Genomic DNA, 57,671 nt, shown 5'->3' on the forward strand with positions numbered 1-57,671 from the left:
AAGAACCGTCGGGCCGGCGGGGATAGCCTGTTGATACTTAGCCCGTTGGGGCTGATGAGCAGGAAGCTCCCACTTCAAACCGTCAGGTTAAGTGGCGAGAGGAGGTCACCCATGGACCGGTTAACGCCTGGAAATTACAATGGGATACAGGTCCGGTATTTATTGGATTGGCTGATTGAAACAAAGGACTGAATCAAGCAATAACAGTTATTCGGTTACACAGTGTCTGAGAGAGGTTTTCTCTCAGGCACTTTTATTCTTGACATGTTGATCTTACAAATGTAAGATTATGGAAACGGCACATGGCCGGAAATATATTATACCGGAGGAGAATTTCGAAATGAGATTAAAAATATCCATGCTCCTGCTTTCCTTGGCGGTTTTGTGCGCAATTACCGGGTGCGCAGAAGTGCAGGGAAAGGATGGAAAGGATGGAACACCCGGGCAGCAGAAGCTAACCGGGGAAGAACAGCCGGACGCGAACGCGCTGACCGCTCTGGCGGAAGGATACCGGGATCTTTATGAGCAGGCAGCAGAGGAGAATTGCCTGAATACGATAGAGACAAAGGAGCAGATCATACAGCGGCTTGCCCAGTCAGGCTATGCCGTGGTGGACACCGAGAACCGGATCAACATGGAGAATCCGGAGAGCCCGGAGCAGTTCTGCCGGGCGGCTGTCAGCAAAGAGAAAGCGCAGACAGTGATTCTCTCCGTGAACGGGGAGGGAGGATTTGTCTGTTACTGTCTGGAGACGGAAGAGGGAGAACTCCATGTGGACCGGAGCACGGTATACTGGGAAGAAGGGGAGCCGGTCGTGGGATATGAAGGTATATTTGACGCGGAGAGCTGGGAGTACACGGAGAAAGGATATCTGTTTTTCGAGGAATACCATATGCCGGGATACGACGGCCCCCACGGGCTTACGGGAATCCGTATCCTTCCTCTGGATGACAGCCTGCGGGAACTGAATGAAAGATATGTGTATCCCGCCGGATATGACGGGAGCGCGCTGCTGACGGAAAACTGGACGGAGACGGATTTCGGGAATCTTGACTTTTACGATCTCTATGATGTGGCGTACCGCATGAAGTACGGCGTCCGCACGCCCTATGACACCGGAGTGATCAGCCGGGAGTCCTGGATACCGGCTGAGGAGTTTGAAAATGTGGTTCAGACTTATTTTTCCGCCGGTGTTTCCGTGATCCGGAAACATACCGTTTACAGTGAGGAGCGGGGCGCTTACCGCTACCGTCCCAGGGGCATGTATGACTCCTGCGCAGCCTATGTCCCTTACCCGGAGGTCACCGCCCGGGAGGAGATGCCTGACGGTACGCTGAAGCTTACGGTGGAGGCGGTGTGGATCATTGAAGCAAAGGATCAGGCGATGGTCAGCGAGCTTACCGTGCTGCCACTGGAAGACGGCGGATTCCGCTATGTTTCCAATGAAGTTGTGTCAGGGACGGAAAAACCGGAGTGGTTTACTCCCCGGCTCGCCGACGGAGAGTGGCAGAGCGTCTATCAAAACGGGTAGTAAAAAAAGCCGTGGTGTGTTAAGATGAATGTCGGGGAAAAGAAAGATTTCCCGGCATTTATTTTTACAGCAGAACAGGAGTTTTGGCATGAATATTATCAATATAGAACATATCAGCAAGATTTACGGGGAGAAGGTGGTCTTTGACGATGCTTCGTTTGGCATCCAGGAGGGGGACAAGATCGGGATCGTAGGGATCAACGGCACGGGAAAATCCACGCTGCTTAAGATGATCGCAGGGGAGGAGACGCCGGACTCCGGGCAGATCATAAGACAGAACGGGATCCGGATGGCCTATGTGCCCCAGAACCCTTATCTTCCGGAGGACAAGGATATCCGCGCCTATGCATTCGACCGGGGTGCGGGAGAGGACTGGCAGGTGGAGAGCAACCTGATGGAGCTTGGGATCACGGATTTTGACAGTAAGCTTTCCCATCTCTCAGGCGGACAGAAGCGCCGGGTAGTGCTGGCAAAGACGCTGGCGGATGATTTTGACGTACTCCTTCTCGACGAGCCCACCAACCATCTGGATGAGGAGATGCTCCAGTGGCTTGAGGACTATCTGAAAAATTTCCGCGGCACCCTTGTGATGGTGACTCACGACCGGTATTTCCTGGACAAGGTCTCCAACCGGATTCTGGAGATCAGCCATGGAAACATGTACGGATATGACGCGGATTACTCCGGATTCCTGGAGCTCAAAGCCGCCCGCGAGGAGATGGAACTGGCCTCGGAGCGGAAGCGTCAGAGCGTACTGCGCATGGAACTGGAATGGGCGAAAAGAGGATGCCGCGCCAGAAGCACCAAGCAGCGGGCCAGGCTGGAGCGCCTGGAGGCACTGAAAAACGGGAAGGCTCCGGTTCAGGACCAGACCGTGGAACTGGGCTCCGTGGAGACGAGAATGGGAAAGAAAACCATAGAACTCCACCATGTGAGCAAGCGTTTCGGGGAGAAAAAGATCCTGGAGGATTTCAGTTATATTGTCCTGAAAAACCAGCGCCTGGGGATCATCGGTCCCAATGGCTGCGGCAAGTCCACGGTCATGAAGATGCTTGCGGGGATTATCGAACCGGATTCCGGGACCATCGAGCGGGGCGAGACGGTGAAGATCGGATATTTTGCCCAGGAAGAGCAGGACATGGACGAGAACCAGAGAGTGATCGACTATGTGAAGGACATCGCCGAATATATCACGACCCGGGACGGAAAGATCAGCGCATCCCAGCTTCTGGAGCGTTTCCTCTTTACGCCGGATATGCAGTACGCTCCCATCGGGAAACTTTCCGGAGGAGAGAAGCGCAGGCTGTACCTGCTGGGCGTACTGGCGGAGAATGCCAATGTTCTTCTTTTTGACGAGCCGGGAAACAACCTGGATATTCCCACCCTTACGATTCTGGAGGATTATCTCAACTCCTTTTCCGGCATCGTGATCGCCGTGTCCCATGACCGGTATTTCCTGGACAATATGGCGGACCGGATCTTTGAACTGGACGGACAGGGGCATGCGGTCCAGTACGAGGGCGGCTATACCGATTATCTGGAGGCGAAGAAGCGCAGATTCGGGGATGGCAGGGATTTCGGGCGGAATGGAACTGCCGGAGAGGGCAGAACTGCAGGCGGCGAGCAGGCAGCAGGACAGAACTCCAGAAAAACCTGGAAACAGAACCATACGGAAAAGCTGAAATTTACCTACAAAGAGCAACGGGAGTACGAGATGATTGACGATGACATCGCAGCACTGGAAGAAAAGCTGAAGGAGATCGAAAAGCAGATCAGCGCCAACGCCACCAACTCCGTGAAGCTCAGGGAGCTTATGGCAGAACAGGAGAAGACGCAGGAGGAACTGGATGCAAAGACCGAGCGGTGGGTATATCTGAATGAGCTTGCCGAAAAAATCCATGGAACATCTTGACAAAGACGGTGACAGTTGATAATATTATAGAAAACAGAACGCACTCTGTTTTTTGGATAAGAAATTTGGAAGCAGAAGACAGAGCGCATTTTCGGAGAAGGAGGAAGTAAATGAGAAGACAGGTTTACTCACTGCTTGTTGACAATAACCCGGGCGTGTTAAGCCGTATTGCAGGGCTTTTCAGCCGCAGGGGATACAGTATAGACAGCATCACAGCAGGAGTGACGGCGGATCCGAGATACACCAGGATCACGGTTGTCTCTTCCGGTGATGAGCTGATCCTTTCTCAGATTGAGAAACAGGTCAGAAAACTGGAAGATGTGGTGGACATCAAAGTATTGAAGGACGACGAATCGGTTTACCGCGAGCTGATTATGGTAAAGCTCCGGGCAGACGCTTCCCAGAGAGGCGAGATTATTTCCGTGGCGGATATTTTCCGTGCAAAGATCGTCGATGTGGAAGAGGATTCCATGATTATTGAGCTTACGGGTATGCAGAGCAAGCTGGACGCCTTTCTGAACCTTCTGAAGGGCTACGAGATCCTGGAACTTGCAAGAACCGGAATCACCGGACTTTCCAGGGGCAGCAAGGATGTTACATATCTGTAGGGCATGGTTCCATCAGGGATCTGTTAGTAAGAGATTTTGATTCTGCTGCGGATTCTCTCTCAATTCGAATCTTTTCAGGCTGGAAAGCGGGGCGGATTGCGGCGGAGAAGAAGTCTTTCACTATATACAAGACTCCGGTTTGAAAGCCGGCGGATTTTATTTTCATTAGGAGGAATGCAAAAATGGCAGCAAAAATTTATTATCAGGAAGATTGTAACCTTTCTCTTCTGGAAGGCAAGAAAATCGCGATTATCGGCTACGGCAGCCAGGGACATGCACATGCGCTGAACTTAAGAGAGTCAGGATGCGACGTTGTCATCGGTCTTTATGAGGGAAGCAAATCCTGGGCAAAGGCAGAGGCACAGGGATTCAAAGTGTATACTGCAGCAGAGGCGGCAAAACAGGCCGATATCATCATGATTCTGATCAACGACGAGAAACAGGCTGCATTATATAAAAACGACATCGAGCCGAACCTTGAGGAAGGCAACATGCTGATGTTTGCACACGGCTTCAACATTCATTTCGGACAGATCGTTCCGCCGGCATATGTAGACGTTACAATGATCGCTCCGAAAGCTCCGGGACATACTGTAAGAAGCGAGTACCAGGCAGGAAAAGGAACTCCGTGCCTCGTTGCTGTTGAGCAGGATTACACAGGAAAAGCACTTGACATGGCTCTGGCATATGGTCTTGCAATCGGCGGAGCAAGAGCTGGTATCCTTGAGACAACATTCCGTACAGAGACAGAGACAGACCTCTTCGGTGAGCAGGCAGTTCTCTGCGGCGGTGTATGCGCTCTGATGCAGGCAGGATTCGAGACTCTTGTTGAGGCGGGATATGATCCGAGAAATGCATACTTCGAGTGTATCCATGAGATGAAGCTGATCGTTGACCTGATCTACCAGTCAGGATTCTCAGGAATGAGATACTCCATCTCCAACACAGCTGAGTACGGTGACTACATCACAGGACCGAAGATTATCACAGAGGATACAAAGAAAGCAATGAAGAAGATCCTTTCCGATATCCAGGACGGTACATTTGCAAAAGACTTCCTGCTTGACATGTCAGAGGCAGGCGGACAGGCTCACTTCCGTGCAATGAGAAAACTTGCAGCTGAGCATCCGTCAGAGAAAGTCGGCGAGGAGATCAGAAAGCTGTACAGCTGGAGCGACGAGGACAAACTGATCAACAACTAATTCAAAAAAAGAAAATTTGACAGGTTGAAAGAATACACAGACATGACAAGTGGATGTGTATTCTTTTTTCGGGAAAAATGCGGTCCCGCCGGACCGCTTCAGGGAGGATAATGTTTATGGCAGGAACAGCGGACAATGATTTCAGCAAAGGCAGCATCGCGCGGAATATTCTGGGACTTGCGCTGCCGATGACCCTGGCACAGCTGATCAATGTGCTCTACAGTATTGTGGACAGAATCTATATCGGCCATCTGCCGGATGTGTCGGCAGACGCTCTGACCGGGATCGGGCTTTCCCTTCCGATTATCACGATCATCACTGCATTCTCCAATCTCTTCGGAATGGGCGGGGCGCCGCTCTGCTCCATCGCAAGAGGGAGCCATGAAGAAGCGCGGGCGGAAAAAGTCATGGGCAATTCATTTACGATGCTTCTGCTTTCCGGAGCTGTCCTTATGATCCTCTGCCTGGCATTCAAACGTCCCCTTCTCTATCTGTTCGGGGCAAGTGATGTGACTTATCCCTACGCAGACCAGTATATTTCGATCTATCTGCTGGGCACACTCTTTGTCATGACAAGCCTGGGAATGAACAATTTTATTAATGCCCAGGGATTTGGCAGGATGGGAATGATGACGGTGCTTCTGGGGGCGGTTCTGAACATTGTGCTTGACCCTGTGCTGATCTTTGTCTTTGATATGGGAGTCCGGGGCGCTGCCATAGCAACCGTGATTTCCCAGGGGGCGTCTGCTCTCTGGGTGCTTCTCTTTCTGACCGGAAAGAGGGCGATCCTCCGTCTTAACCGGAAAGCGATGCTGCCGGATGGAAAACTGATCCGGGAGATTACTCTGCTCGGTACTTCCGGCTTCGTCATGTCCGTCACAAACGGAACGGTACAGATCGTCTGCAATGCAGTTCTTGCGCGGTGGGGCGGCGATCTCTACGTGGGGATCATGACGGTGATTAACTCGGTCCGGGAGATTATCACCATGCCTGTGACCGGACTGACTTCCGGGGCGCAGCCGGTTATCGGTTACAATTACGGTGCGGGCTGTTACAGACGGGTGAAGGATTCCATACGTTTTATGACGGTGAGCTGTATTGTATTTACTGTTGCCGTGTGGGCGGTACTGTTCTTTGAACCGCGGTTTTTCCTGCACCTCTTTACGCAGGAGAGCACGCTGATAGAAAACGGCATCCCGGCAATGCGCATCTATTTCTGCGGCATTTTCATGATGGCGCTCCAGTTCGCGGGGCAGTCCACCTATGTGGCGCTGAACCGTCCGAAACAGGCGGTATTTTTCTCCCTGTTCCGCAAGGTAATTATTGTGGTTCCCCTTACGATACTTCTGCCTTTCATCGGCGGACTGGGGACGGACGGTGTGTTTCTTGCGGAACCGGTGTCCAATGTGGTCGGCGGAACGGCCAGCTTTGTAACCATGCTGATCACCGTATGGCCCACGCTGAAAGAGAAGAAAGGTGTTCAGTGACATAATTGTCAGAAATTTTATAACAGTTTACAAAATTTACTGTATTTTTATCTCCTGTGTGGTAAAATGTTTCTTAGAAGAGAGCATGAGGGTTCGTTTTGCTGTGCTCTTGAAAAAAACGGGTTTCTGTAAAGATCCGGATTTACCGCGAAAGGAGAGATTTATATGGATGAAAGATTTGTCAATCTTCGTTCCACGAAGAACCCCAAAGCCCGCATCAAGATGCTGAGCGGACATTTCGCCACGAAAAACTCCCACGTCAACACCTACATTGACATGTCCACGGTGAAGACCCGCCACAACAATGCGCGGGAGACCGGGAAGACGCTGGCCGCCGAGTACATGATGAATACCATGGTTGACACGATTGTATGCCTGAAGAATACAGAAGTGATCGGGGCTTTCATGGCACAGGAGCTGGCGGACACGTCCAATGTATCCATGAGTTCGGGCAATAATATTTCCGTTGTCACCCCAGAATTTGACAACACGGGACAGATCCTCTTCCGGGACAACAACCAGAGGATGATCGAGGGCAAACAGGTGATTGTCCTTACCGATTCCATGGCAACAGGCACGCTGACCATGCAGGCTATCGAATCCGTGATCTATTACGGCGGAAGAGTGTGCGGCATCTGCGCCGTATTCAGCGCCATCTCGAAAATAGCCGGTATGGAAGTGAAGACAATTTTTACCAGTTCCGATCTTCCGGATTATCATGTCTATAATGCACATGAGTGCGAGATGTGCAGAGAAGGCAGGAAACTGGAGGGGCTGATCAACAGTTTCGGGTATGTGAAACTGTAAAAAAGGTCAAGAAAAAACATCCGCCTGACGGTAGCGGATGTTTTTTTTATTTTCTCTCTATAAATTAAGCAATGGAATCTACAGCTTTTGATAAACGGGAGATTTTTCTGGAAACAGTTTTCTTGTGATAAACACCCTTGCTTCCTGCCTTGGAAATCTCAACAATCGCTGTATGCAGTGCAGTCTTAGCAGCTTCAGAGTCTTTCTGTGCAACTGCAGCCTCAACCTTCTTGACAGCTGTTTTCACTTTAGACTTGATTGCTTTGTTTCTTGCAGCTTTTGTCTCGTTTACTAAAATTCTTTTCTTAGCAGACTTAATGTTAGCCAATCCGTACACCTCCAACCTTTACAGATATTTTCAAATGTGAATGATGTGTCGCGGCAGACTCGGACACGGACGTTCCGCCGAAACATACTCATTTATTTTATGCTAACCGGCTCTGCTTGTCAATACATAATTTAAGAATTATTGGAAAAAATACGTTATCATAATCAGAAAAGCGAGGATGAGTCATGGTGAAAAATTACGGTGTTCGCACAGATCTTGCGTTGGAGGAGAGGGAACGGTTTGAATCGGACAATGTGGAGATCCCCGGCGTTATCCTGGAGGAGGAGTACGACGAGGAGCAGGAGATAAGGACGACCCGGGTGGTGATTGAGACGGAGAACGGGGCGAAGGCCATGGGGAAACCGGTGGGGACCTATCTTACTATTGAGGCTCCGAATCTTGCTGTGCCGGACGACGAGAGCCATATGGAGATCTCGGCACTGCTCTGTGCCCATATCAGAACCCTGATCGAGAAGATGCGGGAAAAAGAAAAAGCCGGGACAGCGGGGGAAGATCTCTCTGTTCTGGTAGTGGGGCTTGGAAACCGGGAAGTGACGCCGGATGCCCTGGGGCCTTATGTGGCAGACCACCTCTGTGTGACCCGCCACATTGTAAAAGAATACGGAAAATATGCCATGGGGATGGAGCACGCCAACATGATCAGCGCCATTGTTCCCGGAGTCATGGGACAGACGGGGATGGAGTCTGCTGAGATTGTCCGGGGAATCGTGGGGGAGACCCATCCCGATCTGGTGATTGCGGTGGACGCCCTGGCTGCACGCAACAGCAGGAGGCTCAACCGGACCGTTCAGATCGCGGATACAGGCATCAGTCCCGGTTCGGGAGTGGGAAACCACAGAGCCGGGATGACAGAGGAGTCTCTCGGCGTCCCGGTTATCGCCATCGGCGTCCCTACTGTGGTGGATGCGGCTACGATCGCCAACGACACCATGGAAAACCTGGTGAGAGCCCTGGAGGACTGTGAATCTCTGCGTGGGGTGGGCGAGGCGCTGCGCTCCTGCAGCCCGGGGGAAAAGCAGGAATTTATCCGGGAACTCGTGGCGCCCCATCTCAACGGAATGTTCGTCACGCCCAAAGACGTGGATGAGATGGTACACCACATCAGCCACACGATTGCGGAGGCGCTGAATATGCTCTTTGCCTGACATAATGACCTCTCGTTTCTCATAGAATTTCAGGAGAAATAAAATTCCCGTCCGCCAGGGACGGAGATGGACAGAGAGGGGGATGCCGCCTGGAGAGGAGTAAAGAGAGGTATCAGGGAAGAGAACGCGGTTTCGCGGGAGGACGGAGGAGGGGAATGAAGAGCAGATCCGGGCAGGCGGCAGCGGCAGCGGCGGCTGTGTTTCTGGCGGCAGGGCTTATTTACCTGGCTGCAAAGGGCGCTGCCGGGGAATGGAAATATGAGATTCAGCAGCGGATCCTGCAAAGTGCGGAAGAAATGTACATGCCGGGGCTTGCGTCTCTGAACCGGGAGCCGGCTGTCGGTGTGACAGAATGGCTGCGGGAGAAGGCGCTTGCATGGATCCCTCTTGCGGCCTATGTGGAGGATCATGCGCCGGGGGAGACGGCCCTGGAGGATGAGGAGACCATTGCGAAAATCCTTGAGAGTCAGGCAAATGATGAGAATATGGTGGATGAGAACGGGCAGCTTGTGGGAGAGCCGGATGAGTCGGAAGCGGAGGCGGCAGCTTCGCCGGCCGCCCCCTCCATTGATATGTCCATCGAGAAGCTAAGAGATTTTGATTATCTGCTCAGTAATTTTTATACTGTGGACAGCTCCACCATGATCGGCGCTGACCAGCTTAATGCGGATGACCTTCTGGGGCGGAGCATGAAGATCGACCAGTCCACCGGCGGCCCCAAGGTGCTCATTTACCACACCCATTCCCAGGAGACGTTTGTGGACTCCGTGGACGGCGATCCCTCCACCAGCATTGTGGGAGTGGGGGATTATCTGACCCGGCTTCTCAATGAGAGGGGGATCGAGACGATCCATGATACCGGAGTCTATGACATCATTGACGGGAAACTGGACCGGAGCAATGCATACCAGTATGCGGAGACTGCGGTTACACAGATTCTCTCCGACAATCCCACCATCGAGGTGGTGATTGACCTGCACCGGGACGGCGTGGCGGATACCACGCACCTTGTCACAGAGATCAACGGGAAGCAGACTGCGCGGATCATGTTTTTCAACGGACTCAGCCGTTCCCGCACGAACGGGGATATCGGCTACCTCTATAACCCCTACATACAGGATAACCTTGCATTTTCCCTGCAGATGCAGCTCGCCGCGGAGACGTCCTACCCGGGCTTTACCCGGCACATTTATCTGAAGTCCTACCGCTACAACATGCACCTGATGCCCAAGTCCCTCCTGGTCGAAGCGGGAGCACAGACCAACACCGTGGAAGAAATGATGAACGCCATGGAAGTGCTCGCCGATGTTCTCACAAACGTAATCTCAGGATGATTTTTTACCCTTTACGAATTTTCAGGCTGTGCCGCTCCATGCAGCCACGAAGACCCGTAGTGGAACGCCGGTCCTTGGGCTGCGTCCTTTGCAGCCCTATGTACCGCTGCGTTCCACTCCCGAGCGAAAGCGCGGTCGCCGGGGCTGCATGGAGCGGCACAGCCGAATGAGAAATTCGTTGAAAATCCCGGAAACTGGTGATATAGTATGTAATGGATTGCCCTGCGCCGACAGCAGGGCGGGATCGAAAGGAAGAATGTAAATGGCAGAAAATAATACATACGATGCAGGCAGTATTGCGGTGCTGGAGGGGCTGGAGGCCGTCCGGAAACGCCCGGGAATGTATATCGGAAGTGTGTCCACAAAAGGACTCAATCACCTGATCTATGAGATCGTGGACAATTCGGTGGATGAGCATCTGGCAGGATACTGCAGTGAGATTCATGTCACACTGGAGAAGGACGGATCCGCGACGGTTTCCGACAACGGAAGAGGCGTCCCGGTGGATATGCACCAGAAGGGCGTCTCAGCTGCCCGGCTTGTGTACACGACACTCCATGCAGGCGGCAAATTCGATGATTCCGCATACAAGACAAGCGGCGGACTTCACGGGGTGGGATCCTCGGTGGTGAATGCACTTTCCACCTATATGGATGTAAAGATCAGCAGGGACGGATACATCCATCACGACCGGTATGAGAAAGGGATCCCGGTGATTGAACTGGAGAACGGACTGCTTCCGAAGATCGGAAAGACGAGAAAGACCGGGACGACAGTGAACTTCCTCCCGGATGATACGATCTTTGAAAAGACCTGGTTCAAAGCGGAAGAAGTAAAGAGCAGGCTTCATGAGACTGCCTATCTGAATCCGAAACTGACGATTATCTTTGACGACAAGAGGCTGGAGACGCCGGAACATATCGTCTATCATGAGCCGGAGGGAATCATCGGGTTCATCCAGGATCTCAACAAGAAGAAAGAGGTGCTTCACGATCCTATCTACTTCAAAGGTGAGGCAGACGGGATTGAAGTGGAAGCGGCGATTCAGTATGTCAATGAATTCCATGAAAATGTGCTGGGATTCTGCAACAATATCTACAATTCGGAGGGAGGAACCCATCTGACCGGGTTCAAGACCACGTTTACCACGGTTATGAACCAGTATGCCCGGGAGATCGGGATCCTCAAGGAAAAGGATGATAACTTTACCGGTTCGGATATCCGCAACGGCATGACCGCGATCATCTCCATCAAACATCCGGATCCCAGGTTCGAGGGACAGACCAAGACGAAGCTAGACAACCCGGATGCGGCCAAGGCGGTGGGAAAGGTGACGGGAGAGGAGATTGTCCGTTATTTTGACCGGAACCTGGACACCTTAAAAACCGTGCTCTCCAGCGCGGAGAAGGCGGCAAAGATCCGCAGGACGGAGGAAAAGGCAAAGACGAATCTGCTCACCAAGCAGAAGTATTCTTTTGACAGCAACGGAAAACTTGCCAACTGCGAGAGCAGGGATCCGAAGAAATGTGAGATCTTTATCGTGGAGGGAGATTCCGCCGGCGGCTCCGCCAAGACGGCAAGGGACAGAAATTTCCAGGCCATCCTTCCCATCCGGGGAAAGATCCTCAACGTGGAGAAGGCGAGCATCGACAAGATCCTTGCCAATGCGGAGATCAAGACCATGATCAACGCTTTCGGCTGCGGGTTCTCGGAAGGATACGGCAATGATTTCGATATCAGCAAGCTTCGCTATGACAAGATTATTATCATGGCAGATGCGGATGTGGACGGGGCTCATATCTCCACCCTGCTCCTCACCCTGTTCTACCGGTTTATGCCGGAACTGATCTACGAGGGACATGTCTATATCGCAATGCCGCCGCTTTACAAGGCCATGCCGAAAAACGGAGAGGAAGAGTACCTCTATGACGACAAGGCGTTGGAAAAGTACCGCAAGACCCACACAGGTCCTTTTACGCTCCAGAGATACAAAGGTCTGGGCGAGATGGATGCGGAGCAGCTCTGGGAGACAACCCTGGATCCCGAGCGGCGTCTGCTCAAGCTGGTTGAGATCGAGGACGCCAGGATGGCATCCAGCGTGACCGAGATGCTGATGGGAACAGAGGTGCCGCCCCGCAGGGCATTTATCTATGAGAATGCCACAGAGGCGGAGCTTGACATATAGAAGGAGTAAGGAATGAACAATGAAGCACAGATCATAAGGACCGAATACTCGGACCTCATGAAAAAATCATATATTGACTATGCCATGAGCGTGATCATCGCCCGGGCCCTGCCGGATGTGCGGGACGGGCTGAAGCCGGTTCAGAGGCGGACTCTCTACGACATGTATGAGCTGGGGATCCGCTATGACAAACCTTACCGGAAATGTGCCCGTATCGTGGGAGATACCATGGGTAAATACCATCCCCACGGCGACAGTTCCATCTACGAGGCGCTTGTCGTCATGGCGCAGGATTTCAAGAAGGGCCAGATACTGGTGGACGGGCACGGCAATTTCGGCTCCATCGAGGGGGATGGGGCAGCAGCCATGCGTTACACCGAGGCGAGGCTGACGAAATTCACCCAGGAAGTCTGTCTGGCAGATCTGGATAAAAATGTGATCGACTTCGGCCCGAACTTTGACGAGACGGAGAAGGAGCCTCTGGTTCTCCCCATGCGGGTGCCGAATCTTCTCGTCAACGGCGCGGAGGGAATCGCCGTGGGAATGGCAACCAGCATTCCCACCCATAATCTTGCCGAGGTCATCGACGCAGTCAAGGCTTATATGAAAAACGATGAGATCAGCACGAAACAGCTGATGAAATATATCAAAGGACCGGATTTCCCCACCGGGGGCATTGTGGTCAACAAGGACGACCTTCTCAATATCTACGAGACCGGACAGGGCAAGATCAAGATCCGCGGCAAGGTGGAAGTGGAGGAATTAAAAGGCGGCAAGAAGCAGCTTGTGATCACGGAGATTCCGTACACCATGATCGGCACCGGAATCGGAAAATTCTTAAACGATGTGGCTGCCCTTGTGGAGACGAAGAAAACCACTGATATTGTGGATATCTCCAACCAGTCTTCAAAAGAAGGAATCCGCATTGTCCTGGAGCTGAAAAAGGGCGCGGATGTGGAGAACCTTAAAAACATGCTCTACAAGAAGACCCGCCTGGAAGATACCTTCGGCGTGAATATGCTTGCCGTGGCGGACGGGCGCCCGGAGACACTGGGACTGAAAAAGATCATCGAGTACCATGTGGATTTCCAGTTTGAGCTCGCTACCCGGAAGTACACCACCCTGCTCACAAAAGAGAGGGAGAAGAGCGAAGTGCAGGAAGGCCTGATCAAGGCATGCGATGTGATCGACCTGATCATCGAGATCTTAAGAGGAAGTAAATCGGTAAAAGATGCGAGAGCGTGTCTTGTAAACGGAATCACGGACAATATTAAATTCAAATCCTCCATCTCCAAAAAGATGGCAGCCATGCTCCGTTTCACCGAACGGCAGGCCACGGCGATCCTGGAGATGCGGCTGTACCGCCTGATCGGTCTGGAGATCGAGGCGCTTCAGAGGGAGCACGAGGAAACGCTGAAGAATATTGCCCGCTACGAGGATATCCTGAACAACTACGACTCCATGGCAGGGGTGATCATGGAAGAGCTGGATTCCTTTAAGAAGGAATACGGAAGAAAGCGCCGTACAGCCATCGAGAATGCAGAGGAAGCGGTCTTTGAGGAGAAGAAGATCGAGGAGCAGGAGGTTGTATTCCTGATGGACCGTTTCGGATACGCCAAGACCGTGGACACATCGGTCTATGAGAGAAACCGGGAGGCGGCTGACAGCGAGAACCGCTATGTGGTTCACTGCATGAATACCGGGAAGCTCTGTATCTTCACGGATACCGGAAGGATGCACCAGGTGCGCGTGACGGACCTGCCCTACGGGAAATTCCGGGACAAGGGTACTCCCATTGACAACGTCAGCAACTATTCCAGCACGGAGGAGCAGATTGTCATGGTCTGCGATGAGGAGCAGATGCGTTTCGCCTATCTTCTCTTTGCCACGGCGCAGGGAATGATCAAGAAGGTGGAAGGAACCGAATTCCAGGTGGCAAAACGGACCATTGCAGCCACCAAGCTGCAGGACGGCGACTCTCTGATCGCGGTGAAAGTGATCAACGAGAACCAGAACGTGGTGCTCCAGACAAGAAACGGATATTTCCTCCGCTTCCCTGCCTCTGAAGTTCCGGTGAAGAAGAAGGCAGCCGTGGGCGTCCGGGGCATCCGGCTTCAGAAGAAGGAAGCGCTGGAGCAGGTCTACCTCTTTGAGGAAGGCACAGAGGCGAAGGCGGTCTACGGTGACAAAGAGGTGGCGCTGAACCGTCTGAAACTTGCAAAACGGGACGGTACAGGGGCACGGAGATAGTTATTTTTCGCAAAAACACTTGATTTCTCTGGAAAAAGGTGTTAAAGTCATTATAGTTACATAATGAATCCGGCAGAAGAGTGAACGAAAGTTCACTCTTCTTTAATGATGTGGATTTTTTGTGGAATCAGTCAGTACAATAAAGAAAGGGAGTTTGGCGTGTCAAGAAGAGAAGAATACGAACAGCAGACAGAGAGCCTGCTTGAGCCGATCGTATCAGGAATGGGCTTTGAGTTGGTGGATGTGGAGTATGTAAAGGAAGGCGGAACATGGTACCTGCGGGCGTACATCGACAAGCCCGGCGGGATTACGGTGGATGACTGCGAGGCGGTCAGCAGACAGTTTTCCGATGTGCTCGACGAGAAAGACTATATTGAAGATTCTTATGTTTTTGAGGTCAGCTCCCCGGGGCTTGGCCGTCCTCTTAAGAAAGAGAAGGATTTTAAGCGGAGCATCGGCGAAGAAGTGGAGATCCGCACATACCGGGCGGTGGCAAGGCAGAAGGAATTCGTCGGGATCCTTCAGAGATATGATGACAGGACGGTTACGATCGTCTATGAGGACGGGGAAGAGCAGACGTTTGACAGAAGCGATATTGCGCTGATCCGTCTGGCGCTTGATTTTTAGGAGTAAAAGGGTTACCGGTTACGATTTGATATTTAGGAGGAAATGATAATGAACACAGAGTTAATGGAAGCATTGACAATTCTTGAAAAAGAGAAGAACATCAGCAGGGATGTGATGATGGATGCCATCGAGAATTCTCTGATCAGCGCATGCAAGAACCATTTCGGGACTGCAGAGAACATCAAGGTGATCATGAACAGAGAGACATGCGACTATGCGGTATATGCGGAGAAGGAAGTTGTGGAGGAAGTGATGGATCCGGCTCTGGAGATCTCCCTGGAAGATGCGGAGAAACTGGATTCCAGCCTGCATCTGGGAGATGTGTGCCAGGTTCCGGTTAAGTCCAAGGAGTTCGGGCGTATCGCTACACAGAACGCAAAGAACCTGATTCTTCAGAAGATCAGGGAAGAGGAGAGGAAGGTTGTATTCGACCAGTACTTTGAGAAAGAGAAAGACATCGTTACCGGTATTGTGCAGCGCTATGTCGGGAAGAATATCAGCATCAACCTGGGAAGGGCAGACGCCATGCTGACCGAGAATGAGCAGGTGAAGGGAGAGGTGTTCAAGCCTACGGAGCGCATCAAGCTCTATGTGGTGGAAGTGAAGAACACGCCGAAGGGACCGAAGATCCTGGTGTCCCGTACCCATCCGGAACTGGTGAAGCGTCTCTTTGAGGCGGAAGTGGCAGAGGTCAGGGACGGAACCGTGGAGATCAAGAGCATTGCCAGGGAAGCAGGCTCCCGTACGAAGATGGCGGTATGGTCCAACGACCCCAACGTGGATCCGGTAGGAGCCTGTGTTGGTATGAACGGAGCCAGAGTGAACGCGGTGGTAAACGAACTGCGGGGCGAGAAGATCGATATCATCAACTGGGATGAGAATCCGGCGCTCCTGATAGAGAATGCGTTAAGCCCTGCAAAGGTTATCTCCGTTATGGCTGACCCGGAGGAGAAGATCGCCAGCGTAATCGTTCCGGATTACCAGCTCTCTCTTGCCATCGGAAAAGAAGGACAGAACGCAAGACTGGCGGCAAGACTGACAGGGTACAAGATCGATATCAAGAGCGAGACCCAGGCAATCGAGTCCGGAGAACTGCCGGAGAACTATATGGAGCAGATGGGACTTATGGGCGAGGAAGGATACACCGGAGATTTCGAGGAATCCTATGATGAGGATGAGGCATACGATGATGGTGCGGAGTACACCGACGGAGACGGCGCTGATGAGTCATATAACTACGACGACGAAGCCGGGGAGGATGACGAGATCCGTTTTACAGAGACAGATGAGGACAATAACTAATTTCTGAAGGAGTGAAATATTTGGCAGTCAAGAAGAAGATCCCCATGCGAAAATGTGTGGGATGCGGCGAGATGAAACCGAAGAAAGAGCTGATGCGTATCCTTCGGAATGAGGAGGGCGAATTTCTGGTGGATGCAACCGGGAAGAAGAACGGCCGCGGGGCGTATCTCTGTCCCTCGGTGGAATGCTTTCAGAAGGCGGTAAAGAGCAGAGGGCTTGAGAGATCCTTCAAGCAGGCCATACCGCAGGAAGTATACGAAAAGCTGGAAAAGGAGATGAGCGGGATTGAAAAGGGATAAAGTCCTGTCTCTGATCGGACTGGCGACAAAGGCGGGGAGAACCGCCAGCGGCGAGGCGATGACCGAGAGCGAGACGAAGTCCGGCAGGGCGTTTCTTGTGATCGTGGCATCGGACGCGTCGGAGAATACGAAGAAGAAGTTTCGGGATATGTGTAAATTTTACCGAGTTCCAATTTATTTTTACGGAGATAAAGATACCTTAGGGCATGCAATGGGAAAAGAATTCCGTGCATCTCTGGCGATATTGGACGAAGGATTTGCAAAAGGAATTCAAAGAGAGCTTAACATTTCGGATCAGGCTTGAATGCATAAAGGAGGTAGTTGATATGACAAAAATGAGGGTGCATGAACTGGCAAAGGAGCTGGGCATGGATAACAAAGAACTTCTCGATATATTAAAGAATAAAAACGTTGATGTGAAGAATCATATGAGTACACTGGAGGATGAAGTGACAGAACAGATCCGCAGGGAGGCTTCCGCAAAGAAGAATGGCGGGGCTGCCGCACCGGCTGAGAAGAAGGAGGAAGCAAAGGCAGAGCGCCCGGCTGAGAAAGCGGAGGCGAAAGAGGGCGCCGCGCCGAAAAAGAAAAACCTGGCGTTTGTGATCCGTCCGCAGAATTCCAAAAACAGCAGCCGTCTCCAGGGACGCCCGGGCCAGCGCGCAGCGCGTCCGGCACAGGGAGGACGTCCGGCTCCGGGAACGCGCCCGTCAGCTGACGGCCGTCCGGCACGCCCAGCGGGAGAGAGCCATCCGCCCAGGCAGGAGAGTCCGGCACAGACAGGACGCCCGGCGGCAGAGGCACGTCCGGCAGGAGAGGCGCGCCCGGCAGCGGAGATCCGTCCGGCAGGAGAAAGAGCGTCAGCGGAAGGAAGAACACAGGGAGATAACCGCACGGTGAGACAGGAGCGCCCGGCACAGGCGGGACGTCCGACAGCGGAGGGAAGAACCGCAGGGGAGAGCCGTCCGTCCGGCGAGCGCCGTCCGGCAGGGGAGGGACGCCCCTCCGGCGATAACCGTCAGCCAAGACAGGACAGAGGATTCCAGGGGAACCGTCCGTCCGGAGACAGAAGGACTTCCGGGGAAGGTCGTTTCTCCGGGGAAGGCCGCGGTCCCAGACAGGAGAGAGGCGCTCAGGGAGGACGCCCGTCCGGCGAGGGCAGATCTTTCGGAGACAACAGAGGACGCCAGGAAAGAGGCGGCCGGGATCAGCGTTTTGGCAGCCGTGACCAGAGAAACAGCGGCGCGCCGGGACAGCGCGGTGAGAGGAGAACTGATTCCCGCAGAGATGACGTGAGCTCCTCCATGGTAGAGCAGCAGAAGAGCCAGCGCAACAAGGCGAAGGACAAAGAGAGAGACAACAGAAAGAAAGAGTACCGGGACGAGGCCTTTGAAGGAAAGGCTGCAAAGAAAGGCAAGAAGCAGAAACAGGTGGCAGAGGTCAAGAGACCGCAGCCGAAGGAAGAGAAGAAAGAAGAGCAGATCAAACAGATTGTCATTCCCGAGGTGATTACTATCAAGGAACTTGCCGACAAGATGAAGATCGTTCCGTCTGTGATTATCAAGAAACTGTTCATGCAGGGCAAAGTGGTTACAGTAAACCAGGAAGTAGATTTTGACACTGCAGAAGAGATCGCCATGGAGTTCGATGTGCTCTGCGAGAAAGAAGAAGTTGTGGATGTTATTGAGGAACTTCTCAAAGAGGACGAGGAAGACGAGAGCCTGATGGTGAAGCGGCCTCCGGTTGTCTGTGTCATGGGCCATGTAGACCACGGCAAGACTTCCCTTCTGGATGCCATCCGCCATACCAATGTGATCGACCGCGAGGCAGGTGGAATCACCCAGCACATCGGCGCCTATGTGGTAGAGGTAAACGGCGAGAAGATCACATTCCTGGATACGCCGGGACATGAAGCTTTTACAGCTATGCGTATGCGCGGGGCAAACGCCACCGATATCGCAATTCTCGTTGTCGCTGCGGATGACGGTGTCATGCCTCAGACCGTGGAGGCGATCAATCATGCCAAAGCTGCAGGCGTTGAGATTATTGTAGCGATCAACAAGATCGACAAGCCGAGTGCAAATGTAGAGCGCGTGAAGCAGGAACTTACCGAGTACGAACTGATCCCGGAGGACTGGGGCGGAAGCACGGTGTTTGTGCCGGTATCGGCTCACACGAAAGAGGGAATCCCGGAACTTCTGGAGATGATCCTTCTGACAGCGGAAGTGATGGAGCTGAAAGCCAATCCGAACCGTGCGGCGAGAGGCCTGGTTATCGAGGCGCAGCTTGACAAGGGCAAAGGCCCGGTTGCCACAGTTCTTGTACAGAAAGGTACGCTCCATATCGGAGATGCCATTGCGGCAGGTTCGGCACACGGACGTGTCAGAGCCATGATGGATGACCGGGGAAGACGTGTCAAAGAGGCAGGTCCGTCCCAACCGGTAGAGATTCTCGGACTGAATGATGTGCCGAATGCCGGAGAGGTATTCGTGGGATGTGATTCCGAGAAAGAGGCAAGAAACTTTGCGGATACATTTATCGCACAGAACAAGGTAAAACTTCTGGATGAGACGAAGTCAAAGATGTCTCTCGACGATCTGTTCAACCAGATTCAGGAAGGCAACCTGAAGGAACTGAACATCGTCGTGAAAGCGGATGTGCAGGGATCGGTGGAAGCACTGAAGCAGAGCCTGCTCAAGCTGTCCAACGACGAGGTTGTGATTAAGGTGATCCACGGAGGCGTCGGCGCCATCAATGAGTCGGATGTGATCCTGGCTTCCGCTTCAAACGCCATCATCATCGGATTCAATGTGCGTCCGGATGCCACGGCGAAGGAGATCGCCGAGCGCGAAGGCGTTGACCTGAGACTCTACAGAGTCATCTACAATGCCATCGAAGATGTGGAGGCAGCCATGAAGGGCATGCTCGATCCGGTATTCGAGGAGAAGATCCTCGGCCATGCGGAGGTGCGCCAGACATTCAAGGCTTCCGGCGTGGGAACTATCGCCGGGGCATACGTCAAGGACGGTGTGTTCGAGAGGAACTGTTCTACCCGTCTGATCCGGGACGGCATTGTGATATTCGACGGACCGCTTGCATCCCTGAAGCGTTTCAAGGACGATGTGAAGGAAGTGCGTGCCGGATACGAGTGCGGATTTGTATTTGAGAATTATAATGATATCAAGGAAGGCGATCAGGTAGAGGCCTACAAGATGGTCGAGACCGAGAGAAAGTAAACGTCGCCGGGACAGAAAGAAGGAGCATCAATGAGAAAAAACAGTATTAAAAATACACGGGTGAATGCTGAGGTGCAGCGGGAACTGAGTAATATCATACGAGAAGGCATAAAGGATCCGAGAGTTGCGCCCATGACTTCGGTGGTGGCTGTCGAGGTGGCTCCGGATTTGAAGACATGCAAGGCTTATATCAGTGTGCTCGGCGACGAGAAGGCACAGCAGGATACGATAAAGGGGCTCCAGAGCGCGGAGGGATATATCCGCCGCGAACTGGCGCGCACCGTCAACCTGCGCAACACGCCGGAGATCCGTTTCATCGTGGATCAGTCGATCGAGTACGGAGTGAACATCAGCAGGAAGATAGATGAAGTGACAAGAGGGTTGAGAGATGGAGCAGAGGAGCATGAAGATGAATCTAAATGACGTTTTGCAGGGGAAACACAGTGTTGCACTGGGCGGACACGTCCGCCCGGACGGCGACTGCGTGGGTGCCTGCCTGGGGCTTTATATGTATCTGAAGGATCAGTATCCGGATATTGAGGCGGATGTATACCTTGAGGAAATTCCGGAAGCCTACGGGATTATTTCCTGTACGGATGAAGTGAAACACGAGAGTCCCGAGGATAAGGTTTACGATCTTTTTATCTGCCTGGACTGCGGGGATACGGACCGCCTTGGTTTCTCGGGACCGCTGTTCCAGAAGGCAAAAGAGACTGCGTGTATCGACCATCACGTGAGCAACGATGCATTTGCAGATGTGAATTACATAGTTCCCGATGCAAGTTCCACCAGCGAGCTTGTGTACACCCTTCTCGACAGGGAGAAAATCACGAAGCCGCAGGCGGAGGCGCTCTATATGGGGATCGCACACGACACCGGTATTTTCCAGTATTCCTGCACGTCTCCGGAGACCATGGAGATTGCCGCGGATCTGATGCGGAAAGGGATCAACGGAAACGAGATTATCGATAAGACTTATTACGAGAAGACCTATGTTCAGAACCAGATCCTGGGGAGGGCTCTGATGGAGAGCATTCTGATTCTCGACAAGCGCTGCATCATCTCTTTTGTACGGAAAAAGGAGATGGAATTTTTCCAGGCACAGCCCTCTGATCTGGAGGGAATCGTAAGCCAGCTCAGGCAGACCAAGGGCGTTGAGGTCGCCATGTTCCTGCACGAGGTGGAACCGCGCAGGTTCAAGGTGAGCCTGAGATCCAGGGACAAGGTGGATGTGAGCAGGATTGCAAAATATTTCGGCGGCGGTGGACATGTGCGCGCAGCCGGTGTTACCATGAGCGGGTCTGTTCACGATGTGATCAACAATATCACCGGGCAGATCGTGCTGCAGCTCGACGGAAAAAAGGATGCCGCCCAGTGATGAACGGAATTCTGAACATTTATAAGGAAAAAGGATACACTTCCCACGATGTTGTTGCCCGTCTGCGCAGGATTACCGGTCAGAGGAAGATCGGGCATACGGGAACGCTGGATCCCGATGCACAGGGAGTGCTTCCGGTCTGTCTGGGGCGCGCCACAAAAGTGTGCGGCATGCTCACGGACAAAGACAAGACTTACGAGGCAGTCCTGCTTCTGGGGACAGAGACGGACACGCAGGACATTACGGGAAATGTGCTGGAAAAAAAGGATACCGGGAATATTTCCCCGGAACAGGTGGAAGAATGTATCCGGGGATTTGTCGGGGAATACGATCAGGTTCCCCCCATGTATTCTGCCCTGAAGGTAAACGGAAGAAAGCTCTATGAGCTCGCACGCGAAGGGAAAACAGTGGAGCGGAAGAGCCGGAGGGTGAAGATTTACGGGATCCGCATCCTGGAGATGGATCTCCCTCGTGTGCGGATGGAGGTAGAGTGTTCGAAAGGAACTTATATCCGTACACTCTGCCACGATATCGGGGAGAAGCTGGGCGTGGGCGGATGTATGGAGAGCCTTCTGCGCACACGGGTGGAACGTTTCAGCATCAGGGACAGCATAACTCTGGAGAAAGCGGCAGAGCTGATGGAACAGGGGCAGCTTTCCCGCGTTCTGATCCCGGTGGATGCCATGTTCCATCATATGGAGAAAGCGGTGGTCAACCGGGCGAAGGCGGCGCTGGCGTATAACGGGAATCCCCTGGCGCCGGGAGATCTGGAGCTTTCTTCGGAAAGCGGAAGCGGGCGGAAAAATCTGTCTGCAGGAGAGTACCGGATATATGATCCGGATGGAATCTTTATCGGAATCTACCGGTATGAGACGGGAAGAAAATGCTTTGTGCCGGAAAAGATGTTTCTTGACCCGGACGAACGGAAAAGCGGAAAAAGGGACTGAAGGAAAGACATGCAGTATATTACAGATCTGAATTCTCATCAATGGAAGAAACGTACAGCGGTCACTCTGGGAAAATTCGACGGGCTGCACAGAGGTCATCAGAAACTGGTTGAAAAAATCAGAGAGTATGGAAACGACGGGTGCGAGAGCGTAGTATGCGCCTTTGACATGGGCAGGGAGACCCTTATGACAAAGGAGGAGAGGCGCAGACATCTGGAGGGCAAAGCCGATTATCTGATCGACTGTCCTTTCACAAGAGAACTGCGGGAGATGGAGGCGGAGGATTTTATCGGAGATATCCTCAGCCGCAGGCTTTGCGCCGCCCATCTGGTCGTGGGAACGGATTTTTCTTTCGGCCATAACAAGCGCGGGAATGCCGCCATGCTGGAAGAGTATGCAGGAAAATACGGCTATACGGTGGATGTGGTGGAGAAAGAACGCTATCAGGGCAGGGTGATCAGCAGCACATACATCAAAGAGGCGCTTTCCGGCGGAGACGTGGAGCTTGCCGGAACACTTCTGGGGTATCCCTATGAGATGAGCGGCACCGTGGAACACGGAAAGCGCCTGGGACGCACCCTGGGATTCCCGACGATGAATATCGAGCCGGAAGAGAAGAAAATCCTTCCCCGGTTCGGGGTGTATGCCTGCCGTGTCGAGATTGACGGGATCTGGTATGGAGGAATCGGAAACGCGGGAATCAAGCCCACCGTGACCAGTGAGCACAAAAGGCTCCTGGAGGTGTTCGTATTCGGGTATGAGGGCGATGCTTACGGAAAGCGGATTCGCGCCCAGTTCTGTGATTTTGAGCGCCCGGAGACAAAATTTGCCTCTGTGGAAGAACTGAAGGAACATGTGATGAAGGATATCCGTTACGGGGAAGAATACTTCCGAAGACACCCGGTTTCTCTTGAACGGTAAAAAAATGCTTTACATCCCCGTTGTGCTGTGCTATACTAGCCAGGTATGAAATCAGCCGATGTTCGGTGACCGGATTACTCCGACCGTTGCTTAATATCAGGCGGTTTATCAAAAAGTATTTAAGGAGGAAAACAAAGATGATCACAAAGGAAAAGAAACAGGCTATCATCAACGAGTATGCAAGAACAGAGGGTGACACAGGTTCACCGGAGGTTCAGATTGCAATCCTGACAGCAAGAATCAACGAGCTGACAGAGCATTTCAAGGCAAATCCGAAGGATCACCACTCAAGAAGAGGACTTCTTAAGATGGTTGGACAGAGAAGAGGACTTCTCGCATACCTGAAGAAGGTTGATATCGAGAGATACCGTACTCTGATCGAGAGACTTGGACTGAGAAAATAATCGGTTTTTCTTTGCAGAAATGCCGGGGGAGAGAACAGAAGCGAGAATATCAGCTTTCTGTTCTCTTTTTTATTGCCTATCAACCGGGCATGTGATATAATAATTTAGATTGCGGACAGTTCTGTACACCGAGACCACTGAAAAGCAGATCCGGAGGTTGTGCGGGTATGTTTTTCAGTAGTTTCGGAGCTGCCTGTCCGCAGGAAAATACAGATAAAAGGAGAAAGACATGTATAAAAAGTATGAAATGGAACTGGCGGGCAGAACGCTGCGCGTGGATGTGGGCAGAGTTGCGAAGCAGGCGAACGGTGCCGTCCTGATGCACTATGGCGATACGACTGTACTGTGTACTGCGACTGCCTCCGAGAAGCCGAGGGAAGGAATTGATTTCTTTCCGCTGAGCGTAGAGTATAATGAGAGAATGTACGCGGTGGGAAAGATCCCGGGCGGATTCAACAAGAGAGAGGGTAAGGCTTCCGAGAACGCAATTCTGACGGACCGTGTTATCGACCGTCCGATGCGTCCGCTTTTCCCGAAGGATTACAGAAATGATGTAACTCTTGAGAACCTGGTGCTGTCCGTGGATCAGGACTGCAGCCCGGAGCTTACGGCCATGCTCGGCGCGGCGATTGCAACCTGTATTTCCGATATCCCCTTTGACGGACCGATTGCCACAACCCAGGTAGGTCTTGTGGACGGAGAGTTTGTATTTAATCCGACAGAGGCGCAGAAGATTCTGTCTGATATGGCTCTTACGGTTGCCTCCACAAAAGAAAAGGTAATCATGATCGAGGCAGGGGCCAACGAAGTGCCGGAAGACAAGATGATCGAGGCGATTTTTGCCGCACATGAAGTGAATCAGAAAGTGATCGCTTTCATTGAGACCATTGTGGCAGAATGTGGAAAGCCGAAGCATGAGTACCAGAGCTTTGCCGTTCCCCAGGAGCTCTTTGACGCGATCCAGAAGATCGTTCCTCCGGAAGAGATGGAGGAGGCTGTATTTACAGACGACAAGCAGACAAGAGAAGAGAATATCCGTGTGATTACAGACCGTCTGGAGGAAGCTTTCGCAGACAACGAGGAGTGGCTTGGCAAGCTGGGCGAAGCGGTTTACCAGTACCAGAAGAAGACGGTCCGCAAGATGATCCTCAAAGACCACAAGCGTCCGGACGGACGTGCCATCGATGAGATCCGTCCTCTGGCAGCGGAGGTGGATCTGATCCCGAGAGTGCACGGCTCCGCCATGTTTACAAGAGGACAGACACAGATCTGCAATATCACGACCCTGGCACCTCTTTCCGAGGCTCAGAGACTGGACGGGCTGGATGACACCGAGACCTCCAAGAGATATATGCACCACTATAATTTCCCGTCCTACTCGGTAGGAGAGACGAAGCCGTCCAGAGGACCGGGACGCCGGGAGATCGGACACGGCGCTCTGGCAGAGCGTGCGCTGATTCCGGTACTTCCAAGCGAGTCCGAGTTCCCGTATGCGATCCGTACGGTATCTGAGACCTTTGAGTCCAACGGCTCCACATCCCAGGCGAGTGTGTGCGCGTCCAGTATGTCGCTGATGGCTGCCGGCGTGCCCATCAAGGCTGCTGTGGCGGGAATCTCCGCGGGACTTGTGACCGGAGAGACAGATGATGATTATCTGGTTCTTACCGATATCCAGGGACTGGAAGATTTCTTTGGCGATATGGACTTCAAGGTTGCCGGTACCCACAAGGGAATCACGGCGATCCAGATGGATATCAAGATCCACGGACTGACGAGACCGATCATCGAGGAGGCGATCGCGGCGACAAAGAAGGCGAGAACATATATCATCGATGAAGTGATGAACAAGGCGATCGCAGAGCCGAGACCGGAAGTGGGACCGTATGCTCCGAAGATCATCCAGATGCAGATCGATCCCCAGAAGATCGGAGATGTTGTGGGACAGCGCGGAAAGACGATCAATGCCATCATCGAGCAGACCGGCGTGAAGATCGATATCGAGGACGACGGTTCCGTATCTATCTGCGGCACGGAGAAGGAAGATATGGACAAGGCTGCGAAACTGATTCACACCATTGTCACAGATTTCGAGGCCGGACAGGTATTCGAGGGCAAGGTTGTCAGCATCAAGGATTTCGGCGCGTTCCTCGAGTTCGCTCCGGGCAAGGAGGGACTGGTACACATTTCCAAGATCTCCAAGCAGAGAGTCAACAAAGTAGAAGATGTACTTTCCATCGGGGATGTTGTAAAGGTGGTATGCCTTGGAAAGGATAAGATGGGAAGATTCAGTTTCAGCATGAGAGATGTGGCTGAATAAATATAACTGAAAGAAAGAACAGGTCCGCCGGACGGGAGACAGCAAGAAGGTTTTCCGCCCGGCGGTTTTTCTTTGCCGCGCAGCAAAGAAAATAAAAGCCGGGAAACAAAGAAGAAAAAGCGTGCTATAATATTTTCTGAAAAAGGACTTTACATATATATAGATCATCGATATAATAAAAACAGATTTGGTCTCGCCGGAGAACAGGCAGAAAATGTCGGAAGCGGGGGCAGATCGGCATTGGAGGTGCTTTGATATGGAACAGATGACGCTGTTTGATAATGCCAGCCAGAGGATGAGTCCCCTTGCGAGCCGGCTGAGGCCGGATTCCCTGGAAGATTTTGTAGGACAGGAACATCTGTTGGGAGAAGGGAAGATTCTCAGGCAGCTGATTGAGCGGGATCAGATCTCTTCCATGATTTTCTGGGGACCGCCGGGAGTGGGGAAGACCACGCTCGCCAGCATCATTGCGGGGAGGACGAAGTCAGAGTTTATCAATTTCAGCGCGGTGACAAGCGGGATCAAGGAGATCAAAGAAGTGATGAACCGGGCGGAACAGAGCCGGAGAGTGGGGCTTCGGACAGTTCTTTTCGTGGATGAGATCCACCGGTTTAACAAGGCGCAGCAGGACGCTTTTCTGCCTTATGTGGAGCGGGGGAGCATTATTCTGATCGGCGCCACGACGGAGAATCCGTCCTTTGAGATCAATGCCGCGCTTCTGTCAAGGTGCCGCGTGTTTGTCCTGAAGGCACTGGAAGAGAAAGACCTGGTACGGCTTCTTAATAATGCCCTGAAGAACCCTGCGGGATTCGGCGGACAGAACGTGCAGATCTCTCCGGACGCCATACGCGCCATTGCTGCATTTGCAAACGGGGATGCCAGAACTGCCCTGAATACGCTGGAGATGGCTGTGCTGAACGGTGAGATCAGCGCAGACGGGATCCGGGTGACGGAGGAAGGACTTTCCCAGTGTATCAGCCGGAAATCCCTGCTCTATGACAAGACCGGGGAGGAGCACTATAACCTGATCTCCGCTCTCCATAAATCCATGAGAAACAGCGATCCGGATGCGGCCATCTACTGGATGATGCGGATGCTCGAGGGCGGAGAGAACCCGCTGTACATTGCAAGACGTCTGATCCGCTTTGCCAGTGAGGATGTGGGGATGGCGGACAGCAACGCCCTGCAGGTGGCGGTGGCCGCTTACCAGGCGTGCCACTTCCTGGGAATGCCGGAGTGCGACGTCCACTTGACCCATGCAGTGGTCTACCTGTCCATGGCGCCGAAATCCAATGCCCTGTACACGGCATGCGAGGCATGCAAAAAAGACGTGCGCACCATGCGTGCGGAGCCGGTACCCCTTCAGATCCGCAACGGCGTCACCGGCCTGATGAAGGAACTGGGATATGGAAAAGGGTATGAATATGCCCACGATACAGAGGAAAAGCTGACCCATATGCAGTGCATGCCGGACAGCTTAAAGGACAGGACATATTATCATCCAACCACCCAGGGAGAGGAAAAGAAGACGAAGGAGCGTCTGGAGGAGATCAGGCGGTTCCGGGAGTCGTAAGGCAGCGGAGGAGGGGAAAATTACAGAATAAGAAAGAGGGGAGTCAATATGAGACTGACAGATATTATCAGCCTGGCGCAGCAGTACCTTGTGCTGGGGCTTATCTTTGCGGCTGTTGTGGGAGCGGCAGCGGCAGTGGGCTATTTTCTTGTCTATAGGAAGCTGATGAAAGGGGAAAAAAGGGTGCGGCCGCTGCAGGTGCTGTGGGGAGCGACAGTGATCTGCTATCTGGTGGTGTTGTTCTGCGCCACACTGCTCGACCGGTACGATGGAAGCGGATGGTGGGCACAGAGGGGATTCCTGCCGCTGTTTTATTCCTACCGGGATGCGTGGAACAGCTTTTCGGAGTCCGCCTGGCGCAATATCGTGCTGAATATCCTGCTCTTTGTGCCCCTGGGATTCCTGCTTCCCCTGGGAATGAAGCGCTTCCGGCGTTTCTGGGTCACTTATCTGGCGGGGCTTCTGTGTACGGTGTTTATCGAGATGATGCAGCTGATCCTGCAGAGAGGCGTGGCGGAGCTGGACGACATCTTCAACAATTTCCTGGGGACCATGATCGGCTACGGATGTTATGCCGTGGTGCGCAGCATCCGCAATGCCCTGGCAGGAAAAAAGGCGGATCCCCTGCGGCTGACAGCGCTCCAGATCCCGCTGATCGGGACGGGACTGATGTTCCTTGCCATTGCCGCGGTCTATCAGCACCAGGAACTGGGGAACCTTACATTGTCCTGGATTGTGCGGCAGGACATGGACGGCGTTGAAGTCCGTTCCTCCGCTTCATACAGTGATGAGGAAGGGGAGGCGCCGGTGTACCGGCTCCGGGTGCTCGCTCCGGAAGAATCCCGGGAGTTTGCAGAGCAGTTCTTTGCCGCCCACGGACAGACACTCGATGAGAGCCGGATTGACCAGTATGAAAACACCGCCTTTTACTGGAGTGTGGAGGGAAATTCCCTGGCTGTGGACTATGCCGGGGAGACATGGAGCTATACGGATATCAGTCTTGCCTATCCGGAAGAGGGCGGTCCGCAGCCCGAGAAAGGGGCGTCGGAGGTAGATGTGAGAGACGCGCTTGCACAGTGGGGGACAGACCTGCCCCGGGAGGCGGTCTTTGAGGAGCAGGAAGACGGTTGGTATTGCTTTACGGTTGACGGATATGCGGATGAGAACGGAATGATGGACGGGACGCTCAGCTGCCAGTATTACCAGAATGGGGGACTTGGGACAGTAAATAATCAGATCCTGGAATGCGAAAGCTATAAGGATTTCCCGGTGATCTCCCAGGCGGAAGCCTTTGAGATGATCCGGGAGGGGAAATTTACCGGATGGTTCGGGGAGATCAGCGAGCTGAACCTGGGAAGCGCTGTCCTGCGCTATGAGACAGATTCCAAAGGATTCCGCCAGCCGGTGTGGTTCTTCCCGCTGGAGGGGGAAGAAGAGGGAAGTGGAATCGCTGTTCCGGCGCTTGCCGGGTAAATGAAAGAGAGCCGCCGGATGGGCGGCTCTCTGGTTTATGGGAGAAGTTGGGTTACTGCGCCTTGTCCGTGCGGGAGGTTTTCCTCCGCTGTGAGAACTCCGCCACCGCCGTATACAGCACATCCGTGGAGGAGTTGATGGCGGTCTCGCAGGAGTCCTGGATCACTCCCACAATGAAGCCCACGCCTACCACCTGCATGGCAATATCATCGGAGATGCCGAACATACTGCAGGCAAGCGGCACAAGAAGAAGGGAACCGCCCGCCACTCCGGATGCCCCGCAGGCGCTGATGGCGGAGAGGATACACAGGACAATGGCGGAGGGCAGGTCCACATGGATGCCCAGGGTGTGCACGGCCGCAAGGGTGAGGACAGAGATGGTCACAGCGGCCCCGCCCATATTGATGGTTGAACCTAAGGGAATGGACACGGCGTATGTGTTGCGGTCAAGTCCGAGTTCTTCACACAGCCGCATGTTTACCGGAATATTTGCGGCGGAACTGCGGGTGAAAAACGCGGTGATTCCGCTGTCCTTCAGACATTTGAGCACTAGCGGATAGGGATTCCTGCGGATGCCGATAAAGGTAATCAGCGGGTTGACCACAAACGCCACGAATGCCATGCTTCCTACCAGAAGCAGAATGAGCTGTCCGTAACTGAGCAGGGAAGAGAGTCCCTGCTCGGCAATCGTTGTAAATACAAGACCGAGCACTCCCAGAGGAGCGCAGTTTATGATCCACCGCACGATCTGCGAAAAAGCGTCAGAGATATGTGCGATGGAATTTTTTGTGCCTTCCCCGGCCTTTCTCAGGGCGATGCCGAGAAGAACGGCCCAGGCGAGGATTCCGATGTAGTTGGCGTTTGCCAGGGCGTCAACCGGATTGGCGACCACACTCATGAGAAGGCTGTTTAACACCTCGCCGATTCCGTCGGGCGGAGTGGCCTGAGCAGTGGTTTCGGTGAGCGTGATGGTGACCGGAAACAGAAAGCTTGCCACGACGGCAACACAGCCCGCAAGGAAGGTCCCCAGAAGATAGAGCACGATGATGCGTTTGATGTTGCTCTGCTGCCCCTCCCTCTGGTGGGCGAGTGCGCCCATGACCAGAAAGAGCACCAGCAGCGGCGCGATGGCACGGAGCGCGCCCACAAACAGATCACCCAGAACAGAGATCACGGTAAACTGCGGGACCGCAAGCCCCAGTATAATTCCCACGATCAGTCCGCAGATAATCCGTTTTACGAGACTGATCTCATTCCATTTTTTCAGAAGTTGTTTCATTCTAATCATCCTTTGTCTTAATTTTTTCGAACAGAAACAGTATATCATGATTTCCGGAAGCGGAAAAGCCCTCTGCATTATTCGGCTGCAGTTACTTTTCATTTTCCGCCGGTTATCAGGCTGTGCAGCCCCATATTGCCGCGGCGACCACGCTTTCGCTCGGGAGTGTAACGCAGCGGTGCTAAGGCTGCAAAAGACGCAGCCTAAGAACCGGCGTTCCACTACGGGTCTTCGCAGCAATACAGGGCTGCACAGCCTGGAGAACAGCGGACGCATGAAAAGTAACTGCATCCGGATTTTTTCCAGTCATATTTCCGCCGGTTCCTCATATATTGTGTAAAGAGGTGGACAAGATGGAGAGACAGAACAGAAAATCACAGATCCTCTCGATCCTTGCGAAAAGCGTGCGAAGGATCATCGAGGAGGATGTTCCGGATTTTGACAGGCTGCAGGAGATCCGTCTGAGGGCGGGACAGCCGATGCGGATCATGTACGGGAATGAAGAGAGGGTGCCGGGGAAAAGAGAAGGGGGGCATATCGTTACGAAGGAGGAACTGAGGGAGACCATGGAGTACATCAGCCATTACTCCCTCTACGCATATGAAAATGAATTGAAACAGGGGTTTCTTACCATAGAAGGAGGGCACAGAGTAGGAGTGGCAGGAAAAGTAATTATGGAAAAAGAACGGGTAAAGAATATTCAGTACATATCATCTGTAAATGTCAGGGTCTCCCATGAAGTGATCGGGTGCGCGGATGAACTCCTCCCTTATATCACAAAGAACAGGCAGGTATGCCATACGCTGATCATTTCGCCGCCCTGCTGCGGAAAGACCACGCTGATCCGGGACCTGATCCGGCAGATATCGGACGGGAACCGCTATGTGAAAGGATGTTCCGTGGGAGTGGTGGACGAACGCTCGGAGCTTGGCGGCTGTTATCTCGGAATCGCCCAGAACCATCTGGGAACGAGGACGGATATTCTGGACTGCTGTCCCAAGGCGGAGGGGATGATCATGCTGATACGCTCCATGGCGCCCCAGGTGATCGCCGTGGATGAGATCGGCACAAGCGAGGATATCCATGCCATCGAGTATGCCATGCAGTGCGGATGCCGGCTGATCGCCAGCGTTCACGGCCTGGATCTGGATGAGGCGAAGAACAAACCGGTTCTTGGGGAGCTGATCCGCAGAAGGATGTTTGAGCGCTATGTGGTGCTGGGAAACGGGGAGCGTCCCGGAGAGATCCGGGGAGTCTATGACGGGCGGGGGAGTGTGCTGTGCAGAAAGTGATGGGAAGTATCCTGATTATTGCGGCTACATCGGGAGCAGGGTATGTCTACGGGCAGGAACTGAAACAGTATCTCGAGAAACTGCTGTATCTGCGGTATGTCACGGGGCTGATCCGGGGGGAGATGGAGTACACCTGTGCGCCTCTTCCGGAGGTGTTCGCCGCGGTGGCAGCCAGAGTAAGGGAGCCTTACCGGACCTGGCTCAGAGAGACTGCGCGGGAGACCGGGGAGAGGTCGGAGGCGGGATTCTCCAGGATCTGGAACCGGTGCGTTGACCGCTATCTGGACATGCTGGGGCTGAAAACAGAACATTCCATCCTGCTCAAGGAACTGGGGACATTCCTGGGGCAGGTGGACGCTGAGACAGCGGACCGCTCCCTTCAGCTTTACATAAACCGTATGGACCTGGCGATTGAAAAGGTGCGGGAGAATCTTGCTTCCAGGAAACGGATCGGAAACTGCCTCGGTGTGATGGGCGGGATTTTTCTGGTTGTCGTCCTGATCTGACCGGGGAGGAATCATGAGTATAAGTCTGATATTTCGAATTGCGGCAGTGGGCATCCTTGTGTCCATCTTAAGCCAGGTGCTCAAACACAGCGGAAGGGAGGAACAGGCATTCCTCACAAGCCTGGCAGGGCTGATCCTTGTGCTGTCCTGGGTGCTCCCCTATATCTATGATCTGTTTGTCTCCATCCGGCAGCTGTTCTCCCTCTAGCAGGGACATCCGGCAGGGAAAACGGGACGGGGAAAGAAGCGGCAGACCGGACCGAGGGAGGTGAAGAAAATGAGCATGATGCAGGTCGGTGCAGTGGGAGTGATTGCAGCGCTTCTGGCGGTGCAGCTCAAGGGAAGCAAAACGGAATACGGCATCTTTATCGGGACAGCAGCAGGGATTTTTCTGTTCTCATGTATCGTTGACCGCCTTGCCGTGCTGATCTCCGCAATCGAGGAAATCCGCGCTTACATTGATCTGGATGCCGGCTATTTCTCTACCATGCTCAAGATGATCGGAATCACTTACATTGCCGAATTCTCCTCCGGAATATGCAGGGACGCGGGATATCAGACCATAGCCGGGCAGATTGAGATCTTCTGCAGGCTGACGATTCTGGCGCTCGGGACTCCGGTGCTTCTGGCACTTCTGGAGACGATTGCGGGGTTCCTGTCATGATCCGCCGGGCGAAACAGATTATGCTGACCCTGCTCCTGGTTCTTATCATTTTTACAGCCGGGCTGAGAATTGTAAAAGCAGAAGAAGCGGCTGAAGAGGAGGCGGATGCAGTGCAGGAGAAGGTGCAGCAGGCACTTCTGGAGGAGTTTGACTTCGATCAGATCGAGGAGGGGTTAAGAGAGATGTTCCCGGGGGAGAAGCTCTCTTTTGGAGAGGTTGTATCTGCACTTGTCTCCGGAGATCTGCAGGAAGCAGGCAGTATGTTTCTGGGATTCCTCTCCGATCAGGTGTCCTACGGGTTCCGGTACAACAGGCATAATCTGGTCTATATCCTCCTGGTTGCACTGGCGGCAGCGGTATTTACGAATTTTGCAGGGGCTTTTCAGAGCCGGCAGCTCTCGGACATCAGCTTTTACGTCCTTTATATGCTGCTGATCACCTTCTGCCTGACAGCGTTTCAGACTGCCGTTCAGGAAGTGGAGGAACAGATGGAATCTCTTGTGGGATTTATGCGGGTGCTGTGTCCCAGTTATTTCCTGGCGGTTGCCTTCGCGTCCGGCAGCACCACCTCGCTCTTTTTCTACAATGTGATTCTGTTCCTGATTTTTGTCGTTGAGGTGGTCATCGTCCGGTTCCTGATGCCGGCAGTCAACATCTATATTATGATTCAGGTGCTCGGCAATCTAACGGGAGAGGATTTTCTGTCGGAGTTTGCATCACTGGTAAAGAAAGTGGTGACATGGAGCTTGAAATCTCTTCTTGCCTGTGTGATCGGCATCAATGTGGTGCAGTCCCTTCTGGCTCCCGCCATCGACGCCCTGAAGCGGAGCGCACTGACCCGGACTGCAGAGGCTCTTCCCTGGGTGGGAAATGCCCTGGGAGGCGTGACGGAGGTCGTGCTCGGCACAGCAGTTCTGATCAAGAACGGGATTGGCATGGCGGGGGCGGTGATTGCAGTGGTGATCTGTGCGGTTCCCATCCTGCAGATGGCGATTCTGGCGCTGCTCTACAAACTGGCGGCAGCTCTGGTTCAGCCGGTCTCGGACAAACGGATCACCGGATGCATCAGCGGCGTGAGCGAGGGGTATGAGCTGCTGATGAGGCTGGTATTTTCCACAGGGCTGCTTTTTCTGCTGACCATCGCTGTGGTGGCGGCGTCCACAACATAGGAGGTGGGAATATGCTGGAAGCGTTATATGGCTGGATTCGCAGTATTTCGGTATACCTGGTTGTGACTGCGGCTGTGATGCACGCGGTGGCGGGGAAAGAGTATGCCAGATATATCCGGTTCTTCTCGGGACTGGTCCTCATCCTGCTCCTTGCCTCCCCGCTGCTTCGCCTGACCGGGCTGTGGGAAGAGTTCGGAACATTGTACCGGAGCATGGAGTACAGGGAGCAGACAGAGAAGATCGGGCAGGCGGCCAGAATATACAGTGAGGCGGAGAGCAACGGACTGCTGCCGGACGAATACCGGACGGCTCCGGAGGAGGGGGAGGAGACGGAAAAGTCCGCCGGGGATGTGAGGATAGAAGTGGAGGAGATCCGCATTGGAGAATAGGGAGAGCAAAGGGAGCAGGTGGAAAGAATTCCTTTCCGGTCTGCGTACAGGAGAGAGACTTCCCGGGAAAAACCAGCTGCTTATTATTTTTCTCATCGGTGTTCTCCTTCTCGTCATCGTGTTTCCCATGCCGGAGAGCGGGAGCGCAGAACCGGGAGGGACAGGGAGCGGGGAGAACCGGGAAAAAGAGGCGCAGACGGGGACGCAGGCGGCTGTGTCAGGGGAAAGCTATGAAGCGTATCTGGAGGAAAAGACGGCGCGGATTCTGCAGGAGGTGGAAGGGGCCGGGGAGGTGACGGTGATGATCACCCTGAAATCCACCGGACAGAAGATCGTGGAAAAGGATCAGTCCAGTTCCAGCCAGACGACACAGGAGGCGGACTCCTCCGGCGGAACCAGGACTACGGAGGATACTTCCTCAGAAAAATCAAGTGTCTATGAGCAGGGATCGGATGGTTCCCAGTCGCCTTATGTGAGCAAGGAGCTTACCCCTGAGATCGAGGGGGTTGTGGTGATTGCAGACGGAGGAGACAACGCGGTTGTGGTACAGAACATAACCGGGGCGGTGCAGGCATTATTCGGTGTGGAAGCGCATAAGATTAAAATAATGAAACGGGCTGATACATAGAAAAGGAGGATTTGAAGTGAAACGTTTGTTCAAGAAAAACCAGATCATTATTGCCGCGCTTGCAGTTATGATCGCAGTCGCCGGATACCTGAACTATTCCGGAAAACTTTTCCCGGCTTCGGATGATCCGGGTACGGCGGAAGCAAGTGCAGATCTTGCCAGCCAGGAGCTCCTTGATATCTCGGAGGAGGATATCGAGACTTCCACAGAGGATATTGCAAGCAACGATTCGGAGATAGAGGGGACTCCGGGGGAAGCAGTGCTGACAAGCGGAACCGCGGAGACTACCGTGGCCCAGGCAAAGGTTTCAAGAGAGCAGGTGAGAGCGCAGAATAAGGAGACGCTTCAGGCGATCATCGACAATACGAATCTGAGCGATGCGGAAAAACAGAGCGCTGTCGATCAGCTTGTAAAGATGACGGAGATCGCGGAGCAGGAGGTGGCAGTGGAGACGCTGATGGCGTCCAAGGGATTTTCCGAGGCTGTGGTCAGTCTCACAGAGGACTCCGCGGATGTGGTGGTCCAGGCAGAAGAACTTACGGATGCAAACCGGGCACAGATCGAGGATATTGTGACAAGACAGACGGAGATCGCACCGGAGAATATTGTCATCACGCCGATTCATGAGTAGAAGGACTACCGGAGACCGGGAAAATGTACCGGGACCGGATGCCGGCACGGGCAGGGAGAGAGGAAACACGCCGCTCTCCCTGTCCTTTTGCGCTCTGTTTTCCGAAAAAATCAGATTACAGATCAGAATACAGCCTGTTTTTTATGAAAATCAGTTGAGTTCTTCCGCGCAACGTAATATAATAATACGGTTAGAGCAAAATGATTTCGCAGAAAGGTATGGGAACGGCAGTGATTTATAATAATATTCTTGAGGCAATGGGAAATACACCCCTGATCCGTCTGGAGCGCATGGCGGAGAAGGGCAGCGCGCAGATTCTCGTAAAGTTTGAGGGACTTAATGTTGGCGGATCCATCAAGACAAGGACCGCATACAATATGATCCGGGACGCGGAGGAGAAAGGTCTGATTCATGAGGACACCATTATTGTGGAGCCCACAAGCGGAAATCAGGGCATCGGCCTGGCGTTGGTAGGAGCTGTGCGGGGGTATCAGACGAAGATTATCATGCCTGATTCGGTCAGCGAGGAGCGGAGAAAACTGGTGCGCCACTACGGGGCGGAGGTGATCCTGATCCACGACGCGGGCAACATCGGGGCATGTATCGAGGAGTGCCTGAACACGGCGCTTCGTATGGCGGCGGAAGATCCCCGGGTCTTTGTGCCCCAGCAGTTCGAAAATCCCGCCAACCCGGCGGTTCACAGAAGCCGCACGGCAGTGGAGATCCTGGAGCAGGCAGACTGCCCCATCGACGGGTTCTGTTCCGGAATCGGCACCGGCGGAACGATCACCGGGATCGGGGAAGTGCTCAGAGAGAAGAATCCGGACATGGAGATCTGGGCAGTGGAGCCGGAACATGCGGCGATCCTTTCCGGAGGTTCCATCGGCACCCATCTGCAGATGGGAATCGGGGACGGCGTGATCCCGGCGATTCTGAACACACAGATCTACGACGACATCTGCATCGTCACGGATGAGGAAGCCATCCGGGTGTCCCGGGAACTGGCGTCAAAGGAAGGCATTATGTGCGGAATTTCCTCCGGCACCAATGTGGCGGCTGCGCTGAAGCTGGCAAGGAAGCTGGGAGAGGGGAAGACTGTGGTGACGGTTCTTCCGGATACGGCGGAGCGGTATTTCTCCACCCCGCTGTTTGACGAGTAGGCTTTTCGGAAAAGCGCAAGAGCCGGAATTCAGAAAAGCGGCGAAAATAATACAGGAGTGAGACGATTATGTCAGAGATAACAAATGAGATAAAAAAACGGAGAACCTTTGCCATTATCTCCCACCCCGATGCGGGAAAGACGACCCTGACGGAGAAGTTCCTTCTCTACGGAGGAGCCATCAATCAGGCAGGGTCGGTCAAGGGAAAAGCGACGGCGAAGCATGCGGTCTCCGACTGGATGGACATCGAGAAGGAGAGAGGTATTTCCGTTACCTCGTCAGTCCTTCAGTTCAGTTACGGCGGATACTGCATCAATATTCTTGACACACCGGGACATCAGGATTTCTCGGAGGACACTTACCGGACCCTGATGGCGGCGGATTCGGCGGTGATGGTCATCGATGCGTCCAAGGGTGTGGAGGCGCAGACAAGAAAGCTTTTCAAGGTCTGCGCCATGCGGCATATCCCGATCTTCACGTTTATCAACAAGATGGACCGGGATGCCAAAGACACTTTCGACCTTCTCGACGACATTGAGAAAGAGCTGGGAATTCCCACCTGTCCGGTAAACTGGCCCATCGGTTCGGGAAAGGGATTCAAAGGCGTCTATGACAGGGAGAAAAAGGAAGTGGAACTTTTCTTCGACACGAAAAAAGGAACTGCGGTGGGCGAGGTTAAGATCGTGGATATCAACAATCCGGAGATCGACTGGCTGATCGGGACCGAGGCGAAGATCAATCTGGAGGAGGAGATCGAACTCCTGGACGGCGCTTCCGCAGAGTTCGACCAGTCCCTTGTGGATCAGGGAAAGCTCTCCCCGGTATTTTTCGGTTCCGCCCTGACTAACTTTGGAGTGGAGACATTCCTGAAACATTTCCTCAGGATGACCACGTCTCCCCTGCCGCGCATGTCCGACCACGGGGAGATCGATCCCATGACGGAGCCGGATTTCTCCGCTTTTGTCTTCAAGATTCAGGCGAATATGAACAAAGCCCACAGGGACAGGATTGCCTTCATGCGGATCTGTTCCGGGGAGTTCGAGGCGGGCATGAGCGTGTACCATGTGCAGGGGAAGAAGGAAGTGAGGCTCTCCCAGCCCCAGCAGATGATGGCAAGTGAGAGGAAGATGATTGAGAAGGCGTACGGCGGCGATATTATCGGTGTTTTCGATCCGGGCATCTTCTCCATCGGAGATACACTGACCACGTCAAAAGAGCATTTCGCCTATGAGGGAATCCCCACTTTCGCACCGGAGCATTTCGCCCGTGTAAGGCAGGTGGACACCATGAAGCGGAAGCAGTTCGTCAAGGGAATCAACCAGATCGCCCAGGAGGGCGCGATCCAGATCTTCCAGGAGTACAACACCGGAATGGAAGAGATCATCGTCGGCGTGGTCGGCGTCCTGCAGTTTGATGTGCTCAAGTACCGGCTGAAGAACGAGTACAACGTGGAGATCATCCTGGAGAATCTTCCCTATGAGCATATCCGCTGGATCGAGAATGAGAATGTGGACATGGATCATTTAAGCGGCACTTCGGATATGAAGAAGATCAAAGATCTCAAAGGCCGTCCGCTTCTGCTCTTTGCCCATGAGTGGAGCATCCGCATGACTCAGGAGAGAAATGAGGGCCTGATTCTGTCCGAGTTCGGGCGGTCCTGATATTTTTCTTTGCAAAACCGGGGATATTTGATATAATGTAGGAAGATCAGACAAAACGGGAGGTTTTGAATATGGCAAAGGACGAAAGGAATACTTATACGATACAGAATGACGCCAGCCTGGGAGAGGTGAAGATCGCGGACGAAGTTGTGGCGATCATCGCAGCCCTGGCTGCCACTGAGGTGGAGGGCGTTGCCTCCATGGCGGGCAATATCACGAACGAGCTGGTCAGCCGCCTTGGCATGAAGAATCTGTCCAAGGGGGTCAAGGTGGACGTGCTTGAGGGTGTTGTCACGGTTTCCCTTACGCTGAACCTGAAATATGATTACAACATCATGGATGTGACGGCAAAGGTACAGGAAAAAGTGAAGAATGCAGTGGAGAATATGACCGGGCTTGAAGTGGCGGATGTCAATATCAAGGTGGCGGGCGTAGAGATGGACAGTCAGGCGTGATCCATTCCCGGCATTATTGCAGAGCATAAGAGTTATGCTGTATAATAAGGGATGTCGCAAGACATCCTTTTTCTTTAAGCGACATTATCTGATGAGGAGAGGAGCCGATATGGTTAGATCAAAGCAGAGGGAACACATTTTCAAGATGCTGTTCCAGATCGAGTTTAACGATGCAGAGGATATGCCGGCACATGAGCAGTACTATGTCGAGGCGATTGAAGATGCAGGCGGGAAAGACAGAGAATACATACAGAAGAAATATGAGGCGGTCGTCTCACACGTTGAAGAGATTGACGCTATTTTGAATGAAAATGCAAAAGGCTGGAAAACATCCAGAATGAACAAGGCGGATCTTGCAATTCTCAGACTGGCGGTGTATGAGATGCGCTGGGATGAGGAGGTTCCCGTCAGCGTGGCGATCAACGAGGCGGTGGAGCTTGCCAAGAAGTTCAGCAGTGACGAGAGCCCGTCCTTTGTAAACGGAATCCTTGGCAGGATTGCAAAGCAGGAGAGCCAGGCGGGAGAACAGAAATGAATAATGTCTACACGGTCAGACAGGTGAACTCCTATATCAAAAATATGTTTGTGCAGGATTTCATGCTGAACCGGATCTATGTGAAGGGAGAAGTCTCCAACTGCAGATATCACACATCGGGGCATATATATTTTTCGCTGAAGGATGAGTCCGGCACGATCGCCTGCGTGATGTTCGCAGGTTCCAGGGCAGGGCTTTCTTTTCGCATGCAGGACGGGCAGCAGGTTATCGTCCTCGGTTCGGTGAGCGTATATGAGCGGGACGGCAAGTACCAGCTCTATGCCCGGGAGATCGTGCGCGACGGCGCGGGGCTGCTCTACGAGCGGTTTGAAGCCCTGAAAAAAGAACTGGAGGAGATGGGCATGTTCGCCCGGGAGTACAAGCAGCCGATCCCCAGGTACATCCGTACCCTGGGAATCGTGACAGCTCCCACCGGCGCGGCGGTCCGGGATATTATCAATATTTCGCGGCGGAGGAATCCTTATGTGCAGCTGATCCTTTATCCGGCCCTTGTCCAGGGGGACGGTGCGGCTCAGAGCATTGTAAAAGGAATCCGGATGCTGGAGCAGAAACAGGTGGACGTGATTATTGTCGGCAGAGGCGGCGGCAGCATCGAGGATCTCTGGGCATTCAATGAGGAGATCGTGGCGCGGGCGGTATTTGACTGCCGGATTCCGGTGATCTCAGCGGTGGGACATGAGACGGACACGACGATCACGGATTTTGTGGCGGATCTGAGAGCCCCTACGCCCTCAGCGGCGGCGGAACTGGCGGTCTGTGAGTACCGCGAGATACGGGAGCGACTGCAGGGGGACAGGGAGGCGCTGAAACGCCCCGTCCTTCAGAAAATATCCGAGGAGCGCGCTGCCCTGGAGAAAGCAGCCATGCGGCTGAAGTTCGCCCATCCGCGGCAGAAGCTGAACGAGAAGCGCCAGTATGCGGCAGACCTGGAAAACCGTCTGAGGAGCAGAATGGAGGCGGCTCTTGTAAGAGAGCGGCACAGGCTGGCTCTTTGCATTGAGAAGATGAAGGGCCTTTCTCCGCTGAACAAATTAAGCCACGGATATGCATATGTTCAGAGCGAAAGCGGAGAGGCACTGAAAAGTATCCGCCAGGCGGAGAACGGCAGCGTCCTGAATGTCTATGTGGGGGACGGCCGCATCGAGGCGAAGGTACAGGCGGCGGAGCCTGTCGTATATCCGGCGGAATGAATAAGCAAGATAATATGGAAGGAGATCCGGCGTGGAGAAGGAGAAGGAAGAACAGCAGGAGCAGAAAGAGAATCTGGAGCAGATGTTCGAAAACCTGGAAGATGTGATTGCCCGTCTGGAGGGGGAGGATGTCTCCCTGGAGCAGTCTTTTGAACTGTACAATCAGGGAATGACGCTGCTGAAAAAGTGCAGCCGGTCCATCGATGAGGTAGAGAAAAAAGTACTTATCTTAGATGAGGAAGGGAACACCCATGAGTTTTAATGAGGAATATAAGCAGAGAACAGAATATATCGAAGAAGTCCTGAAGAAATATCTCCCTGAAAAAGAGGGATACCAGAGCGTCATTATGGACGCCATGGAATACAGCCTGATGGCGGGCGGCAAGCGGCTCAGACCGATTCTGATGCTGGAGACATACCGTCTGTTCGGAGGCAGCGGAAAGGAGATCGAGCCGTTTCTGGCAGCCATCGAGATGATCCACACGTATTCGCTCGTCCACGACGATCTTCCGGCGATGGACAATGATGACTACCGCAGAGGAAGAAAGACGACACATATCGTCTACGGAGAAGATATGGGGATTCTGGCAGGGGATGCGCTTCTCAACTATGCTTTTGAGACGGCGCTCCGGGTATTTGACGGGAATCCGGAGCACTGTGTCCGCGCGGGGAAAGCCCTGAAGATTCTGGCACAGAAAGCCGGGATCAACGGGATGATCGGCGGGCAGGTCGTAGATGTGAAGGAGTCCGGACACGCCGTTTCCGGAGAGATGCTCGACTTTATCTACCGCCTGAAGACAGGTGCGCTTCTGGAGGCGTCCATGATGGTCGGAGCCGTGATGGCAGGTGCTTCGGACGGAGATGTGGAGGCGATCGGGAAAATTGCGGGAAAGATCGGCCTGGCTTTCCAGATTCAGGACGATATCCTTGACGTGACGAGCACCACGGAGCAGCTTGGCAAGCCGGTACACAGTGATGAAAAGAATGAGAAAACAACATATGTAACATGGAAAGGAATCGAAGAGGCGCGGAAGGATACGACCCGGCTTACCCGGGAGGCAGTTGAAGAGCTGCACAGATTCCTTTCGGGGGATGATTTCCTGGAGCGGCTTTTTGGGTGGCTTGTATACCGGGAAAAGTAAGGGGGCTCTTTTATGGTTCTTGAAAAGATTCAGAAGGAAAACGACATCCGCAGGCTCGCCCCGGAGGAGCTGGGGCCTCTTGCGGAGGAGATCCGCCGCTTCCTGATTGAGAAGATCAGTGTAAGCGGCGGACATCTGGCGTCCAATCTGGGCGTGGTGGAGCTCACAATGGCGCTTCATCTGACCTTCCATCTCCCGGAGGACAAGCTGATCTGGGACGTGGGGCACCAGTCCTACACCCACAAGCTGCTGACGGGAAGGAAGGCGGGGTTTGACGATCTCCGGAAATACGGAGGAATGAGCGGATTCCCCAAGCGCAAGGAGAGCGACTGCGATGCATTTGACACCGGACACAGCTCCACCTCCATATCGGCAGGACTGGGGTATGTGGCAGCCAGGGAACTGACCGGCGGGAAGCACAGTGTTGTCTCCATTATCGGGGACGGATCACTGACCGGCGGGATGGCGTATGAGGCACTGAATAACGCCTCCCGGCTGAAGAGTAATTTTATCATCGTCCTCAACGACAATAACATGTCCATCTCCGAGAACGTGGGAGGCATGTCCAGGTATCTGAACGGTCTGAGGACCGCCCAGGCGTACACGGATCTGAAAAAGGGCGTTGAGGATACCCTGAAAAAGTTCCCCGTGGGAGGCGATCAGATTATCAGCCAGATGCGCAGGACAAAAAGCGGGATCAAGCAGCTCTTTGTGCCGGGCATGTTTTTCGAGGATATGGGAATCACCTATCTGGGACCGGTGGACGGCCATGACATCCGGAAGCTTGTGAAGATATTCAATGAGGCGAAGCGGGTGGAGCACGCGGTTCTCGTCCATGTGATCACAAAGAAGGGGAAAGGATATGCCCCTGCGGAGGAGAATCCTGCCAGGTTCCACGGGACCGGGCCTTTTGAGATCGGAACCGGAGCTCCCCGGGAGGAAAAGAAGACTGATACCTACACCGATGTGTTTTCAAAGGTTCTGGTGGATATTGCAAAGAAGGATGAAAAAGTGGTGGCAATCACCGCGGCCATGGCGGACGGGACGGGGCTTTCCCGGTTCGCAAAGCGTTTCCCGTCCAGGTTTTTCGATGTGGGGATTGCGGAGGAACATGCCATGACGTTTGCCGCAGGGCTTGCGGCGGGCGGAATGAAGCCGGTTTTCGCGGTCTATTCCTCTTTCCTCCAGAGAGCGTACGACCAGACGATCCATGACGTCTGTCTCCAGAATCTTCCGGTTGTGCTGGCGGTGGACCGTGCAGGACTGGTGGGAAGCGACGGGGAGACGCACCAGGGCGTGTTCGATCTGTCCTATCTCTCCATGATTCCGAATATGACGGTCATGTCTCCGAAAAACCGCTGGGAGATGGCGGATATGCTCCGCTTTGCCGTGAATTTCCCGTATCCGGTGGCACTGCGCTACCCGCGGGGGGCGGCTTATGAGGGGCTGCGGGAGTTCCGCGCCCCGGTTGAGTACGGAAAGAGCGAGATCCTGTACAGGGAGAAGGAGACTGCCCTGATTTTTGTGGGACACATGGCGGAACTGGCGGAAAAAGTCCGGATCCGGCTGAAAGAGGAAGGCATGCCCTGCACCCTGGTCAACGCCAGGTTTGTAAAGCCTCTGGATACAGAGATGCTCTCATCCCTCCTTGAGAATCACAGCCTCTTTGTGACCATCGAGGAAAATGTGATCACAGGAGGATTCGGGGAACAGGTTCTGGAATATCTCGCAGGTGTCAGACCGGGGGTACATGTGCTCAATATCGGCATCCCCGACAACTATGTGGAACACGGAAATGTGGAGGTGCTCCGCAGGGAGCTTGGACTGGATCAGGATACGATCGTGGCAGAGATCCGGGAGGCCCGGAGAACAGACGGACCTGCAGATCCGGGAAAGGCTGCAGATCCGGAGAAGATTACAGATCAGTGAGGAATGACAGATTATGAAAGAACGTTTGGATGTGCTGCTTGTAAAGCGGAATCTCGCGCCGTCCCGCGAGAAGGCGAAGGCTGTGATTATGGCAGGCAGCGTCTTTGTGGACGGACAGCGGGAGGACAAGGCGGGGGCAGTATTTGCGCCGGATGTACAGATTGAGGTGAAAGGGCATACCCTTCCCTATGTCAGCAGGGGCGGGCTCAAGCTGGAGAAGGCGATGAAAGTCTTTGATGTGGATGTCCGGGACAAGGTCTGCACGGACGTGGGCTCCTCCACCGGAGGATTTACAGACTGCATGCTTCAGAACGGGGCAAAGAAAGTCTTTGCCATCGATGTGGGAAGAGGGCAGCTGGACTGGAAACTCAGGCAGGACCCGCGGGTGGTGTGCATGGAAAAAACCAATATCCGCTATGTGAAGCCGGAGGACATCGGGGAACCGGTAGATTTCTCTTCCATCGACGTGTCCTTCATCTCTCTTACGAAAGTGCTTCTTCCCATCCGGGATTATCTGAAAGATGACGGGGAGATCGTGGCTCTGATCAAACCCCAGTTCGAGGCAGGCCGGGAAAAAGTAGGGAAAAAAGGTGTGGTAAGAGAGAAGAGCACCCATGTGGAAGTGATTGAAAAGGTGGCAGATTACGCGGTATCCATCGGATTTCTGGTTCTTGCCCTCGACTTTTCGCCGATTCGCGGACCGGAGGGGAATATCGAGTACCTGATTCACCTGAGAAAATGTCCGGCCCGGGAGGCGCGGATGTGCCTGGAAGATACTCCGGCGTCCGTCGCAGACAAAGCGTTTGAGACTCTGGCAGGATGACAATGGCAGCAAGAGGTACGGGATGGATTGTTTTTATATCATAACGAACAGACTGAAAGACAAAGATTACGCGATCACGGAAGAGATCCGCAGATATATCGAGAAGAACGGAAGAAGGGCGATTCTCTCGGAGAAGGATGAGGAAGGGCACATCGTGCCGGGAACCGTACCGGGGGAGGTGCAGTGTGCTCTTGTGCTCGGCGGAGACGGAACGCTGATCCGTGCGGTCCGGGATCTGGGAGACAGGAATCTCCCTCTTCTGGGAATCAATCTGGGGACGCTGGGATACCTTACTGACGTGGAACTTAAGGACTGCCCGAAAGCGCTCGACCGCCTGTTTACCGGAACCCCGGAGATCGAAGAGCGGATGATGCTGGAAGGAACTTTCCGGGGAGAGAAGAGAGATCTGGCCCTGAACGATATCGTTCTCACCCGGGAGGGGAAGATGCGGATTGTCCAGTTTAATATCTACGTAAACGGGACCCTTCTGAATACTTACCTGGCGGACGGAGTTATCATATCCACGCCTACGGGGAGCACCGGGTACAACCTCTCGGCCGGAGGCCCGGTCGTCGAACCTACGGCAAAGATCATTGTAATAACGCCGATCTGCTCCCATGCTCTTAACACGAGCAGCGTGGTGCTCTCCGCAGAGGATATCATTGAGATCGAGATCTGCGAAGGCAGATACGGAAGACAGGAGGAGGTCTCCCTGTGCTTCGACGGAGTGGAACCTACCAAACTTGTAACCGGAGAGCGTGTCCGGATCTGCAGGGCAAAGGAGACGGTCCGTCTGATCAAACTGCACAAAGAGAGCTTTCTGACAACAATGCGCAAAAAAATGAAAGGAAACTGAAAAGAAGATGAAAGTCAGCCGTCATGCAAAAATCATTGAACTAATCAGCCGGTATGATATCGAGACGCAGGAAGAACTGGCGGAATATCTGAACAATGCCGGATTTAAAGTAACTCAGGCAACTGTGTCACGGGATATCCGGGACTTAAAACTGACGAAAGTTTCCGTCAGCAGCGGGAAGCAGAAATATGTGCTCCACAGACAGGAAGAGGACGGTATGAGCGAGAAATATGTCCGCGTGCTCCGGGACGGATTCGTGTCTATGGACATGGCCCAGAATATCCTGGTCATCAAGACCGTGTCGGGAATGGCGATGGCTGTCGCCGCGGCGGTGGACGCTATGAAATGGGATGAGGTTGTGGGCTGTATTGCGGGGGACGACACGATCATGTGCGCGGTCCGTACTGTGGAGGATACGGCTGCAGTGATGGAGAAGATACGTAAAATTGTTTCAAAAGGGGTATAGGTGGATCCGTTATGTTGCAAAATCTTCATGTAAAGAACCTTGCGCTGATCGATGAGGCGGAAGTGGAATTCGGTCCCGGACTCAATGTGCTCACCGGTGAGACCGGGGCGGGAAAATCACTTCTTCTGGGCTCTGTGAACCTGGCGCTTGGAGCAAAGTATAATGCCCAGATGCTCCGCAGCGGAGCAAAGAGCGGCCTGGTGGAGCTGACTTTTTCCGTGGAGGACGGGAGAATTCAAAAAGCGTTGGAAGAGATGGATATATTCCCGGAGGACGGGATGATCACCCTGAGCAGGAAACTGTTGGAAGGACGCAGTGTGAGCCGGATCAACGGAGAGACGGTAAACGCTGCCATTCTCCGGGAAGTGGCGGGGATGCTCATCGATATCCACGGACAGCACGACAGCCAGACGCTTCTTCACCGGAAGAACCACCTGGCTCTTCTGGATCTCTACGCAAAGGGGGAGACGGCCCCTCTGAAAAGGGAGATGTCTGCAGCATACCGGACCTGGCAGGAGATCTGCCGGAAAGCGGAGGAGTCCTCTCTGAACGAGGAGGAGCGAAGAAGAGAACTGTCCCTTGCCTCTTTCGAGGTACAGGAGATCGAGGATGCGTCACTGAGCCCGGATGAGGATGTGGAGCTGGAAGAGCAGTACCGGAGGATGACGGAGAGCCGGAGGCTCACAGAGTCCATTGCCGAGACATACCAGTATACCGGGGAGGACGCCCGGGCAAATGCCAGCGACTGCTTAAGCCGGGCGATCCGGGCACTGCAGGACGCGGCGGAGTTCGACGAGACGGGAGCGAAACTGTGCTCGGAGCTTGAGGAGATCGACAGCCTCCTCAATGATTTCAACCGGGAACTGTCGGAATATGCAAAGAGTTTCGAGTTCTCCGAGGAGGATTTCAGGGAGACCGAGGAGCGCCTGAATCTGATCAATCATTTGAAGGCAAAATATGGAAAAACAACCGGTGATATCCAGGCATACTGCGACCGGAAAAAGCAGAGAATAACAGAGCTGAATGATTATGATGAATTTATGAAAGGCCTGGAGGAAAAGAAAAAGGAAACTTTTGAAAAAGTTTCCCGAATCTCCGGAAAACTTCACAGGGTGAGGGAGAAGAATGCGTCAGCCTTCGCTTCGGAGATACAGAGACAGATGGAGGAACTGAATTTTCTTGATGCCAGACTTGAACTGCGCCTGACAGATACCGGAAAGCCGGGGGCGAACGGAAGTGACGAGGCGGAGTTCTATCTGTCCACCAATCCGGGAGAGCCTCTGAAAGCGTTGGGAGATATCGCATCCGGCGGTGAGCTGTCCCGTGTCATGCTGGCCGTCAAGACAGTGCTGGCGGACGAGGAGGATACGCCGACGCTGATTTTCGATGAGATTGATACCGGAATCTCCGGGATTACAGCCGGTAAAGTGGGAGAGAAACTTCATTTTATCGGAAGGAGCAGACAGGTGATCTGTATCACTCACCTTCCCCAGATCACGGCGGCTGCGGACGTCCATTTTCTGATTAAGAAAGAATCGGACGGAAGCCATGTAAAGACGCAGATCGAACAGCTCGACGCAGAAGCGTCCATCCGGGAGCTTGCGCGGATGCTGGGCGGCGCCAACATAACACAGCGGATGCTGGAGAGTGCCAGAGAGATGAAACAATTGGCAAAGAGTGAAGCATAATACCAGTGTGAAAATCCGGAAAGCCACACATACTAAGAGCGGATACAGATTTGTATCCGTTTTCTTTTTGCGTCTGAAGGAATGCATTTTTGCTGCATGGAAAGGATGTGAATGGTATGGCGGGACGATGGAGGTACAAAAGAAAATACCGGATTCTGACAGTTCTGGCGGCATGCGCCGGAATTCTGGCGGGATGGGGCCAGGACGGGCTTACCGGCGGTAGTACGGCCGGGGAGGCCTGTCTGCAGCAGACCGAAGGGGAAATCCGGGAAGCAGACACTGAGACTGTACTGCTGGGCGGCATGCCTGTCGGAATCTACATGGAGACGGACGGCGTTATGGTGCTGGATACCCAGAAGATCGAGGGGACGGACGGCGAAGCCCACGAGCCTGCAGCCGGGCTGGTCCGCGCAGGGGATTATATCATGGCGGTCAACAATCAGGAGATATCCGGCAAGGCGGAACTTCTGGCTGCCATGGAAAAGCTGGACGAGGAGAATGTGGTGCTCACTGTGCGGAGGGGCAGCGAGACCATGGATGTCCGGATCCGTCCGGTGGAGTGCGCGGCAGGAGGATACAGACTGGGAATCTGGGTACGGGACAACGTCCAGGGTCTCGGGACCGTGACGTTTCTTACCGGTGATGGCAGGTTCGGAGCGCTGGGACACGGGATTCACGACACGGACACGAATGTGCTCATGGACATTGGCAGGGGAAGAGTTTACCGCACCAGCATCCAGAACATCCGGAAAGGGACGGACGGGAATCCGGGAAGCATGGAAGGGATCATTGTCTACAACGATTACAATATTCTGGGAAGTATCGACAAAAATACCGAGGCGGGAATCTACGGGACAATCGATGGTATCGACAGACTTTTCCAGGAGCAGATTCCTGTGGAAACCGCGAAAAAAGAGGAAATCGTGACAGGTCCCGCGTCGGTCCGGTGCTATGTGGACGGCGAAATCGGGGAGTATGAAATTCAGGTGACAGAAATCGACATGTCCGCAGATGCGGTGAACAAGGGACTGGTCATCCAGGTGACAGATCCCGTACTGCTTGAAAAGACGGGAGGAATCATCCAGGGTATGAGCGGAAGCCCGATTATACAGAACGGAAAACTGATCGGCGCGGTCACGCATGTATTTGTTCAGGATTCGACGAAGGGATATGGCATATTTATAGAGAATATGCTGAAGGAGGCGGAATCGTCTGATTTGTCGAAAAATATGTCGAATTAGTGCTACAAAATCTCCTTGATTCTGCAAATCTCTCCTTTTATAATAAGCAGGTGGCGTTTTTGAGAGCTGGTTCTCAACACTAAAGGAGAGAAGGGAATGGAGCATTTGAATGTGGCCATCGCTGATGATAACCAGAAAATTCTTGATATGCTGGAAACAATTATCAGCATGGATAAAGAACTCAATCTGGTCGGAAAAGCTAAAAACGGCGAAGAGATGTGTCAGATCATCAAGAACAGACAGCCGGATGTCGTTCTTCTCGACTTGATCATGCCGAAAATGGACGGATTGACGGTGATGGATTATGTCAATCAGGACAAAACTGTCAATAAACGTCCGTATTTTATCGTAGTCACGGCGGTGGGACAGGAAAGAATTACGGAAGATGCCTTTAACAAGGGTGCCAATTACTATGTCATGAAGCCGTTCAACAATGAGATGCTGTTGGACAGGATTAAATCCGTCAGAAAAATGTTCCGAAATAATGAAAAGAAAAATGAGGATGGGAAAACAGAAGTCGCAGCGCGGGAGGAGAATCTGGAAAGCCGCGTTACGAATATGCTCCATGAGATCGGCATCCCTGCCCATATAAAAGGATATCATTATCTCAGGGATGCGATCATCATGGCGGTACAGGATATGGATGTGCTCAATGCAATCACAAAGATCCTGTATCCCACGGTGGCGAAGAAATACCAGACAACTTCCAGCCGGGTAGAGAGAGCGATCCGGCACGCCATCGAGGTGGCATGGAGCAGAGGAAAGCTGGATACACTGGACGAGCTGTTCGGATACACAGTCAGTACAGGAAAGGGGAAACCGACAAATTCGGAATTCATTGCACTGATCGCAGACACCATACAGTTGGAGTACCGGCATAAAAACTGAGTGATCAAATGTTAAATCAGCACGGCATTGCGATAAAGTCCTTTTCATTGTGTGAAAAATGAGGTATAATGAACCGTAGTGAATCCCCCTGCCGGGGGAGAATTGCAGAAAACGGAGGATGTAAAGTATGAAAAACATTTTATTTGCTTCTTCAGAGTGCGTGCCATTTATCAAGACCGGAGGACTGGCAGATGTGGTCGGATCTCTGCCAAAAGAGTTTGATAAAGAGAAATATGATGTCAGAGTCGTGATACCGAAATATACATGCATGAAGCAGGAATGGAAGGACCGGATGGAGTATGTGACCCATTTTTACATGGATATTGCGGGACAGAACCAGTATGTCGGAGTAATGAAGACCGTGCTGAACGGCATAACTTTCTATTTTATCGACAACGAGCATTATTTCAGCGGATTTGCTCCCTATGACGGAGATCCGAAGTGGGGAATCGAGAAGTTTGCATTCTTTTCAAAAGCAGTCCTGAGCATCCTCCCGGTGATCGGGTTCCGCCCGGATCTGATTCACTGCCATGACTGGCAGACCGGACTGATTCCGGTGTATCTGGACAATTTCCGCTATCTGGGAGAATACTACCGCGGGATCAAGACAATCATGACCATACATAACCTGAAATTCCAGGGAGTGTGGGATACGAAGACCGTACGCGGGATCACAGGGCTTCCCGAGTACTACTTTGTGCCGGACAAGATGGAGGCGTACAAGGACGCCAATCTGCTGAAGGGCGGAATCGTCTATGCGGATAAAGTTACAACGGTAAGCCAGAGCTACGCGGAGGAGATCAAGACTCCGTTCTACGGCGAAGGGCTGGACGGACTGATGTCTGCCCGTTCCAATGACCTGTGCGGCATTGTAAACGGCCTGGACTATGACGACTGGAATCCGGCGACAGATCCGAGAATTGCGAAGAATTTCACGATTGAGAATTTCCGGAAGAACAAGCCGCTCAACAAGCTGGCTCTCCAGGAAGAGCTGGGACTCAACCGCGACCAGCATGTGATGATGATCGGCATAGTCTCCCGGCTGACAGACCAGAAGGGATTCGACCTGATCGACTATGTGATGGACGAATTATGTCAGGATGCGGTGCAGATTGTGGTGCTTGGAACCGGAGATGTGAAGTATGAGAACATGTTCCGTCATTTTGCATGGAAGTACGGCGGAAGAGTATCGGCGAACATCTATTATTCGGATGAACTCTCCCACAAAATTTATGCTTCCTGCGATGCGTTCCTCATGCCGTCTCTCTTTGAACCATGCGGGTTAAGCCAGCTGATGAGCCTCAGGTACGGTACGCTCCCGATTGTCCGTGAGACGGGAGGACTGAAGGATACCGTTGAAGCTTACAACGAGTATGAGAAGACGGGAACCGGATTCAGTTTCTGCAATTACAATGCGCACGAGATGCTGGGTACGATCCGGTATGCTGAGAGAATATATTATGACAGAAAACGCGACTGGAATAAGATCGTCGAGAGGGCAATGAGCCAGGATTTCTCATGGAAGAATTCGGCAAGACAGTATGAAGATCTGTACAGAAGCCTGATCGGTGAATAAGGACAGAAGAGAAAGGCCAGAACAGGAGATTAAGACCAGATGAAGATAATTGACAGACTCAGAGAAGACAGAATACACATTTCCTTTGAAGTATTTCCGCCTAAAACAGACGAAGGATATGATAAAGTGGTGAGCGCGGTGGATGAGATAGCCGGGCTGAATCCCTCCTTTATCAGTGTGACATACGGGGCGGGAGGAGGAACAAGCAAAAATACGGCGAAGATTGCCACCCACATCAAGGACGATCTGCACGTATTAAGCCTGGCGCATCTGACCTGCGCATCCTCCACGAAGGATGAAGTAAGGGATGTGATCCGGAATCTGAAAAGTCTGGGAATCGAGAATATCCTCGCCCTGCGCGGGGATATTCCCGCGGATATGACATTCCCGGCAGAAGACCGGTTTCAGTACGCCTACGAGCTGGTGGAGGAGATCCGCAGACACGGAGATTTCTGCATCGGGGCGGCATGTTATCCGGAAGGCCATGTGGAGAACGAGCACAAGGCGGACGATATCCGGTATCTGAAGCAGAAGGTGGATGCAGGAGTGGACTTCCTGACAACCCAGATGTTTTTTGACAACGATATCCACTACAATTTTCTCTACCGCATCCGGGAGGCGGGAATCACGGTTCCGGTGCTCCCGGGAATCATGCCCATTACGAGTGCTTCGCAGATGAAGAAGAGCAAAGATCTCTCGGGGACAGTATTCCCCCGCAGATTTCTGTCGATTCTTGACCGGTTCGGGAACTCGCCGGCAGCCATGAAGCAGGCAGGAATAGCCTATGCCACGGACCAGATCATTGATCTGCTGGCAAACGGCATAAAAAATATCCACATCTATTCCATGAACAAACCGGACGTCGCTGCGGCAATCATGAGCAATCTGTCCGAGATCATCAAAGCGTAGGTGAGCAGGATGGAGAAGCGGATAAAAGAAGCAGTCCGCTATCTTGGGTTTGGAAAAAATGCGGCAGATGAAAGGACCTTGTCTCTGATCGGGGAGGCTTTTGCCGACCTGGAAAAAGAGGCAGATCCAAGATTCGTCTGCCGTTTTTTTGATATTACACATGAGGCGGACGGGAAGATAAGAATCGGAACGTTAAAGATCAGCAGCCGGAGCCTGGAAAGGAATCTGAAAGGGTGCGGAAAGATCGTGCTTTTCGGAGCAACTCTGGGACCCGGAGTGGACAGGCTGATCACCAGAACTTCGGTGATGGATATGGCGAAAGCGGTTATTGTACAGGCCTGCGCGGCGGCAATGCTGGAAGAGTACTGCGACAGCCGCCAGCTGGAAATCGGTGAGGAGCTGGAGCGGGAGGGAGAGTACCTGCGGCCGAGATTCAGTCCCGGGTACGGGGATTTTGACATTCACTACCAGGAGCCGCTTATGCGGATGCTGGACTGTGCAAAGACCATCGGGCTGACCATGACGGACAGTTATATGATGAGCCCCTCCAAATCAGTTACCGCCGTGATCGGCGTGAGCAGAACGCAGGAGCGCTGCCCCGTGGAAGGATGCGAGGCATGCAGTAAGACTGACTGTGAATACCGGAGATAGAGAGGACGGAAGAGATATATGATAAGAGACAGACTGGGAAAGGAACTGCTTTATTTTGACGGGGGAATGGGAACACTTCTTCAGGAGAGGGGGCTGGAGCCGGGAGAACTTCCGGAGACCTGGAATATCACCCATCCTGATGTGATCCGGGGGATACACAGGAGTTATATAGATGCGGGAAGTGATATTGTCCTGACCAATACATTTGGCGCAAACGCGCTGAAGTTTCATGACGGGACCTTTTCTCTGAACGAGATTGTGACTTCTGCCGTGGAGCATGTAAAGGCAGCAGTCCGGGATTCGGGAACGGACAGGAAGATCTATACAGCCCTGGATATGGGCCCTACGGGAAAACTCTTAAAACCCATGGGAGATCTGGATTTTGAGACCGCCTATGAGGCGTTCCGGGAAGTGGCGGTACTGGGTGAACAGGCGGGAGCGGATCTGATTCACATTGAGACCATGAGCGACACTTATGAACTGAAGGCGGCGGTCCTGGCGGCAAAGGAGAACACATCCCTGCCGGTTTTTGCGACCACTATTTTCGACGAAAGAGGGAAACTTCTCACCGGGGCGGATGTTCCCTCCGTGATCGCCATGCTGGAGGGGCTGAGGGTGGATGCACTGGGAATTAACTGCGGTCTGGGACCGGAACAGATGCTTCCCCTCCTGGAACAGTTCCTTCGCTATTCCTCGACGCCTGTTATCGTAAAGCCCAATGCAGGACTTCCGAAACAGAAAAACGGACAGACTGTGTATGACGTCTCACCGGAGGATTTCGCCGCTGTGATGGAAAAGATCGTCCGCATGGGAGCTGCCGTTATAGGCGGATGCTGCGGTACGACGCCGGACCACATCCGCGCCATGAGAACACGGTGTGAGGGAATGCCCGTCCTTCCGGTGACTGAGAAGGAGGATACGATCGTGTCTTCCTACGGACAGAGTGTGCTCCTGGGCACCGGCTCGAAGATCATCGGAGAGCGGATCAATCCCACGGGAAAGAAGCGGTTCAAACAGGCTTTAAAAGAACATGACCTGGAGTATATTCTCCGGGAAGGCATCAGCCAGCAGGATGCAGGGGCCCATATCCTGGATGTGAACGTAGGACTTCCGGATATTGATGAACCTGCCCTGATGAAGGAAGTGGTGCAGCAGCTTCAGAGCGTAACCAGTCTTCCGCTTCAGATCGATACGGTGGATGTCACTGCCATGGAAGCAGCCCTGCGGATCTATAACGGCAAGGCCATGGTCAACTCGGTCAGCGGGAAGCAGGAGTCCATGGACAAAGTGTTCCCTCTGATCCGCAAATACGGAGGCGTGGTAATCGGTCTGACGCTGGACGAAGACGGGATTCCATCAGATGCGGAAGGAAGAATCCGGATTGCCCGGAAGATCATCGGCGAGGCGGAAAAGTACGGGATCAGGAAAAAGGATATCGTCATCGATGCGCTTGCCATGACGATCAGTTCGGAACCGGACGGGGCGAAAGTCACCCTTGAGACACTGCGCCGCCTGCGGGATGAACTGGGCGTGTGTTCTGTGCTGGGAGTTTCCAATATCTCCTTCGGTCTTCCGAACCGCCCGGTTGTCAATGCGGCATTCTATACCATGGCGATGATGAACGGTCTGAGCGCCGGGATTATCAACCCTCTTTCCGAGGATATGATGAAGGCGTGGTATGCATACCATGCGCTGATGAATCTGGATGCCAATTGCGAGAACTATATCGCGCGTTTTGCGGGAAGTACAGGAGCTCCTGCAGCGGGAGCGGGATCTTCGGCAGGAATGTCCGCCGGAGAGGGAAAGCCGTCCGCCGGGGCCGGAATGTCCTCCGCTTCCCGGGAGATGACCCTGCATGCAGCTATTGTGAAGGGACTCAAAGAGGAGGCCCACGGGGTAACAGAGAAGATGGTGCAGACAGAGGTGCCTCTTGACATCATCAATCAGGAACTGATCCCGGCTCTGAATCAGGTGGGGGACGGTTTTGAGAAAGGAACCGTATTTCTTCCCCAGCTCCTCATGAGTGCGGAGGCGGCAAAGAGCGCGTTTGCCGTGCTGAAAGAAAAGATGGACAAAAGCGGGGAGGTTCAGGAGAAAAAAGGAAGTATTGTCCTGGCAACCGTAAAAGGGGATATCCACGATATCGGGAAAAATATCGTGAAAGTACTGCTGGAAAATTACAGCTTCGATGTGATTGATCTTGGCAAGGACGTCCCGCCGGAAGTTATCGTGGAGACGGTCAATGAGAGAAAGATCCGCCTTGTGGGCCTGAGCGCCCTGATGACCACGACCGTGGTGAGTATGGAGGAGACGATCCGTCTGCTCCGGGAAAAAGCGCCCCGGTGCAGGGTTATGGTGGGGGGCGCCGTACTCAATCAGGACTATGCAGATATGATCGGTGCGGATTTCTACGGCAAAGATGCCATGCAGTCTGTCCACTATGCGCAGGAAGTATTTGCAGAAAACGCAGCGGATCAGGAAGAATCATAAGATGAAAAAGAAGGAGGAACAGAAAATATGATACGAGGACTACAGACTACAGTAAGGGCGATCAGGCGTACGGTTTTTACGGAAGTGGCAAAGCTCGGATTCAAAGCCGATGCGGATACACTGCTGGACGATATGGAAGCGATTCCGTATAAGATCGTAAATGACGATACCCAGAAATACCGCGAGAGCACCTACCGCTCCCGGGCGATCGTAAGAGAACGTCTCCGCCTGGCAATGGGACTTTCCCTGCGCCCGGAAAACAAGCCGGTCCATCTGACTGCCGGTGTGGAGGCAAGCAATATTTCGGAAAAATACTATGAGCCGCCGCTGATGCAGGTGATTCCCTCTGCCTGCGAGAGCTGTGAGGAGAACAAGTATGAAGTGAGCAACATGTGCAAGGGATGCCTGGCTCATCCCTGCGCGGAGGTATGCCCGAGAGGGGCGATCTCCATGGTCAACGGGAAATCGTTTATTGACCAGGAAAAATGTATCAAATGCGGCAAGTGCAAATCCGCCTGTCCCTACGACGCCATTGCGAAGAAGGAGCGCCCCTGCCAGAAGGCGTGCGGCGTCAATGCAATTGTCTCAGACAAGTACGGCCGCGCATTTATTGACAACGACAAGTGTGTATCCTGCGGAATGTGTATGGTGAACTGTCCTTTCGGTGCCATATCGGACAAGTCCCAGATCTTCCAGCTCGCCCGCGCCCTCTCGGAAGGAGAGGAGATCGTAGCCGAGATTGCTCCGGCATTCGTCGGGCAGTTCGGGGACAACATTACTCCGAGGAATATCAAGGCTGCCCTCCGGGAACTGGGATTTTCCGAGGTGTATGAAGTGGCGCTCGGCGCAGATATCGGCGCAGTTACGGAAGCACATCACTACGTGAAGAAAGTCGTGACAGGAGAGCTTCCTTTCCTGCTCACCTCCTGCTGTCCGTCCTGGGCTATGCTGGCAAAGAAGTTTTTCCCGGATGTGATCGACCAGATCTCAAGGGAACTGACCCCGATGGTTGCGACAGCGCGCACGATCAAGCAGGAGCATCCGGATGCAAAAGTTGTGTTTATCGGACCCTGTGCTTCCAAGAAACTGGAGGCATCAAGGAGAAGCGTGCGCAGCGACGTGGATTTCGTTATCACATTTGAAGAGCTTCAGGCGATGTTTGACGCAAAAGAGATCGATCTGTCAACGTATGAGGCGGAGTCCTCCTTCCATGACGCTACCGGAGCGGGAAGAGGATATGCCTGCGCAGGCGGTGTGGCGGCAGCCATTGAGAAATGTATCAAGGAATATTATCCGGATGTGGATGTCAGCATCGAGCATGCGGAAGGACTTACGGAGTGCAGGAAGATCCTGGCACTGGCGAAGGCAGGGAAGCTGAACGGCTGCCTGATCGAGGGAATGGCATGCCCGGGAGGATGTATTGCAGGCGCCGGGACCAATATCCCCGTGGAAAAGGCGAAGAAGAACCTGGCTGCTTTCGTGAAGAATTCAAGCCGCTCAGTCCCGCCGAAGGAACTGGAAGAGATCGAACTGAAGTAAAAAGTGTCGGTTCTTTACAAATTTACGCCGCTATGGTATATTATAAGGCAGGCTTTTTGGAGCGAAAGAGGAGGATTTGTAATGAAGCCATATGGAGTAAATGAACTGAGAAAAATGTTTCTGGAGTTCTTTGAGAGCAAGGGACATCTTGCTCTCAAGAGCTTTTCCCTGGTGCCTCACAATGATAAAAGCCTTCTGCTCATCAATTCAGGAATGGCACCCCTGAAGCCGTATTTTACGGGGCAGGAGATCCCGCCGAGGAGAAGAGTTACCACATGCCAGAAGTGCATCCGTACCGGAGATATTGAGAATGTGGGAAAAACCGCGCGCCACGGTACGTTCTTTGAGATGCTTGGAAACTTTTCCTTTGGCGATTATTTTAAGGAAGAGGCTATCGAATGGTCCTGGGAGTTCCTCACTGAGGTAGTCGGGCTGGATCCGGACCGTCTGTATCCGTCTGTGTATGTGGACGATGACGAGGCATTTGAGATCTGGAATAAAAAGATGGGAATCCCGGCGGACAGGATTTTCAAGTTCGGCAAGGAGGACAATTTCTGGGAGCACGGTTCCGGTCCCTGCGGCCCCTGTTCTGAGATCTACTATGAC

54 protein-coding genes (1 of these 54 running past the window's edge) are annotated in these 57,671 nt (G+C 53.2%); 52 read left to right on the forward strand and 2 right to left on the reverse strand.

Annotation, left to right across the window (positions count from 1 at the left end):
* The 7 genes from B5F07_RS22800 to B5F07_RS06025 form a co-directional block, all read left to right on the forward strand.
* Positions 1-192: hypothetical protein (locus tag B5F07_RS22800; protein WP_204248821.1), on the forward strand; the 192-nt coding region annotated here is incomplete at its 5' end.
* A 148-nt stretch (positions 193-340) separates the two neighbouring features.
* The gene (locus B5F07_RS06000) at positions 341-1,531 is read left to right on the forward strand and encodes a DUF6070 family protein (RefSeq protein ID WP_087160375.1); all 1,191 of its coding nucleotides are present in this window, start codon (positions 341-343) and stop codon (positions 1,529-1,531) included.
* 88 nt (positions 1,532-1,619) lie between these two features.
* Entirely contained in the window at positions 1,620-3,443 is a 1,824-nt protein-coding gene (locus tag B5F07_RS06005) for an ABC-F family ATP-binding cassette domain-containing protein (RefSeq protein ID WP_087160376.1), read from the forward strand.
* Positions 3,444-3,553: 110 nt separating this feature from the next.
* Positions 3,554-4,051 (forward strand): acetolactate synthase small subunit, encoded by a 498-nt coding sequence (gene ilvN, locus B5F07_RS06010; protein WP_087160377.1) that lies wholly within the window; start codon positions 3,554-3,556, stop codon positions 4,049-4,051.
* A 182-nt stretch (positions 4,052-4,233) separates the two neighbouring features.
* On the forward strand, positions 4,234-5,253 hold the full coding sequence (gene ilvC / locus B5F07_RS06015) for a ketol-acid reductoisomerase (protein WP_087160378.1): 1,020 nt from the start codon (positions 4,234-4,236) through the stop codon (positions 5,251-5,253).
* A 116-nt stretch (positions 5,254-5,369) separates the two neighbouring features.
* Entirely contained in the window at positions 5,370-6,740 is a 1,371-nt protein-coding gene (locus tag B5F07_RS06020; protein WP_087160379.1) for an MATE family efflux transporter, read from the forward strand.
* Between the two features lie 165 nt (positions 6,741-6,905).
* The gene (locus B5F07_RS06025) at positions 6,906-7,547 is read left to right on the forward strand and encodes a phosphoribosyltransferase (protein WP_087160380.1); all 642 of its coding nucleotides are present in this window, start codon (positions 6,906-6,908) and stop codon (positions 7,545-7,547) included.
* A 64-nt stretch (positions 7,548-7,611) separates the two neighbouring features.
* On the opposite strand, the gene rpsT is transcribed toward B5F07_RS06025, so the two are convergent.
* Positions 7,612-7,875, reverse strand: coding sequence for a 30S ribosomal protein S20 (gene rpsT, locus B5F07_RS06030; protein ID WP_087160381.1), 264 nt, complete (start codon positions 7,873-7,875; stop codon positions 7,612-7,614).
* A gap of 185 nt (positions 7,876-8,060) precedes the next feature.
* Between rpsT and gpr the strand changes: the two genes are divergently transcribed.
* The 17 genes from gpr (at position 8,061) to B5F07_RS06120 (ending at position 29,287) form a co-directional block, all read left to right on the forward strand.
* Positions 8,061-9,041 (forward strand): GPR endopeptidase, encoded by a 981-nt coding sequence (gene gpr, locus B5F07_RS06035; RefSeq protein WP_087160382.1) that lies wholly within the window; start codon positions 8,061-8,063, stop codon positions 9,039-9,041.
* Positions 9,042-9,196: 155 nt separating this feature from the next.
* Positions 9,197-10,375, forward strand: a complete 1,179-nt coding sequence (spoIIP, locus tag B5F07_RS06040; protein WP_087160383.1) for a stage II sporulation protein P — start codon at positions 9,197-9,199, stop codon at positions 10,373-10,375.
* Between the two features lie 262 nt (positions 10,376-10,637).
* Entirely contained in the window at positions 10,638-12,560 is a 1,923-nt protein-coding gene (locus B5F07_RS06045) for a DNA gyrase/topoisomerase IV subunit B (protein WP_087160384.1), read from the forward strand.
* A 12-nt stretch (positions 12,561-12,572) separates the two neighbouring features.
* Positions 12,573-14,810: a DNA gyrase/topoisomerase IV subunit A gene (locus B5F07_RS06050; protein ID WP_087160385.1), complete on the forward strand. Its 2,238-nt coding sequence runs from the start codon at positions 12,573-12,575 to the stop codon at positions 14,808-14,810.
* Between the two features lie 159 nt (positions 14,811-14,969).
* Positions 14,970-15,437, forward strand: a complete 468-nt coding sequence (gene rimP / locus B5F07_RS06055) for a ribosome maturation factor RimP (protein ID WP_087160513.1) — start codon at positions 14,970-14,972, stop codon at positions 15,435-15,437.
* Between the two features lie 48 nt (positions 15,438-15,485).
* Positions 15,486-16,739: a transcription termination factor NusA gene (gene nusA, locus B5F07_RS06060; protein ID WP_087160386.1), complete on the forward strand. Its 1,254-nt coding sequence runs from the start codon at positions 15,486-15,488 to the stop codon at positions 16,737-16,739.
* Between the two features lie 20 nt (positions 16,740-16,759).
* Positions 16,760-17,038 (forward strand): RNase P modulator RnpM, encoded by a 279-nt coding sequence (rnpM, locus tag B5F07_RS06065; RefSeq protein WP_087160387.1) that lies wholly within the window; start codon positions 16,760-16,762, stop codon positions 17,036-17,038.
* A complete protein-coding gene (locus tag B5F07_RS06070; RefSeq protein ID WP_087160388.1) occupies positions 17,025-17,342 on the forward strand; it encodes a L7Ae/L30e/S12e/Gadd45 family ribosomal protein in 318 nt (105 codons plus the stop codon). The genes rnpM and B5F07_RS06070 overlap by 14 nt, the downstream gene beginning before the upstream one ends.
* Before the next feature lie 22 nt (positions 17,343-17,364).
* A complete protein-coding gene (gene infB, locus B5F07_RS06075) occupies positions 17,365-20,274 on the forward strand; it encodes a translation initiation factor IF-2 (protein ID WP_087160389.1) in 2,910 nt (969 codons plus the stop codon).
* Positions 20,275-20,304: 30 nt separating this feature from the next.
* Positions 20,305-20,697, forward strand: coding sequence for a 30S ribosome-binding factor RbfA (rbfA, locus tag B5F07_RS06080; RefSeq protein WP_087160390.1), 393 nt, complete (start codon positions 20,305-20,307; stop codon positions 20,695-20,697).
* A complete protein-coding gene (locus tag B5F07_RS06085) occupies positions 20,678-21,652 on the forward strand; it encodes a DHH family phosphoesterase (protein ID WP_087160514.1) in 975 nt (324 codons plus the stop codon). Before rbfA ends, B5F07_RS06085 begins: the two co-directional genes overlap by 20 nt.
* On the forward strand, positions 21,649-22,599 hold the full coding sequence (gene truB / locus B5F07_RS06090) for a tRNA pseudouridine(55) synthase TruB (RefSeq protein WP_087160391.1): 951 nt from the start codon (positions 21,649-21,651) through the stop codon (positions 22,597-22,599). The genes B5F07_RS06085 and truB overlap by 4 nt, the downstream gene beginning before the upstream one ends.
* A gap of 9 nt (positions 22,600-22,608) precedes the next feature.
* Positions 22,609-23,520: a bifunctional riboflavin kinase/FAD synthetase gene (locus B5F07_RS06095; RefSeq protein ID WP_087160392.1), complete on the forward strand. Its 912-nt coding sequence runs from the start codon at positions 22,609-22,611 to the stop codon at positions 23,518-23,520.
* Between the two features lie 137 nt (positions 23,521-23,657).
* A complete protein-coding gene (rpsO, locus tag B5F07_RS06100) occupies positions 23,658-23,924 on the forward strand; it encodes a 30S ribosomal protein S15 (protein WP_087160393.1) in 267 nt (88 codons plus the stop codon).
* Between the two features lie 229 nt (positions 23,925-24,153).
* Complete coding sequence (locus B5F07_RS06105) at positions 24,154-26,241, forward strand: polyribonucleotide nucleotidyltransferase (RefSeq protein WP_087160394.1); 2,088 nt, start codon at positions 24,154-24,156, stop codon at positions 26,239-26,241.
* 256 nt (positions 26,242-26,497) lie between these two features.
* Positions 26,498-27,814 (forward strand): replication-associated recombination protein A, encoded by a 1,317-nt coding sequence (locus B5F07_RS06115; RefSeq protein ID WP_087160396.1) that lies wholly within the window; start codon positions 26,498-26,500, stop codon positions 27,812-27,814.
* A 48-nt stretch (positions 27,815-27,862) separates the two neighbouring features.
* Complete coding sequence (locus tag B5F07_RS06120; protein ID WP_087160397.1) at positions 27,863-29,287, forward strand: VanZ family protein; 1,425 nt, start codon at positions 27,863-27,865, stop codon at positions 29,285-29,287.
* A 52-nt stretch (positions 29,288-29,339) separates the two neighbouring features.
* Here the strand turns inward: B5F07_RS06120 and sstT are convergent, their stop codons facing one another.
* The gene (gene sstT / locus B5F07_RS06125; protein WP_087160398.1) at positions 29,340-30,566 is read right to left on the reverse strand and encodes a serine/threonine transporter SstT; all 1,227 of its coding nucleotides are present in this window, start codon (positions 30,564-30,566) and stop codon (positions 29,340-29,342) included.
* A gap of 353 nt (positions 30,567-30,919) precedes the next feature.
* On the opposite strand from sstT, the gene spoIIIAA reads away from it, so the two are divergent.
* The 28 genes from spoIIIAA to alaS form a co-directional block, all read left to right on the forward strand.
* Positions 30,920-31,858 carry a stage III sporulation protein AA gene (gene spoIIIAA, locus B5F07_RS06135; RefSeq protein WP_087160400.1) on the forward strand — a complete coding sequence of 313 codons (939 nt, stop codon included), beginning with the start codon at positions 30,920-30,922 and terminating at the stop codon, positions 31,856-31,858.
* Positions 31,846-32,364, forward strand: coding sequence for a stage III sporulation protein AB (locus tag B5F07_RS06140; RefSeq protein ID WP_087160401.1), 519 nt, complete (start codon positions 31,846-31,848; stop codon positions 32,362-32,364). Before spoIIIAA ends, B5F07_RS06140 begins: the two co-directional genes overlap by 13 nt.
* Before the next feature lie 13 nt (positions 32,365-32,377).
* Complete coding sequence (spoIIIAC, locus tag B5F07_RS06145) at positions 32,378-32,572, forward strand: stage III sporulation protein AC (protein WP_087160402.1); 195 nt, start codon at positions 32,378-32,380, stop codon at positions 32,570-32,572.
* A 69-nt stretch (positions 32,573-32,641) separates the two neighbouring features.
* Positions 32,642-33,028: a SpoIIIAC/SpoIIIAD family protein gene (locus B5F07_RS06150; RefSeq protein ID WP_087160403.1), complete on the forward strand. Its 387-nt coding sequence runs from the start codon at positions 32,642-32,644 to the stop codon at positions 33,026-33,028.
* A gap of 20 nt (positions 33,029-33,048) precedes the next feature.
* The gene (locus B5F07_RS06155) at positions 33,049-34,197 is read left to right on the forward strand and encodes a stage III sporulation protein AE (RefSeq protein ID WP_242972444.1); all 1,149 of its coding nucleotides are present in this window, start codon (positions 33,049-33,051) and stop codon (positions 34,195-34,197) included.
* A gap of 11 nt (positions 34,198-34,208) precedes the next feature.
* Positions 34,209-34,586, forward strand: coding sequence for a stage III sporulation protein AF (locus B5F07_RS06160; RefSeq protein ID WP_087160405.1), 378 nt, complete (start codon positions 34,209-34,211; stop codon positions 34,584-34,586).
* Positions 34,576-35,214: a stage III sporulation protein AG gene (locus B5F07_RS06165; RefSeq protein WP_087160406.1), complete on the forward strand. Its 639-nt coding sequence runs from the start codon at positions 34,576-34,578 to the stop codon at positions 35,212-35,214. The genes B5F07_RS06160 and B5F07_RS06165 overlap by 11 nt, the downstream gene beginning before the upstream one ends.
* Positions 35,215-35,230: 16 nt before the next feature.
* The gene (locus B5F07_RS06170) at positions 35,231-35,845 is read left to right on the forward strand and encodes a SpoIIIAH-like family protein (RefSeq protein ID WP_087160407.1); all 615 of its coding nucleotides are present in this window, start codon (positions 35,231-35,233) and stop codon (positions 35,843-35,845) included.
* Between the two features lie 200 nt (positions 35,846-36,045).
* A complete protein-coding gene (cysK, locus tag B5F07_RS06175) occupies positions 36,046-37,005 on the forward strand; it encodes a cysteine synthase A (RefSeq protein ID WP_330397742.1) in 960 nt (319 codons plus the stop codon).
* A gap of 68 nt (positions 37,006-37,073) precedes the next feature.
* Positions 37,074-38,666 (forward strand): peptide chain release factor 3, encoded by a 1,593-nt coding sequence (locus B5F07_RS06180; RefSeq protein ID WP_087160408.1) that lies wholly within the window; start codon positions 37,074-37,076, stop codon positions 38,664-38,666.
* Positions 38,667-38,737: 71 nt separating this feature from the next.
* Entirely contained in the window at positions 38,738-39,121 is a 384-nt protein-coding gene (locus B5F07_RS06185) for an Asp23/Gls24 family envelope stress response protein (protein WP_087160409.1), read from the forward strand.
* Between the two features lie 109 nt (positions 39,122-39,230).
* Positions 39,231-39,656 (forward strand): transcription antitermination factor NusB, encoded by a 426-nt coding sequence (gene nusB, locus B5F07_RS06190; RefSeq protein WP_087160410.1) that lies wholly within the window; start codon positions 39,231-39,233, stop codon positions 39,654-39,656.
* Positions 39,653-40,867 (forward strand): exodeoxyribonuclease VII large subunit, encoded by a 1,215-nt coding sequence (gene xseA / locus B5F07_RS06195; RefSeq protein WP_087160411.1) that lies wholly within the window; start codon positions 39,653-39,655, stop codon positions 40,865-40,867. The genes nusB and xseA overlap by 4 nt, the downstream gene beginning before the upstream one ends.
* Before the next feature lie 82 nt (positions 40,868-40,949).
* Positions 40,950-41,129 (forward strand): exodeoxyribonuclease VII small subunit, encoded by a 180-nt coding sequence (gene xseB / locus B5F07_RS06200; RefSeq protein ID WP_087160516.1) that lies wholly within the window; start codon positions 40,950-40,952, stop codon positions 41,127-41,129.
* Positions 41,119-42,009: a polyprenyl synthetase family protein gene (locus tag B5F07_RS06205; RefSeq protein WP_087160412.1), complete on the forward strand. Its 891-nt coding sequence runs from the start codon at positions 41,119-41,121 to the stop codon at positions 42,007-42,009. The genes xseB and B5F07_RS06205 overlap by 11 nt, the downstream gene beginning before the upstream one ends.
* A gap of 12 nt (positions 42,010-42,021) precedes the next feature.
* The gene (dxs, locus tag B5F07_RS06210; protein WP_087160413.1) at positions 42,022-43,938 is read left to right on the forward strand and encodes a 1-deoxy-D-xylulose-5-phosphate synthase; all 1,917 of its coding nucleotides are present in this window, start codon (positions 42,022-42,024) and stop codon (positions 43,936-43,938) included.
* A 13-nt stretch (positions 43,939-43,951) separates the two neighbouring features.
* The gene (locus tag B5F07_RS06215) at positions 43,952-44,761 is read left to right on the forward strand and encodes a TlyA family RNA methyltransferase (RefSeq protein WP_087160414.1); all 810 of its coding nucleotides are present in this window, start codon (positions 43,952-43,954) and stop codon (positions 44,759-44,761) included.
* Between the two features lie 22 nt (positions 44,762-44,783).
* Positions 44,784-45,617, forward strand: coding sequence for an NAD(+)/NADH kinase (locus B5F07_RS06220; protein ID WP_087160415.1), 834 nt, complete (start codon positions 44,784-44,786; stop codon positions 45,615-45,617).
* A gap of 7 nt (positions 45,618-45,624) precedes the next feature.
* Complete coding sequence (gene argR, locus B5F07_RS06225) at positions 45,625-46,083, forward strand: arginine repressor (RefSeq protein WP_087160416.1); 459 nt, start codon at positions 45,625-45,627, stop codon at positions 46,081-46,083.
* A gap of 11 nt (positions 46,084-46,094) precedes the next feature.
* Positions 46,095-47,771 (forward strand): DNA repair protein RecN, encoded by a 1,677-nt coding sequence (recN, locus tag B5F07_RS06230; protein ID WP_087160417.1) that lies wholly within the window; start codon positions 46,095-46,097, stop codon positions 47,769-47,771.
* 116 nt (positions 47,772-47,887) lie between these two features.
* Positions 47,888-49,012, forward strand: coding sequence for a SpoIVB peptidase (gene spoIVB, locus B5F07_RS06235; protein WP_087160418.1), 1,125 nt, complete (start codon positions 47,888-47,890; stop codon positions 49,010-49,012).
* Positions 49,013-49,108: 96 nt separating this feature from the next.
* Entirely contained in the window at positions 49,109-49,900 is a 792-nt protein-coding gene (gene spo0A, locus B5F07_RS06240; protein WP_087160419.1) for a sporulation transcription factor Spo0A, read from the forward strand.
* A gap of 127 nt (positions 49,901-50,027) precedes the next feature.
* A complete protein-coding gene (gene glgA, locus B5F07_RS06245) occupies positions 50,028-51,476 on the forward strand; it encodes a glycogen synthase GlgA (RefSeq protein ID WP_087160420.1) in 1,449 nt (482 codons plus the stop codon).
* A gap of 39 nt (positions 51,477-51,515) precedes the next feature.
* A complete protein-coding gene (metF, locus tag B5F07_RS06250; protein ID WP_087160421.1) occupies positions 51,516-52,385 on the forward strand; it encodes a methylenetetrahydrofolate reductase [NAD(P)H] in 870 nt (289 codons plus the stop codon).
* Positions 52,386-52,394: 9 nt separating this feature from the next.
* Positions 52,395-53,036 (forward strand): vitamin B12 dependent-methionine synthase activation domain-containing protein, encoded by a 642-nt coding sequence (locus tag B5F07_RS06255; RefSeq protein ID WP_087160422.1) that lies wholly within the window; start codon positions 52,395-52,397, stop codon positions 53,034-53,036.
* A gap of 18 nt (positions 53,037-53,054) precedes the next feature.
* A complete protein-coding gene (locus B5F07_RS06260; protein ID WP_087160423.1) occupies positions 53,055-55,526 on the forward strand; it encodes a homocysteine S-methyltransferase family protein in 2,472 nt (823 codons plus the stop codon).
* Positions 55,527-55,553: 27 nt separating this feature from the next.
* Positions 55,554-57,065, forward strand: coding sequence for a 4Fe-4S dicluster domain-containing protein (locus B5F07_RS06265; protein WP_087160424.1), 1,512 nt, complete (start codon positions 55,554-55,556; stop codon positions 57,063-57,065).
* Between the two features lie 81 nt (positions 57,066-57,146).
* Positions 57,147-57,671, forward strand: the 5' portion of a protein-coding gene (alaS, locus tag B5F07_RS06270; RefSeq protein ID WP_087160425.1) for an alanine--tRNA ligase. Its footprint extends 2,115 nt past the window's final position; 525 of the gene's 2,640 nt are visible here — the first part of the coding sequence; the start codon lies at positions 57,147-57,149; its stop codon lies off the right edge, out of view.

Origin of the sequence: Lachnoclostridium sp. An169, assembly GCF_002160525.1 — a bacterium.
GTDB lineage: Bacteria > Bacillota > Clostridia > Lachnospirales > Lachnospiraceae > Mediterraneibacter > Mediterraneibacter cottocaccae.

Bases quoted from the DNA above. Each gene is read 5' to 3' on its own strand.
- B5F07_RS06020 (WP_087160379.1), top strand. From the start codon at position 5,370: ATGGCAGGAACAGCGGACAATGATTTCAGCAAAGGCAGCATCGCGCGG.
- spoIIIAA (WP_087160400.1), top strand. From the start codon at position 30,920: ATGGAGAGACAGAACAGAAAATCACAGATCCTCTCGATCCTTGCGAAA.
- spoIIIAC (WP_087160402.1), top strand. From the start codon at position 32,378: ATGAGTATAAGTCTGATATTTCGAATTGCGGCAGTGGGCATCCTTGTG.
- rbfA (WP_087160390.1), top strand. From the start codon at position 20,305: ATGAGAAAAAACAGTATTAAAAATACACGGGTGAATGCTGAGGTGCAG.
- B5F07_RS06115 (WP_087160396.1), top strand. From the start codon at position 26,498: ATGGAACAGATGACGCTGTTTGATAATGCCAGCCAGAGGATGAGTCCC.
- B5F07_RS06045 (WP_087160384.1), top strand. From the start codon at position 10,638: ATGGCAGAAAATAATACATACGATGCAGGCAGTATTGCGGTGCTGGAG.
- sstT (WP_087160398.1), bottom strand. From the start codon at position 30,566: ATGAAACAACTTCTGAAAAAATGGAATGAGATCAGTCTCGTAAAACGG.
- gpr (WP_087160382.1), top strand. From the start codon at position 8,061: ATGGTGAAAAATTACGGTGTTCGCACAGATCTTGCGTTGGAGGAGAGG.
- cysK (WP_330397742.1), top strand. From the start codon at position 36,046: ATGATTTCGCAGAAAGGTATGGGAACGGCAGTGATTTATAATAATATT.
- B5F07_RS06220 (WP_087160415.1), top strand. From the start codon at position 44,784: ATGGATTGTTTTTATATCATAACGAACAGACTGAAAGACAAAGATTAC.
- spoIIP (WP_087160383.1), top strand. From the start codon at position 9,197: ATGAAGAGCAGATCCGGGCAGGCGGCAGCGGCAGCGGCGGCTGTGTTT.
- recN (WP_087160417.1), top strand. From the start codon at position 46,095: ATGTTGCAAAATCTTCATGTAAAGAACCTTGCGCTGATCGATGAGGCG.
- B5F07_RS06255 (WP_087160422.1), top strand. From the start codon at position 52,395: ATGGAGAAGCGGATAAAAGAAGCAGTCCGCTATCTTGGGTTTGGAAAA.
- infB (WP_087160389.1), top strand. From the start codon at position 17,365: ATGACAAAAATGAGGGTGCATGAACTGGCAAAGGAGCTGGGCATGGAT.
- B5F07_RS06205 (WP_087160412.1), top strand. From the start codon at position 41,119: ATGAGTTTTAATGAGGAATATAAGCAGAGAACAGAATATATCGAAGAA.
- argR (WP_087160416.1), top strand. From the start codon at position 45,625: ATGAAAGTCAGCCGTCATGCAAAAATCATTGAACTAATCAGCCGGTAT.
- B5F07_RS06180 (WP_087160408.1), top strand. From the start codon at position 37,074: ATGTCAGAGATAACAAATGAGATAAAAAAACGGAGAACCTTTGCCATT.
- glgA (WP_087160420.1), top strand. From the start codon at position 50,028: ATGAAAAACATTTTATTTGCTTCTTCAGAGTGCGTGCCATTTATCAAG.
- B5F07_RS06260 (WP_087160423.1), top strand. From the start codon at position 53,055: ATGATAAGAGACAGACTGGGAAAGGAACTGCTTTATTTTGACGGGGGA.
- ilvC (WP_087160378.1), top strand. From the start codon at position 4,234: ATGGCAGCAAAAATTTATTATCAGGAAGATTGTAACCTTTCTCTTCTG.
- B5F07_RS06160 (WP_087160405.1), top strand. From the start codon at position 34,209: ATGCTGGAAGCGTTATATGGCTGGATTCGCAGTATTTCGGTATACCTG.
- B5F07_RS06185 (WP_087160409.1), top strand. From the start codon at position 38,738: ATGGCAAAGGACGAAAGGAATACTTATACGATACAGAATGACGCCAGC.
- nusA (WP_087160386.1), top strand. From the start codon at position 15,486: ATGAACACAGAGTTAATGGAAGCATTGACAATTCTTGAAAAAGAGAAG.
- xseA (WP_087160411.1), top strand. From the start codon at position 39,653: ATGAATAATGTCTACACGGTCAGACAGGTGAACTCCTATATCAAAAAT.
- B5F07_RS06005 (WP_087160376.1), top strand. From the start codon at position 1,620: ATGAATATTATCAATATAGAACATATCAGCAAGATTTACGGGGAGAAG.
- B5F07_RS06000 (WP_087160375.1), top strand. From the start codon at position 341: ATGAGATTAAAAATATCCATGCTCCTGCTTTCCTTGGCGGTTTTGTGC.
- B5F07_RS06025 (WP_087160380.1), top strand. From the start codon at position 6,906: ATGGATGAAAGATTTGTCAATCTTCGTTCCACGAAGAACCCCAAAGCC.
- B5F07_RS06150 (WP_087160403.1), top strand. From the start codon at position 32,642: ATGAGCATGATGCAGGTCGGTGCAGTGGGAGTGATTGCAGCGCTTCTG.
- B5F07_RS06105 (WP_087160394.1), top strand. From the start codon at position 24,154: ATGTATAAAAAGTATGAAATGGAACTGGCGGGCAGAACGCTGCGCGTG.
- dxs (WP_087160413.1), top strand. From the start codon at position 42,022: ATGGTTCTTGAAAAGATTCAGAAGGAAAACGACATCCGCAGGCTCGCC.
- xseB (WP_087160516.1), top strand. From the start codon at position 40,950: ATGTTCGAAAACCTGGAAGATGTGATTGCCCGTCTGGAGGGGGAGGAT.
- ilvN (WP_087160377.1), top strand. From the start codon at position 3,554: ATGAGAAGACAGGTTTACTCACTGCTTGTTGACAATAACCCGGGCGTG.
- metF (WP_087160421.1), top strand. From the start codon at position 51,516: ATGAAGATAATTGACAGACTCAGAGAAGACAGAATACACATTTCCTTT.
- nusB (WP_087160410.1), top strand. From the start codon at position 39,231: ATGGTTAGATCAAAGCAGAGGGAACACATTTTCAAGATGCTGTTCCAG.
- B5F07_RS06215 (WP_087160414.1), top strand. From the start codon at position 43,952: ATGAAAGAACGTTTGGATGTGCTGCTTGTAAAGCGGAATCTCGCGCCG.
- B5F07_RS06095 (WP_087160392.1), top strand. From the start codon at position 22,609: ATGCAGTATATTACAGATCTGAATTCTCATCAATGGAAGAAACGTACA.
- rpsO (WP_087160393.1), top strand. From the start codon at position 23,658: ATGATCACAAAGGAAAAGAAACAGGCTATCATCAACGAGTATGCAAGA.
- B5F07_RS06265 (WP_087160424.1), top strand. From the start codon at position 55,554: ATGATACGAGGACTACAGACTACAGTAAGGGCGATCAGGCGTACGGTT.
- B5F07_RS06085 (WP_087160514.1), top strand. From the start codon at position 20,678: ATGAAGATGAATCTAAATGACGTTTTGCAGGGGAAACACAGTGTTGCA.
- spo0A (WP_087160419.1), top strand. From the start codon at position 49,109: ATGGAGCATTTGAATGTGGCCATCGCTGATGATAACCAGAAAATTCTT.
- B5F07_RS06050 (WP_087160385.1), top strand. From the start codon at position 12,573: ATGAACAATGAAGCACAGATCATAAGGACCGAATACTCGGACCTCATG.
- B5F07_RS06155 (WP_242972444.1), top strand. From the start codon at position 33,049: ATGCTGACCCTGCTCCTGGTTCTTATCATTTTTACAGCCGGGCTGAGA.
- B5F07_RS06120 (WP_087160397.1), top strand. From the start codon at position 27,863: ATGAGACTGACAGATATTATCAGCCTGGCGCAGCAGTACCTTGTGCTG.
- spoIVB (WP_087160418.1), top strand. From the start codon at position 47,888: ATGGCGGGACGATGGAGGTACAAAAGAAAATACCGGATTCTGACAGTT.